At 59.0% G+C, this 48,264-nt stretch carries 44 protein-coding genes, 3 tRNA genes and 1 other annotated feature; of the genes, 21 read left to right on the forward strand and 26 right to left on the reverse strand.

Annotated elements, in window-relative coordinates:
• Positions 1-303: 303 nt before the first annotated feature.
• From J3353_RS10175 to J3353_RS10205, 7 genes are all read right to left on the reverse strand, one after another.
• Complete coding sequence (locus J3353_RS10175) at positions 304-972, reverse strand: sigma-70 family RNA polymerase sigma factor (RefSeq protein WP_098923186.1); 669 nt, start codon at positions 970-972, stop codon at positions 304-306.
• 19 nt (positions 973-991) lie between these two features.
• Complete coding sequence (spoIIAB, locus tag J3353_RS10180) at positions 992-1,432, reverse strand: anti-sigma F factor (protein ID WP_035395071.1); 441 nt, start codon at positions 1,430-1,432, stop codon at positions 992-994.
• Positions 1,433-1,434: 2 nt separating this feature from the next.
• Positions 1,435-1,749 carry an anti-sigma factor antagonist gene (locus J3353_RS10185; RefSeq protein ID WP_005936547.1) on the reverse strand — a complete coding sequence of 105 codons (315 nt, stop codon included), beginning with the start codon at positions 1,747-1,749 and terminating at the stop codon, positions 1,435-1,437.
• A gap of 184 nt (positions 1,750-1,933) precedes the next feature.
• Positions 1,934-3,199: a folylpolyglutamate synthase gene (locus tag J3353_RS10190; RefSeq protein WP_097772727.1), complete on the reverse strand. Its 1,266-nt coding sequence runs from the start codon at positions 3,197-3,199 to the stop codon at positions 1,934-1,936.
• Positions 3,200-3,203: 4 nt separating this feature from the next.
• Complete coding sequence (locus tag J3353_RS10195; protein ID WP_207684796.1) at positions 3,204-3,713, reverse strand: VanZ family protein; 510 nt, start codon at positions 3,711-3,713, stop codon at positions 3,204-3,206.
• Between the two features lie 4 nt (positions 3,714-3,717).
• A complete protein-coding gene (locus J3353_RS10200; RefSeq protein ID WP_207684797.1) occupies positions 3,718-6,423 on the reverse strand; it encodes a valine--tRNA ligase in 2,706 nt (901 codons plus the stop codon).
• A 56-nt stretch (positions 6,424-6,479) separates the two neighbouring features.
• Positions 6,480-6,711 (reverse strand) — a binding site (T-box leader).
• Between the two features lie 31 nt (positions 6,712-6,742).
• Entirely contained in the window at positions 6,743-8,533 is a 1,791-nt protein-coding gene (locus J3353_RS10205; protein ID WP_207684798.1) for a bifunctional homocysteine S-methyltransferase/methylenetetrahydrofolate reductase, read from the reverse strand.
• Positions 8,534-8,618: 85 nt separating this feature from the next.
• On the opposite strand from J3353_RS10205, the gene J3353_RS10210 reads away from it, so the two are divergent.
• The 6 genes from J3353_RS10210 to J3353_RS10235 all read left to right on the forward strand — a co-directional run bounded on the left by J3353_RS10210 (position 8,619) and on the right by J3353_RS10235 (position 12,995).
• Positions 8,619-8,885 (forward strand): type II toxin-antitoxin system prevent-host-death family antitoxin, encoded by a 267-nt coding sequence (locus J3353_RS10210; protein WP_097772730.1) that lies wholly within the window; start codon positions 8,619-8,621, stop codon positions 8,883-8,885.
• A complete protein-coding gene (locus tag J3353_RS10215; RefSeq protein ID WP_005936536.1) occupies positions 8,882-9,214 on the forward strand; it encodes a type II toxin-antitoxin system RelE/ParE family toxin in 333 nt (110 codons plus the stop codon). Before J3353_RS10210 ends, J3353_RS10215 begins: the two co-directional genes overlap by 4 nt.
• Positions 9,215-9,373: 159 nt before the next feature.
• Entirely contained in the window at positions 9,374-9,979 is a 606-nt protein-coding gene (locus J3353_RS10220) for a GNAT family N-acetyltransferase (protein WP_207684799.1), read from the forward strand.
• Entirely contained in the window at positions 9,976-11,241 is a 1,266-nt protein-coding gene (hflX, locus tag J3353_RS10225) for a GTPase HflX (RefSeq protein WP_098923208.1), read from the forward strand. The genes J3353_RS10220 and hflX overlap by 4 nt, the downstream gene beginning before the upstream one ends.
• 600 nt (positions 11,242-11,841) lie before the next feature.
• Positions 11,842-12,282 (forward strand): Lrp/AsnC family transcriptional regulator, encoded by a 441-nt coding sequence (locus J3353_RS10230; protein WP_097771813.1) that lies wholly within the window; start codon positions 11,842-11,844, stop codon positions 12,280-12,282.
• Between the two features lie 158 nt (positions 12,283-12,440).
• A complete protein-coding gene (locus tag J3353_RS10235) occupies positions 12,441-12,995 on the forward strand; it encodes a DUF4358 domain-containing protein (RefSeq protein WP_207684800.1) in 555 nt (184 codons plus the stop codon).
• 88 nt (positions 12,996-13,083) lie between these two features.
• On the opposite strand, the gene J3353_RS10240 is transcribed toward J3353_RS10235, so the two are convergent.
• Both J3353_RS10240 and J3353_RS10245 read right to left on the reverse strand, forming a co-directional pair.
• Entirely contained in the window at positions 13,084-14,568 is a 1,485-nt protein-coding gene (locus J3353_RS10240) for a C69 family dipeptidase (protein ID WP_035395069.1), read from the reverse strand.
• A gap of 86 nt (positions 14,569-14,654) precedes the next feature.
• Positions 14,655-15,536 carry a CPBP family intramembrane glutamic endopeptidase gene (locus J3353_RS10245; protein WP_207684801.1) on the reverse strand — a complete coding sequence of 294 codons (882 nt, stop codon included), beginning with the start codon at positions 15,534-15,536 and terminating at the stop codon, positions 14,655-14,657.
• A gap of 177 nt (positions 15,537-15,713) precedes the next feature.
• On the opposite strand from J3353_RS10245, the gene J3353_RS10250 reads away from it, so the two are divergent.
• The 4 genes from J3353_RS10250 to J3353_RS10265 all read left to right on the forward strand — a co-directional run bounded on the left by J3353_RS10250 (position 15,714) and on the right by J3353_RS10265 (position 17,662).
• Positions 15,714-15,787, forward strand: a tRNA-Gln gene (locus J3353_RS10250).
• A gap of 34 nt (positions 15,788-15,821) precedes the next feature.
• A tRNA-Pro gene (locus J3353_RS10255) sits at positions 15,822-15,894 on the forward strand.
• Positions 15,895-16,042: 148 nt separating this feature from the next.
• Positions 16,043-17,119 carry a 6-phosphofructokinase gene (locus J3353_RS10260; RefSeq protein WP_207684802.1) on the forward strand — a complete coding sequence of 359 codons (1,077 nt, stop codon included), beginning with the start codon at positions 16,043-16,045 and terminating at the stop codon, positions 17,117-17,119.
• A gap of 87 nt (positions 17,120-17,206) precedes the next feature.
• Positions 17,207-17,662: a DUF3592 domain-containing protein gene (locus J3353_RS10265; RefSeq protein WP_154277650.1), complete on the forward strand. Its 456-nt coding sequence runs from the start codon at positions 17,207-17,209 to the stop codon at positions 17,660-17,662.
• Between the two features lie 299 nt (positions 17,663-17,961).
• Here the strand turns inward: J3353_RS10265 and rfbB are convergent, their stop codons facing one another.
• From rfbB to J3353_RS10310, 9 genes are all read right to left on the reverse strand, one after another.
• The gene (rfbB, locus tag J3353_RS10270) at positions 17,962-19,026 is read right to left on the reverse strand and encodes a dTDP-glucose 4,6-dehydratase (protein ID WP_156067353.1); all 1,065 of its coding nucleotides are present in this window, start codon (positions 19,024-19,026) and stop codon (positions 17,962-17,964) included.
• Positions 19,027-19,147: 121 nt separating this feature from the next.
• Positions 19,148-20,062: a dTDP-4-dehydrorhamnose reductase gene (rfbD, locus tag J3353_RS10275; protein WP_097771807.1), complete on the reverse strand. Its 915-nt coding sequence runs from the start codon at positions 20,060-20,062 to the stop codon at positions 19,148-19,150.
• A 19-nt stretch (positions 20,063-20,081) separates the two neighbouring features.
• On the reverse strand, positions 20,082-20,969 hold the full coding sequence (gene rfbA / locus J3353_RS10280; RefSeq protein WP_005936491.1) for a glucose-1-phosphate thymidylyltransferase RfbA: 888 nt from the start codon (positions 20,967-20,969) through the stop codon (positions 20,082-20,084).
• 287 nt (positions 20,970-21,256) lie between these two features.
• Positions 21,257-22,048, reverse strand: coding sequence for a glycosyltransferase (locus tag J3353_RS10285; protein ID WP_005936487.1), 792 nt, complete (start codon positions 22,046-22,048; stop codon positions 21,257-21,259).
• 4 nt (positions 22,049-22,052) lie between these two features.
• Positions 22,053-24,482 carry a glycosyltransferase family 2 protein gene (locus tag J3353_RS10290; RefSeq protein WP_005936485.1) on the reverse strand — a complete coding sequence of 810 codons (2,430 nt, stop codon included), beginning with the start codon at positions 24,480-24,482 and terminating at the stop codon, positions 22,053-22,055.
• A 128-nt stretch (positions 24,483-24,610) separates the two neighbouring features.
• Positions 24,611-25,684: a sporulation protein SpoIID gene (locus tag J3353_RS10295; RefSeq protein WP_156069901.1), complete on the reverse strand. Its 1,074-nt coding sequence runs from the start codon at positions 25,682-25,684 to the stop codon at positions 24,611-24,613.
• Between the two features lie 154 nt (positions 25,685-25,838).
• Positions 25,839-27,158, reverse strand: coding sequence for an HlyC/CorC family transporter (locus tag J3353_RS10300; RefSeq protein WP_097772740.1), 1,320 nt, complete (start codon positions 27,156-27,158; stop codon positions 25,839-25,841).
• A gap of 306 nt (positions 27,159-27,464) precedes the next feature.
• Positions 27,465-30,077 (reverse strand): ATP-dependent chaperone ClpB, encoded by a 2,613-nt coding sequence (clpB, locus tag J3353_RS10305; protein WP_207684803.1) that lies wholly within the window; start codon positions 30,075-30,077, stop codon positions 27,465-27,467.
• A 238-nt stretch (positions 30,078-30,315) separates the two neighbouring features.
• Positions 30,316-31,458: a trigger factor gene (locus tag J3353_RS10310; protein WP_242700922.1), complete on the reverse strand. Its 1,143-nt coding sequence runs from the start codon at positions 31,456-31,458 to the stop codon at positions 30,316-30,318.
• Positions 31,459-31,738: 280 nt separating this feature from the next.
• Between J3353_RS10310 and J3353_RS10315 the strand changes: the two genes are divergently transcribed.
• From J3353_RS10315 to J3353_RS10325, 3 genes are all read left to right on the forward strand, one after another.
• Positions 31,739-32,911 carry an NADP-dependent malic enzyme gene (locus tag J3353_RS10315; protein ID WP_098923223.1) on the forward strand — a complete coding sequence of 391 codons (1,173 nt, stop codon included), beginning with the start codon at positions 31,739-31,741 and terminating at the stop codon, positions 32,909-32,911.
• Between the two features lie 15 nt (positions 32,912-32,926).
• Complete coding sequence (locus tag J3353_RS10320; protein WP_207684804.1) at positions 32,927-33,766, forward strand: fumarate hydratase; 840 nt, start codon at positions 32,927-32,929, stop codon at positions 33,764-33,766.
• A gap of 156 nt (positions 33,767-33,922) precedes the next feature.
• Complete coding sequence (locus J3353_RS10325; protein WP_207684805.1) at positions 33,923-34,474, forward strand: Fe-S-containing hydro-lyase; 552 nt, start codon at positions 33,923-33,925, stop codon at positions 34,472-34,474.
• Positions 34,475-34,570: 96 nt separating this feature from the next.
• On the opposite strand, the gene J3353_RS10330 is transcribed toward J3353_RS10325, so the two are convergent.
• Positions 34,571-35,713 carry a ribose-phosphate pyrophosphokinase gene (locus J3353_RS10330; RefSeq protein ID WP_097772746.1) on the reverse strand — a complete coding sequence of 381 codons (1,143 nt, stop codon included), beginning with the start codon at positions 35,711-35,713 and terminating at the stop codon, positions 34,571-34,573.
• Between the two features lie 403 nt (positions 35,714-36,116).
• Here J3353_RS10330 and J3353_RS10335 point away from each other — a divergent pair, with 403 nt between their 5' ends.
• Positions 36,117-36,503: a metal-dependent transcriptional regulator gene (locus J3353_RS10335; protein ID WP_035395062.1), complete on the forward strand. Its 387-nt coding sequence runs from the start codon at positions 36,117-36,119 to the stop codon at positions 36,501-36,503.
• A 52-nt stretch (positions 36,504-36,555) separates the two neighbouring features.
• Here J3353_RS10335 and J3353_RS10340 read toward each other — a convergent pair whose 3' ends face one another.
• Both J3353_RS10340 and J3353_RS10345 read right to left on the reverse strand, forming a co-directional pair.
• The gene (locus J3353_RS10340; protein WP_005936458.1) at positions 36,556-36,906 is read right to left on the reverse strand and encodes a type II toxin-antitoxin system PemK/MazF family toxin; all 351 of its coding nucleotides are present in this window, start codon (positions 36,904-36,906) and stop codon (positions 36,556-36,558) included.
• A gap of 143 nt (positions 36,907-37,049) precedes the next feature.
• Positions 37,050-37,466 carry a holo-ACP synthase gene (locus J3353_RS10345; RefSeq protein ID WP_117506159.1) on the reverse strand — a complete coding sequence of 139 codons (417 nt, stop codon included), beginning with the start codon at positions 37,464-37,466 and terminating at the stop codon, positions 37,050-37,052.
• A gap of 187 nt (positions 37,467-37,653) precedes the next feature.
• Here J3353_RS10345 and J3353_RS10350 point away from each other — a divergent pair, with 187 nt between their 5' ends.
• Positions 37,654-37,899, forward strand: coding sequence for an IreB family regulatory phosphoprotein (locus tag J3353_RS10350; RefSeq protein WP_005936452.1), 246 nt, complete (start codon positions 37,654-37,656; stop codon positions 37,897-37,899).
• A gap of 45 nt (positions 37,900-37,944) precedes the next feature.
• Here the strand turns inward: J3353_RS10350 and J3353_RS10355 are convergent, their stop codons facing one another.
• Both J3353_RS10355 and cysK read right to left on the reverse strand, forming a co-directional pair.
• The gene (locus tag J3353_RS10355; RefSeq protein ID WP_207684806.1) at positions 37,945-38,886 is read right to left on the reverse strand and encodes a tRNA-dihydrouridine synthase; all 942 of its coding nucleotides are present in this window, start codon (positions 38,884-38,886) and stop codon (positions 37,945-37,947) included.
• Between the two features lie 89 nt (positions 38,887-38,975).
• Positions 38,976-39,908 carry a cysteine synthase A gene (cysK, locus tag J3353_RS10360; protein WP_005936447.1) on the reverse strand — a complete coding sequence of 311 codons (933 nt, stop codon included), beginning with the start codon at positions 39,906-39,908 and terminating at the stop codon, positions 38,976-38,978.
• 283 nt (positions 39,909-40,191) lie between these two features.
• Here cysK and J3353_RS10365 point away from each other — a divergent pair, with 283 nt between their 5' ends.
• Positions 40,192-40,623, forward strand: a complete 432-nt coding sequence (locus J3353_RS10365; protein WP_005936443.1) for an Rrf2 family transcriptional regulator — start codon at positions 40,192-40,194, stop codon at positions 40,621-40,623.
• 61 nt (positions 40,624-40,684) lie between these two features.
• On the opposite strand, the gene J3353_RS10370 is transcribed toward J3353_RS10365, so the two are convergent.
• Positions 40,685-40,760: transfer RNA gene (locus tag J3353_RS10370), tRNA-Pro, on the reverse strand.
• Between the two features lie 204 nt (positions 40,761-40,964).
• Between J3353_RS10370 and J3353_RS10375 the strand changes: the two genes are divergently transcribed.
• From J3353_RS10375 to J3353_RS10395, 5 genes are all read left to right on the forward strand, one after another.
• Positions 40,965-42,623 (forward strand): glutamine--tRNA ligase/YqeY domain fusion protein, encoded by a 1,659-nt coding sequence (locus J3353_RS10375; protein WP_156067345.1) that lies wholly within the window; start codon positions 40,965-40,967, stop codon positions 42,621-42,623.
• A gap of 24 nt (positions 42,624-42,647) precedes the next feature.
• On the forward strand, positions 42,648-42,800 hold the full coding sequence (locus J3353_RS10380; RefSeq protein WP_005936439.1) for a hypothetical protein: 153 nt from the start codon (positions 42,648-42,650) through the stop codon (positions 42,798-42,800).
• A gap of 63 nt (positions 42,801-42,863) precedes the next feature.
• On the forward strand, positions 42,864-43,940 hold the full coding sequence (locus tag J3353_RS10385; protein WP_207684807.1) for a leucine-rich repeat protein: 1,077 nt from the start codon (positions 42,864-42,866) through the stop codon (positions 43,938-43,940).
• Positions 43,924-45,366, forward strand: coding sequence for a VWA-like domain-containing protein (locus J3353_RS10390; RefSeq protein WP_207684808.1), 1,443 nt, complete (start codon positions 43,924-43,926; stop codon positions 45,364-45,366). Before J3353_RS10385 ends, J3353_RS10390 begins: the two co-directional genes overlap by 17 nt.
• A gap of 12 nt (positions 45,367-45,378) precedes the next feature.
• The gene (locus J3353_RS10395) at positions 45,379-46,917 is read left to right on the forward strand and encodes an AAA family ATPase (RefSeq protein WP_207684809.1); all 1,539 of its coding nucleotides are present in this window, start codon (positions 45,379-45,381) and stop codon (positions 46,915-46,917) included.
• A 124-nt stretch (positions 46,918-47,041) separates the two neighbouring features.
• Here J3353_RS10395 and J3353_RS10400 read toward each other — a convergent pair whose 3' ends face one another.
• Positions 47,042-47,710, reverse strand: a complete 669-nt coding sequence (locus J3353_RS10400; RefSeq protein ID WP_207684810.1) for a hypothetical protein — start codon at positions 47,708-47,710, stop codon at positions 47,042-47,044.
• Entirely contained in the window at positions 47,707-48,036 is a 330-nt protein-coding gene (locus J3353_RS10405) for a PadR family transcriptional regulator (RefSeq protein WP_005936428.1), read from the reverse strand. The genes J3353_RS10400 and J3353_RS10405 overlap by 4 nt, the downstream gene beginning before the upstream one ends.
• Between the last annotated feature and the right edge of the window lie 228 nt (positions 48,037-48,264).

The raw sequence follows: 48,264 nt of genomic DNA on the forward strand, positions 1-48,264 counted from the left end.
GAAAATAGGTTCCGTTACAAGTTTTTCGATATTGTTCAATTTTCAAGGTCCTGTGTGCCTCAACCTTAGCGGCTGACAGCTTATACATTTTAGCACGTTTGTGTTAGAATGTCAAGCACTTTTTTGAAGATTTTTGAAGTTCTTGGAAGAACCAATCGACCTTCGTCACTTTTCATCCGTTTTTTCTGAAGCGTTTGTGTCAGACATCCGCCTGACAGTAATGTATTTTAGCACAGACTCAGACAAAAAGCAAGCCCTTTTTTTTACATTTTTCAAGAAAAGCCCTATTTTCTTTTGCACGGCTCATTCCAATAACCGCTCCCGCATTTTGCGCAGGATCTTGCGCTCCCGCCGGGAGATCTGTACCTGCGTGGTATGCAGCACTTTTGCCGTCTCACTCTGGGTGCGGTTGGCATAGAACCGCAGGCGGATCAGGAGCCGGTCCTCTTCCGGCAGACTTTCCAGCACCTCGGCCAGGCCGATCTTATCCGCAAGTTCTTCCTCCGGAGATTCCACCGGGATATCTATCTGCCGGTCATTGTTCTCCCCTTCCGGGGTCAGGCTCAGGGCGGGCTGTGCAGCCTGGATCGCAAGCGTGATGTTCTCCACGCTCTCCCCCAGCTCTTCTGCCAGTTGAGAAAGGGTCGGCTCGGTGCCGCAGAGCTTCCTGTGATGTTCCCGCGCCGCATTGACCCGCAGCCCCAGTTCTTTTAAGGAGCGGCTGACCTTGACTGTGCCGCCCTCCCGGAAAAGCTTTTTGATCTCGCCCAGGATCACTGGTACTGCATAGGTAGAAAAGCAGACCCCGCGTCCTTCATCAAAGCCGTCGGTCGCCTTGACCAGTCCCATGCAGCCAGCGCCGTAGAGATCATCGTATTCAATGCCCCTGCCCCGGAAGCGTCCGGCACAGGCGTGTACCAGCCCGAGGTTCTGTTCAATGAATGCACTGCGCCGGGTCTTGTCCGTTACCATGGTATTCCCTCATTTCCTTTTATGTAGAGGGCTTTTCCTCCAGATGCTTTGTCAGAATGACCCGGGTGCCCCGGCCGGGAGCGGAGCGCACACTGACTTTATCCATAAAGCTCTGCATGACCGCAAAACCGAGACCGGAGCGCTCCTCCGGGTTGCCGGTGGTAAAGAGCGGCTCCATCGCTCTGGGGATATCCGGGATGCCGACCCCTTTGTCTGCGATCACGATTCTGACCACCCGCCCCGGATAAACGGAGACTGTCATGGTGATGGGCCCCACCCGGTCGGGGTAGGCGTGGACGATGCAGTTGGTGACGGCTTCGGATACCGCCGTTTTCAGGTCAGCCAGCTGGGGCACGGTGGGGTCATACCGGGCCAGAAAAGCCGCTGCCGCACCGCGGGCATACGCTTCGTTGACGCTGAGGGAATCAAATTGGATCCTGGTCGTGTTTTCCGCTTTCATCTTCATTCCTCCTGTCCTGCATCCGTGCAGGGGATATTGGCCAGCCGCAGAACGCGGCGCAGCTGCTCCGGGGCGTGCTGGATGCGCAGGGTTCCGCCCAGACTGCGGGCGCAGCGCTGGCGGCCCAGAATCAGCCCCACTCCGGACGAATCCATAAACCCAACCCCGCCCAGATCGAGCACCAGCGTTTTGGGGGTGCGGGCCAAAAGGGCATCGTCCAGCTGGATGCGCAGGTTCTGTGCGGCATCGTGGTCGATCTCACCTGCCAGATAGGCATAGAGCAGATCGTCCGCCGCACTGAATGTAACTGTTGCCATTTTCTGTCCTTTCCTTGCGTGAATCGCTCAGGCTTGTCCGGTCTGCCGGAGGCTTCCCCTTTCCGGGAGGTCGGCAGAGCGAAGCATAGCCCGAGCGGTTTCCTCTAAACCAAAATAAAAGAGCCTGTACACGTTTTCATCAGTGTACAGGCTCTTTCGGGCATATTTTAGAAAAGGGTGTCGCTTACTTTTCAGCCAGCAGCTCGGCAGCCTCCAGTGCGATGGCTTCGCCGCCGCAGATCAGCAGGCCGCGGCGGCTGTTGGCCCGGGCAAGCTCCATGGCTTCGGCCAGACTCCCGCAGAGCTCGGCATCAAAGTGGTAGCGTGCCTTTTCCAGCAGGCGCTCGGTCATGGCGGCATCCGTACCCGCCGGGGGAACGAGGAACACCTTATCAAAGGGATTCTCGCTCATGCCGGGCATGGTGGTACGGTCTTTTTTCTGGGTCTCAGCCGTCAGGCCGCTTTCCAGCGCGGAGAAGAAGGCCTCGGCTCCTTCTTCCTCTGCCAGACCGATGACAGCGCTCAGGTGGCGCACCTTGGCCATGTTCAGGACACGCAGCAGGGCAATGGCCTGCTGCGGGGTGCGGCAGGCATCCAGCACCACCAGCGGGCGCTGGGAGAGGACCCGGATGCTGCTGCGGTTCTCCACAGCGGCCAGACCTTCCAGAATGGCTTCATCGGGGATGTCATAGCCCTTTTTGCAGAGGGCCAGAGCCAGCTCCACCGCAATGGCGGCACTGCCCGCCGCGTGACGGCCCAGGAAGGCCAGCGGCACGGTATAGCCGCCGTAGTCCACACGGCTGGCGAACTTTTCGGCTTCGAGGAAGGTGATGTCATCGGGGTCCGGCACGACCAGCTCACAGTCTGCCTTACCGGCGGCCACGATGAGCTCACTGACCACAGCCTTGGGCTGCTCAGGCGCGGTGACGCAGATGCTGCCCTTGCGCATGACACCGGCCGCCAGCGCGGCGGAGCGCTCCAGTGAGGCACTGATGCCGTCCGGGCCGATGGAGGTGACCGCACAGACCGGCATCTTGGGCAGGGCCTCGGCAAGCCCCGCATCGGGCAGCTCCACCACGGCCAGCGCACAGCCTGCCTCGCCAAAGCAGCGGGCAGCGGCAGCCAGCTCGGCGGCAGCACGGGGCAGGGTCTCCCGGGCGCTCAGGGTCTCGGCGGCCTGTGCAAGCAGCTCCGGTGCCACAGGCTCCCCATTCACCCGGATGCGGGCAGAGAGCGGCTCACAGCCTGCGTGGTAGCTGCCGGTAACGAGGCCGGCAGCCCTGAGCACCGCCGCCGTGAGGGCGGCGGCGGTCGTTTTGCCAGCCGTACCGGCTACGCCCAGATAATCCACCCGCCCTGCCTTGGCAGAGAGGGCTTCCTGCAGCTGCCGGGCCGGGGCAAAACCCTCGGGCAGAGATGCAAAATAGGCATTTGCCTGTTCAATGGTCATTGCGTCAAACCTCGTTTCGATGTTGATAGAGAATGATGCACATCCGGACAAGCCCCAGCAGGATGAGCCCCACCAGCAGGCCGGTCATCACACCGGAGAAATCGATCCAGATATCGGTGACCTGGCCGCTGCGGCCCGGCACAAAGAGCTGGATGGTCTCATCGGTCAGGGCTGTGAGCAGGCCGCCCAGCATGGGCCAGGACACATGCTTGAAGAAGTGCCGGGTGTACACCCGCAGGCAGAGCATGAGCAGGAAGCCTTCCAGCAGATACTCGCAGAAATGCGCCAGCTTGCGCACGATGTGCATGGTGAGCCGGTCGGCAGCACCGGGAAGGCCCAGATGCCGCAGGATGCCCTGCAGCATCCCCAGTACCCGGCCGCTGGCCCCCTCGGACACATCCGCGATCTGCAGAGAGTTGGAGAAGATGAACACGATGCAGCCGATGAGGGCAAAAGTAAAGATCACCCGCCACGCGATGAGCCACGGGGAGGTGCGTTGATTCTGTTCCTGCATCCGCTTAGCCCAGAGCCTTGATGCTCTGCTCGATGTTGGCCAGCTTGCTCTGGCTGTTGGTGCGCTTTGCGCGGATCTCTTCCACCAGAGCGGCAGGGGCACGCTCCACGAACTTGGGGTTGGCCAGCTGGTTCTCGAACATGGCCAGTTCCTTCTCGGCCTTGGCCTTTTCCTTGTTCAGGCGGGCCAGCTCCTTCTCGCGGTCGATCAGCTCCATCATGGGGATAAAGCCGCGGGCGGTGTGGGTGGACACCTGCACCATGCCATCGGTGCTGCCCTCATACTTTTCCGTAAAGGTCACATCGGTGGCAAAGGCAAACTTTGCCAGATAAACCTCTGCATTCCGGAAGGGAGCGGGATCAGCCGTCTCGATGATCATACTGGTCTTTTTGGCAGGATGGACATTCATCTCGGTGCGCATGGTGCGGACTGCCTTGATGTAGTCCATGACCTTTTCAAAGGCTTCCTCTTCCTCGGCCCAGTTGTGTGCCTCGTCAAAGGTGGGCCAGCTCTGGGTCATAATGGTCTCGGCAGAGCCGGGCAGGGCCTGATACAGCTCCTCCGTGATGAAGGGCATGAAGGGATGCAGCAGCTTAAGGGCCTTGTCCAGCACATACACCAGCACACGGCGGGCAGTATCTGCCTGCTCTGCATCGCCGGAGTTCAGGCGGGGCTTTGCGATCTCGATGAACCAGTCGCAGTAGACATCCCAGATGAAGCTGTTGATCTTGGCCGCGGCCAGACCCATCTCGAAGTGGTCGAGGTTGTCGGTCATGGCACCGGCCACCTGATTCAGCTTGGTCAGCACCCACTTGTCGCTCATGTCCAGCTTGCTCTCCTCGGGCAGGCCGGGCTGGAAGTCCTCGGGCAGGTTCATCAGGACGAAGCGGGTGGCGTTCCACAGCTTATTGGCAAAGTTGCGGGCAGCCTCCACCTTCTTCTCGCTGTAACGCATATCGTTGCCAGGGGTGGAGCCGTCCAGCAGCATGAAGCGCAATGCATCCGCGCCGTACTGGGCAATGACCTCCAGCGGGTCGATGCCGTTGCCCAGGCTCTTGGACATCTTGCGGCCCTGGCTGTCGCGGACGATGCCGTGGATACAGACAGTGTCAAAGGGAGCCTTGCCGGTGTAGGCCAGGCCGGAGAAGATCATGCGGCTGACCCAGAAGCCGATGATATCATAGCCGGTGACCAGCGTGTTGGTGGGGTAGAAGTACTTCAGGTCCGCGCTGTCCTCATTGGGCCAGCCCAGAGTGCTGAAGGGCCACAGAGCGGAGGAGAACCAGGTATCCAGCGTATCGGGATCCTGGGTGAAGTGGCTGCCGCCGCACTTGGGGCAGGTGCAGGGCATCTCTTTGGCGACCACGGTCTCGCCGCAGTCATCGCAGTAGAAGGCCGGGATCTGGTGGCCCCACCACAGCTGACGGCTGATGCACCAGTCGCGGGTACCCTTCATCCAGTTGAGGTAGTTCTTGGTAAAGCGCTCGGGCACGAACTTGATCTCGCCCTTCTCCACGCTCTCGATGGCGGGCTTTGCCAGCGGCTCCATCTTGACGAACCACTGCTTGGAGACCATGGGCTCGATGGTGGAGTGGCAGCGGTAGCAGGTGCCGACCTCGTGCTTCAGGGGCTCGATCTCCTTCAGGAAGCCGCCCTCCTTCAGGTCTGCCAGAATGGCCTTACGGGCCTCGAGGGTGGTCATGCCGGCGTACTTGCCGCAGTCCAGCACCTCGGGCTCGTTCACGGTGTTCTTGCCTGCGGCAAACAGTGCATCGGCAGCGGCCTTATCGGCAGCACCGGTCATGTGGCCGTCGTAGGTAAACACCCGGACGATGGGCAGATCATGGCGCAGACCCACTTCAAAGTCGTTGGGGTCGTGGGCGGGGGTGATCTTGACGACACCGGTGCCCTTGGTCATATCAGCGTGCTCGTCGCAGACGATGGGGATCTCCTTGTTCAGCAGGGGCAGGACAACATGACAGCCGTGGAGGTGGGCATAGCGGGGGTCCTCGCCGTTGATGGCAACAGCGGTATCACCCAGCATGGTCTCGGGGCGGGTGGTTGCCAGCTCCAGCATCTCACCAGTCTCCTTGACCGGGTAGAGCAGGTGCCAGAAATTGCCGTCCTTTTCCTCGTACTCCACCTCAGCATCCGAGATGGAGGTGTTGCAGTGGGGGCACCAGTTGACCATCCGGTTGCCGCGGTAGATCAGGCCCTTGTCGTACAGGCGCACGAACACTTCCTTGACGGCATCCGAGCAGCCCTCGTCCATGGTAAAGCGCTCCCGCTGCCAGTCACAGCTGGTGCCCAGCTTTTTCAGCTGGCTGACGATGCGGTTGCCGTACTTGGTCTTCCAGTCCCAGGCGCGCTCCAGGAAACCGCCGCGGCCCACCATCTCCTTGGTCAGGCCCTCGGCACGCATGGCCTCCACGACCTTGGCCTCGGTGGCGATGGATGCGTGGTCGGTGCCGGGCACCCACAGGGCGGCATAGCCCTGCATCCGCTTGGTGCGGATGAGCACATCCTGCATGGTGTTATCCAGCGCATGGCCCATGTGGAGCTGGCCGGTCACGTTCGGAGGGGGCATAACGATGGTGTAAGGCTTCTTGTCGGGGTCCGCTTCCGTGTGGAAGTAGCCGCCGTCCTGCCAGAACTGGTAGATGCGGTCTTCCACCTGGCTGGGATCGTACTGTTTTGCGAGTTCTTTCATTGTATCCTCCCAAAAATGTGATGAGTGGGACGAAAAAAGCCGCCCCACGGAACGTTCCATGGGACGGCTGTAAACTACATACCGCGGTACCACCCAAATTGCACCGGCTGCAAACACAGCCCGTGCCCCTTGATGCCCCGGTAACGTGGGGCAGCTCCGAGGGCGGCTACTGGCTTCACCGCCCCTGCTCAAAAGCGACAGTGCGCGGCGCTTACCTGCCGGGCTCTCACCTGCCCCCGGCTCTCTGCAAGGCGGTTTGCCGCGCACACTCTTTCTCGTTGCATTTATACAAAGAATATAACGTTTTTTTGGCGTTTTGTCAATATGCTCCGAGAACTTCCTGCTTCAATCTGCCGATCAGCCGCTCCATCAGGGCCACCCGGTTGAAGGGGGTCATCAGGTAGAGGCCGTCCGCATACGGCAGGGCGGCCTTTGCCATTTCCAGCGAGATGGCAAGACCCAGCTCCTCGCCCTGGGCACGGTCAAGCCCGGCAAACTTTTCAATGATCCAGTCCTCCACATGGATGCCGTTGATCTCGTTCTCCATGAAGATGGCGTTGCGCTGGCTGACCACCGGCATGATACCGGCCAGGATCTTTGCATCGGCCCCCAGCGTCTCCCGGGACTTTTTCAGGTTTTCCACCGCCTGTGCCGAGAGCACCGGCTGGGTCAGAAAGCCGCTCATGCCGTTTTCCAGCTTCTCCTTTGCCCGGCGCAGCTCCACATCAAAGTTGCGGGCGTTCAGATTCAGGGCACCGAACACGGTCATGGGGCCGGGCATCTCCCGGCCTTCCCCTGCCAGCGAGACGATGTATTGGGCCAGCTTGCGGGAGTTGAACTGGTAAACGTTCTTCACCTCGTCCCGCTCTGCCGTGGGGATGGGATCACCGGTGATGGCCAGCACCTCCCGCACGCCCTCGGCGTACAGGCCCAGCAGCAGGGCCTTGGTGGCGTTCAGGTTGCGGTCGCGGCAGGTCATGTGAGGCAGGGTGCACAGCCCCAGCTCCCGGTGGACCCGGCAGGCCACCAGAGAGGAATCCATCCGGGCCTGTGCAATGGGGCAGTCGGCAATGGTCAGCAGGTCAGCGCCCGCCGCCTGCAGCTTTTTTGCCCCTTCCAGATAACCGGTCAGGTCCGCAGTGCGGGGAGAATCCAGCTCAATGGCAATGACCTTTTCCCCTGCGTTCAGCTTGCGCAGGAAAGCGTCCTCATTTTCCACAGTCTGTTCCTTCACGGTGGAAAACTCTTCTGCCGGAGCCGTTTTTTTCACCACGGGCAGGCTGTCCAGCTCCGCCCGCAGTGCGGCAATGTGGGCAGGGGTGGTGCCGCAGCAGCCGCCCAGGATCTGAACCGTGCCCTCGGCGGCCAGACGGCCCAGCTCCCTTGCAAAGTACTCCGGCCTGCCCTGATACTTCACCTGCGTCCGGGTGACAACGGGATAACCCGCGTTGGGCATGACCGACAGGGGCAGCGTGCCCCCCAGCTGCTTTGCCAGTGTGCGCATGGCACCGGGTGCCGACACGCAGTTCAGGCCCACGGCATCCACGATGCCACTTTCCTGCATCCGCCGGGCAAGGTCTTTGCAGTACATGCCCTCCCGGGTGTAACCGTCGGGCAGGACCGCAAAGGACACCAGCACAAAGGCATCCGGCACTTCCGCCTTGATGGCCCCCACGGCATCCAGAAGGCCCGCATCGGAGCTCAGGGTCTCGAACAGGAAATTCCTGGCTCCCAGCGCCGCGAACTGCTTTGCCACAGCCGTATATACCTGCCCCGCCGGAACTGCCTCGGTATCCGGAGCCGGGCCAAGGTCGGCAAAAACAGCAGCACCCGTCTCCCCTGCGGCCTGCACAGCCAGCTGCCAGCCTGCCTGCGCCAGCTGTTCCCAGCCGGGCGTGTGTGCCGCCGCCAGCCGGGGCAGGCTGAAGGTATTCGTCTTGACGGCATCAGCCCCTGCCGCCAGATACTCCCGGTGGACAGCCAGCACCCCCGCCGGGTCGGTCAGGTTGGCCTGCTCGCACTCCACCCCGGGAGCCGCCTTATAATAAGTACCCATGGCACCATCAAAAAGCAGGGGGCGGGTCTGTAACAGTTCGCGGATGTCTTTCATAAAATGTCTCCTTTTCCCTCAGTTCCCTCTTGCGAATATAAAAAAATTCAGGTATAATTTTGTTATGAAAGCGAGGTGTATTTTCATGCCGAAGATTCGTTCCAGCGCAGACCTGCGCAACAACTACAATGATATCTCTACCTTCTGCCACACCTACGCAGAGCCGGTGTTCATCACCAAAAACGGCAAGGGCGATCTGGCCGTGATGAGCATTGAGACCTACGAAGCTCTGGCAGGCCGCTTTGAGCTGTATTCCAAGCTCCAGGAAGGTCTGGACGATGTTGCCGCCGGACGTACCATCCCTCTGGATGAGGCAATGGCTGAGCTGAAAAATCGCAGGAGTCGTCGATGAATTATTCTATTGATATCACCGTTGCAACCAAACGTGATCTTGCCGATGCCTTTGACTACATCGACGGGATGCTTATGAACCCTTCTGCGGCGGACCGTCTGATCGACAATGCGTGGAAGCAGTTTCGTTCGCTCGATATCTTTCCACAGCGCTTTCCCATTGTTACCGACCCCATGCTGGCAGGTTGGAAAATTCGCTTCTTTCCTGTTCAGAATTATCTAGTGTTTTACCAGATCGAGGAACCCGCTCAGGTCGTCCACATTCTCCGGTTCCTCTATGGTAAAAGCAACTGGGTCTCCATCCTCAAAACCGACTTCAGCGCAGAATAACCTTCCACTCCCCGGGCTCCGGGGAGTTTTTTGTTGCTCTCTTCCTTCAGTTTAATGAAGTTTCGCCTCTTGTCAAGCGTTTTTTCGTACCACAGCTTGCAGGCAGGGCAGTTTTGTGCTATCCTATGCGTAACTTTTACATGTGAGGAGAGATGTATCATGCGCCATGCAGGCACACAAACGATCGAAACGGAGCGGCTGCTTCTGCGCCCGCTGACCCCGGAGGATGCCCCCATGATGTACGCCAACTGGGCCAATGACCCGGACGTGACCCGCTGGCTGCGGTGGGAGCCCCACAAAAACGTGGACGAGACCCGGGAACTGCTGACCGCATGGGCACTGCTCTACCCCAATGGAGATTACTACCAGTGGGCCATCGTGGAAAAATCTACCAGGCAGGTGTTTGGCTCCATCGGCGTGTTCACATCCAGTTCCGCCGAGCCGGAGCGTGACCCCTGGCCCGGCTTCGACCACACGAACGGCGTGTGGGAGGTCGGCTACTGCATCGGCAAGGCCTGGTGGAACAAAGGCTTTACCACTGAAGCGCTAAAAGCAGTTGTAGAATACTGGTTCAAAAATACAGATAGTAGCTGGCTGGCCTGCTGCCATGCGTTTGAAAATCCTGCCAGCGGCCGGGTCCAGCAGAAAGCCGGCTTTGTCTACGACCACGATGCTGTCTACCATAAATTTGACGGCACACCGGTTGCCTGCAGGTGCTACGCATTGACAAGAGAACATTACGAAGAACTGAGAGGTTTATTTTGAGCGAACTTTATGACATTTTAGTAGAAACGCCCCCCACAAAGGTCATCTTACTGGCCCTGGATCAGGGGCTTTGGGACTGTGAGCGCAGCCTGAACGAGCTGGCTGCACTCTGCGAGGCCAACCACATGGAGGCTGTGGCATCCGTGACCCAGAAGCGGCAGACCCCCGAGACCGGCATCGTGCTGGGCAGCGGCAAGCTGGAGGAGGCCGCCGCTGCCGCCGCGGAGCTGGGTGCCGAGTGTGCCGTGTTTGACGGCGAGCTGACCGGCAGCCAGATCCGCAACATCTCCACGGCGCTGGGCGGCATGGAGGTCATTGACCGCACCATGCTGATTCTGGAGATCTTCCGCAGCCGCGCCGTGACCAACGAGGGCAAGCTGCAGACCGAGCTGGCGCTTCTGCGCTACCGTCTGCCCCGCCTGCAGGGAATGGGCGAGAGCCTGAGCCGCCAGGGTGGCGGTGGCGGCGGCGGTGGTGGTGCCCGCCGTGGTGCCGGTGAGACCAAGCTGGAGCTGGACCGCCGCCACGTCCACGCCCGCATCGACGCACTGGCCGAAAAGCTGGCCGAGATGGAAAAGCGCCGGGGCGAGAGCCGCAAGGCCCGGGCCAAGACCGGGATGCCGGTGGTCAGCCTTGTGGGTTACACCAACGTGGGCAAATCCAGCCTGATGAATGCCCTGTGCGGCCCCAGCGTGGCCGAGGCCGACATGCTGTTTGCCACCCTGGACCCCACCAGCCGGAAGCTGGTGCTGCCCAGCGGCATGGCCGTTCTGCTGGTGGACACGGTCGGCTTTGTCTCCCGTCTGCCCCACAATCTGGTGGAGGCCTTCAAATCCACGCTGGAGGAAGCCGCATGGTCTGATGTCATCGTGCGGGTGGCGGACGCGGGCGACGACCAGCGGGAAGAACAGCTGGCCGTTACCGATGAAGTCCTGGACGGGCTGGACTGTGCCGATATCCCCCGCCTGACCGTTTACAACAAGTGTGACAAGCCCAATGCCCTGAACTTTGACCCTGACATCCTGTTGACCAGTGCCAAGACCGGCTACGGTCTGGATGCCCTGCTGAAAAAGCTGGACGAGCTGCTCAGTGACCGGGTGCACACCATCCGGGTGCTGCTGCCTTATGATAAGCTGGGCCTGGCCGCCCCCATGCGGGAGCGGGGCAGCGTGCAGGTGGAGGAATACCGGGAGGACGGGCTCTATCTGGAGGGCATCGTCAAAACCGAGGACCTGCACTGTTTTGAAGGATATTTAGTTTAAGCATCTGCTCTCCGGACGCGAATTCGGGTTGCGGCTCCCAGCATCCGCTGCGCGTTGCTTGCGTCTTGCTGGCCGCGGCCCCAACAGCAACTCCCTGTATCCGCCACTGGCGGCGGTCGTTGCCGTTGCAGGGCATTCCATCCCCCGCCCAACTGCCTGACGGCAGTCGGGTCCCACCCTCCGGACACTTGCTTTGGGAAACTCCCCGCCGTCCTATCGTCTCGAACAAATAAAAAAATCCCCAACAAACACAAAAACCCGCCTGGCAGCGGGTTTTTGTGTATAGAGGGGTGGGAAAGTATATAAAGTTGGGAATCGCAATTCATATGCAGGCACTTGAGAAACAACGTGTTTTGCGCAGTCTTTGGCGCTTACCGTGCCCTGCGATATGTATTATACGCTTTTTTCTTTTCTTGTCAAACAAAATTTTTGACATTTGCTTTAATTTAGCACTTTACATTTCGATCAAAACTTTATATAATTAACACAGAAAACACAAAAGCGAGTTTTTTCGCAGTTTATGCGATTATGACAACAGTAAAACTTTACTTTTAAAAATTTTTGTATAATTCAACAAAAACATAAAAGGAGACCTTTCTCATGGACGATTTAGACCGCAAGATCCTCTCCCTTCTCGCAAAAAATGCCCGGATGCCCGTCAAGGAGATCGCCGAGCAGGTGGCACTGACCAGCCCGGCTGTTTCCAGCCGCATCCACAAGCTGGAGACCGACGGCATCATCAGCGGCTACACCGTGGTGCTGAACCGCCCGGCAGACCGTGTCTATGTGGACGCGCTCATCAGCCTGTCCGTCACACCCAGCCACCGGGACGAGCTGGTGGAGTTGATGCAGAACAGCAAGGAGGTGCTGCAGTGCTACCATGTCACCGGTGCCTACACCTTCCTCATCAAGGTCAGCTGCGGCAGCATGCCCCAGCTGGAGCACCTGATCCTGCAGTTCCAGAAGCTGGGCACCACCAGCACCCAGATCATCCTTTCTACTCCGGTCAACCATGGTGATCTGGAAGCGCTGCAGCTGTAAGCCGTTCACAGAACTGTTACAACTGCCGTGCAATCTTCCGGCCGACCGGGCCGTATTCCTGATACAAGGCCGCCGTTCAGCGGCTGCATAAACGCCCCCAAAGGCGGGCAGACTGATCACGATCACCCTGCCTTTGTCAGACGAAAGGAACTACGACCATGAAAAAACGCATTCTTGCCGCTTTGCTGGCTCTTGGCTGTGCCCTGCTGGTGTTCACCGGCTGCGGCAGCAAAAAAGATACCACCCCCAAAAACTACACCCAGATCATCCACGATGCCCGGGAAGCCGAGGACAATGATTATTATATGATCTTCTCCCCGGCAGAGGACGGCAAGTTCACCGCCCAGTACGGCTACAGCGCCAGCTATCCGGCGGATGACCTGAACGATGAGATCCAAAACATGCTGCTCCCCCTGCTGGACCTGCCCGAGGGCAGCTACACCGATCTTGCCGCTTCCCTCTCTGCCATGATGGTGCAGAGCTATGGCGTTGCCATCGTCAAGCCTGCTGAGGGCAAGACGCAGGAGGTCGTGGACGCAATGGATGCCTATATCCAGAACCAGCAGCAGACGATGGAGCACTACCTCGAGGATCAGTACCAGATCGCCGCCTCCGCCAAGGTGGCCACTGTCCCCACCGGCGAAGTGGTCATGGTGTGCTGTGAGAACAGCGATGCCGTGATGAACGCCATCAAGACCGCTCTGGCCGCTTAAATTATCTTTCAAAACAAGAATGCCCTGTACCGTTTTGCATGGTACAGGGCATTCTTATTTCTACCAGATGGATTTTATCGTTCAAATATCACATATCCGAACGAGAATATGCGTTCTTCATATTGCTGCTCAACTCAAACAGCACCTTGTCCAGCGTGTCGGCGGCGCGGGCCTTGACCTCAGCGGCCAGGGCCTCGTTGGCCTCCTGGCGCAGGGCGGCGCGGCGGGCGGGGTCGGTCTCGGCCAGCTGCTTTGCGTCATACTGATTCAGCAGGGCACGGCAGGCGGAGAGCACCCCCAGCTCATAGCGCTCGACATGGAACACCGACTTGCCATAGGAAGCATCCGCCATCGCAGCGATCATCCGGCTGACCCAGTAGAAGCTGTCGGTGGACACCTCACCGGTGGTGCCGGCCAGATAGGCTGGGGTCGTCTCCACATTGGCGTAGAAGGGCACCATGGCGTTCAGGGCATTGGAGGCGTAGGCCACCCACTCCACTGCCTGCAGGTCAGCGGGCAGATCAGGCCGCAGCTGAATCAGCGCCACAAAGTCATTGCGGTTGATGCCGATGGAGCGGTAAACGCCCCGGTTCTCTCTGGCACCGTAGCTTGCATACGGATCGTACGGCGTGCCCTGATAATGGCTGGACAGCACATACTTCACGTCCTCGGGGGTGATCTTCTTCTCAGGCACCATGCACCAGGGCAGGTCGTCGGAAGCCGGGGTATAGTCGGCATCGGGGCCATCCCAGACCCAGGTGGTGGGGTTCAGGGTGCGCAGCATGTACCAGGCGCGGGGCGTGTTGTAAACGTGGTCGGAATCGGTGTGGCTGCCAAAGGCGGCACGCGGGTCGAACACGCCGTCCTGTGCCAGGTCGAGGTGATACTTTGCAATGAACTCCCTCAGGTCAGCCGAGCAGAGATGGTTTTCCTGCGCGCCAAAGGCATCGTCCAGATCAAAGGCATCGATGCCCAGCTGGTTCGGCATCACCACATAACTGTCATCGGGCACACGGCGTGCCATCCAGTGATGGCCGCCGATGGTCTCCAGCCACCAGATCTCGTTTACGTCCTGGAATGCAATGCCGTTCATCTCGTAAGTACCGTAGGTCTCCAGCAGCTTGCCCAGCCGCTCCACGCCCTCGCGGGCGGTGTGGATGTAGGGCAGCACCAGATAGACGATGTCCTCCTCGCCGATGCCGCCGGGCACCTCGGGCTGCTCCCCCCTGGCAGGCTGGTACACCACCAGCGGGTCAGCGCCCAGCACGCGGGGGTTGGAGGTGATGGTCTCGGTGGCGGTCATGCCGACATTGGCGGCATTGACACCGGCTGCGGCCCAGATTCCCTTGCCCTCCACGGCGTTGGGCATGGCGGTCATCCGCATGGGGTCACCGGGCAGCGGGATCTCCACATGGGACAGCACCGAGCGGTAGACCGCCGGATGCTCCTCAGGCTGGACCACCACGAATTTCTTTGCCGTGAAATGGCCGGAACCGGAATCGTCGTTGCGGGCGATCATGGTGGAGCCGTCATAGGATGCGTTTTTACCAACCAGAAGCGTTGTACATGCCATAATATCTTCTCCTCCGAATCGAAGTATTTGTCTCTCGGTTTGCCTTGACTGATTGTAATCCTTTTTGTTTCAAAAGGCAAGAGGGCTTACCGGAGCCGTTCCCCGTTTTTCTCCGGGGCCGGAGCAGCTGCCGGGGCGCAGTCCCGGCCAAAGTAGAGCGCCACCTCGCCGATCTTCTTTTTGCGCAGCAGGAAGAGAGTCGGGATAAGATAGATCAGGATCGAGAGCATCATGCTGGCATCATAGCCCGAAATGCTCTCGGCCACGTCCTCCGTACCGTACAGGCCGCCCACCAGCATAGAGGCAATGTCCATGGCCCCGTGCAGGAACACCGTGACCCACAGGTTGCCGGTGCGGAAATAGATGGCTGCGAACAGCGTGCCCAGCGATGCCGCAAAGACACACTGCATCAGCACACCGAAGGGAGCGCTGGACAGCAGATTGGTCAGGTGGGCCGCGCCAAACAGCAGGCCCGACAGCAGGCAGGCTTTCCAGACCCCCGCCCTGCCGGTGCCGAAGCGCTCCAGCAGGCTCTGGGCAATGACCCCGCGGAAGATAAACTCCTCCGCCACGCCCACCAGCGCCATGCTCAAAAAGAAGCTGAAGATGCTGAACGCAGGCTGCAGCTGGCCATCCTCGGGCATCCCGAACATCAGCTTGGTATACAGGCTGTAACCGATGAGCACCAGCGGATACATTCCCACCAGCAGCCCATTGAAAAAGCCGCTGCCCCGGCGGCGGAGCAGGTACATCTTACCGGTGCGGCCCAGAATGACCAACGCCACCACCATGCCCACCGCCTCCTGCACGGCGCTGAGGAAGTAGGAGTCCACCCGTTCCAGGTCCACCCCAAAGAGCACCAGTGCAAACACAATGAGATAGGATGCCAGCAGCAGGCTGCCCAGAAACAGCACCTCGGATAAAACGCAGAAGCCGACGGGATGCTTTGCGCGCAGACGTTTCAGCATAAAAATATCCTCCTGAATCTTAGTGGCTCTATTCTAACATACTTTGCCGGAAAGAGAAAGTTTTTGGCATTTTCTGCTCAGGCGAAAAATCTCAAAAAAAGTGTTGACAAGACCCGGGCCGTATAGTATAATATCCCTTGTCAGCGGCGAGGTTCAAAGCTGACGACAACAGAATGATGGGGATTTGCATAGTGGTAGTGCGGTAGACTCTGACTCTACTTGTGGGAGTTCGATTCTCTCATCCCCAACCAGAAAACCGCAGTCGCCTTCCGGCTGCGGTATTTTCGGGGCATAGCGCAGTTGGTAGCGCGCCTCGTTCGGGACGAGGAGGCCGTGGGTTCAAATCCCGCTGCTCCGATCGAAAAAGAGACATACTTCGGTATGTCTCTTTTTTCTTTTTACAAAATTTTTTCTTGACACACTTTCCCTTTGGGAATACTCTTATAGTACCAGATATCCCCTGCTCTGCGGCGGGAAAGATCAAGAGGAAACGAGGGATTTGTGAGATGAAAAAACGTGTTGGCATCCTGACCTCCGGCGGCGACTGCCCGGGCCTGAACGCAACCATTCGCGGCGTGGCAAAGGCACTGTATGCCCGGATGGGTGATAATGTGGAGATCGTGGGCATCCTGAACGGCTACCACGGCCTGATCAACGGCGAGTACAAGGAGATGTGCGAGGATGACTTCCGCGGCATCCTGACACTGGGCGGCACCATTCTGGGCACCAAGCGCACCCCCTTCAAACTGATGCGCGTGGTCGAGGACGACAAGGTCGATAAGGTTGCGGCCATGAAAAAGACCTACAAGGACGCAAAGCTGGACTGCCTGCTCTGCCTGGGCGGCAACGGCACCCATAAAACCGCCAACCTGCTCTCGCAGGAGGGCCTGAACATCATCGGTCTGCCCAAGACCATCGACAATGATATCTACGGCACTGATGTGACTTTTGGCTTCCACACCGCTGTGGACATTGCCACCGAGGTCATCGACCGCATCCACACCACCGCCGGCAGCCACAGCCGCGTGATGTGCATCGAGATCATGGGCAACAAGGCCGGCTGGCTGACCCTCTACTCCGGCATTGCAGGCGGCGCAGATATCATCCTGCTGCCCGAGCAGCCCTACGACATCGGCCGCGTCTGCGAGGCCGTGGAGCGCCGGGCAAAGCGCGGCTCCAACTTCTCCATCATCGCTGTGGCCGAGGGTGCCATGAATGTAGACGAAGCCAAGCTGAAGCGCAAGGAGTGGGCCGCCAAGCGCGCCGAGGCCGGTTACACCACCGCCACCAACCGCATTGCCGCTGCCGTCCAGAAAAAGACCGGCATGGAGACCCGCGTCTGCATCCCGGGCCACATGCAGCGCGGCGGCAGCCCCAGCGCCTACGACCGCGTGCTGGCCACCCAGTTCGGCAGCTACGCCGCCAAGCTGGTGGAGATCGAGCAGTACGGCGTTACGGTGGCTCTCGTGAACAACCACGTCATCTCCAACCGTCTGGAGGATATCGCCGGTAAAACCCGCAATATCCCTGAGGGCTGCGAGCTCCTCACCGTGGCAAAACGCATGGGAATCAGCTTGGGCTGAGAAATCTTTCCGGCATGACCGCAATCTTCTTCCCGGTTTATCCGTATTCCAAGTGTAACAAAACCTCGTGAAAGGAAGTGTCTCTCCATGAAAAAAATCCATAAGTTCTTTTCTAAAGATTTGCTCCATATTCTTGGTGCTGTTGGGATTTTTGTTGCTTTTCTGATTTCTATCGCCTATAAGCAAGTTGGAATCGGGGCACTCATAGCTGCGTGGCTTATTGCTATCGCAATTATCGGGGTAGCATGGATTACAGACATCCGCAAAGCAGACCTGCTGAAAAACGGAAAGATTGTTTCCGGAAAAGTTAATGCAGTAAAAAGGGTTCACATAAAATTCCACATGAGTACCTATCACCTTGCTGATGAAGATGTAATTTATCCTTGGGTGATCCGGTACCAATATAAGATTGGAAAAGACACTTATTATGGACAGTCCCATTGGTTTTGGTTCAATCCTCTCGTGAGCAAGGGAACACCTATAAAGGTGACTATTGATCCTCAAAACCCAAAAAGAAGCATTGTTGCTGCATGGGAAAGTTAATAGATTGTTTCTTTCCTCTATGATGACGGAAATTCCAAAGGAGCAAAATCTCCTTTGGCACACGACTTTGTACCAAAGTCTAGTATGTTACACCTCGATAGAGGTGTAACGTTCCCAGACGCAAAAAGTCCCATGCCCAGCACTTTGGCGGTGCGGGCATGGGACTTTTTGCTTTTTAGACCCAGCGGAGTGAACAGTAACCAATCCTGACATCCAGTTGCCGTGTCATTTGTTGAATACTGTTTTACGAACAGTCTGCGGATGGACGTTCCCTCTTTTTCAATATACCGAACAAGAACTTACTTATTCTTGTACATTTCCTCGTAGTATTTCTGGTAGTTGCCGCTGGTGATGTGCTCCATCCACTCCTCGTGCTCGAGATACCAGTCGATGGTCAGGACGATGCCCTTCTCGAACGGGGTCTCGGGGTACCAGCCCAGATCGTTCTTGATCTTGGTGGGGTCGATGCCGTAGCGGCGGTCGTGGCCCAGACGGTCGGCAACGTGCTTGATCAGATCCTCGCTGATGCCGTCGTCCTTCAGGCGGTCGTGCAGCTGCGCGATGATGGTCTTGACGATGAAGATGTTGGGGCGCTCGTTGTGACCGCCCACATTGTAGACCTCGCCGATCTTGCCGCCGTTGCAGACCATATCGATGGCCTTGCAGTGATCCTCAACGTACAGCCAGTCACGAATCTGCATACCGTCACCGTAGACAGGCAGCTGCTTGTGGTGCTTGACGTTGTTGATCATCAGGGGGATCAGCTTCTCGGGGAACTGATAGGGGCCGTAGTTGTTGGAGCAGCGGGTGATGTTGATGGGCATACCGTAGGTATCGTGGAATGCCATAACGAACATATCAGCGCTGGCCTTGGAGGAGGAGTAGGGGCTGTGGGGGCACAGCGGGGTGGTCTCCATGAAGTAGCCCTCGGCACCCAGAGCGCCGTAGACCTCATCGGTGGAGACCTGCAGGTACTTCTTGCCTTCCTTCCAGGTCTTGGCATCAGCATCGTACCAGGCTTCCTTGGCACGCTGCAGCAGGTTCACGGTGCCCATGACGTTGCTCTGGACAAAGATCTCGGGGTTCTTGATGGAGCGGTCCACATGGCTCTCAGCAGCAAAGTTGATGACATAATCGAAATCGTACTTTGCGAACAGGCTCTCCACCAGCTCCTTGTCGCAGATGTCGCCCTGCACGAACACATGGCGGGGGTCGCCCTCCACATCCTTCAGGTTCTCCAGATTGCCCGCGTAGGTCAGCTTATCCAGGTTGACCAGCAGGATCTCGGGGTACTTCTTGAGCATATAGTGGACAAAGTTGGAGCCGATAAAACCGGCGCAGCCGGTGATCAGATATTTTTTCATACTACTCTCCTGCATTTCAGACTTTTTCCTCTGTACAACCTCTCCGTCAATGCTTCGCATTGCCACCTCCCCTATTAGGGGAGCTGTCGAGCGGAGCGAGACTGAGGGGTTTAATTGACCTTTACTTCATCCCATTCTCGCCGTCCCAGTGGGCGAAGAAGCAGGCCAGGGCCTCTTTCCAGTCCCGCACATCGTTGCCCACGGTGCAGCGGAGCATCCGGTTGTCCAGTGCGCTCCACTTGGGGCGGTCGGCACTTTCGGGATGCTTTGCCTTGTACTCCTCGCTGGTGCAGGGGGCCACAGAGGCATCCACACCAGACAGGCGGATGATCTCGGAAGCAAAATCGTACCAGGAGCAGATGCCCTCACCGGTGCAGTGATACAGGCCGTACTCATGGGTCACGCAGAGCTGCAGCAGCTCATGGGCCAGGTCAACCGCGTTGGTGGGGTTGCCGCACTGGTCGTTGACCACTTCCAGCTTGCCGAATTTCCGGCCGGCGTTGACGATGGTCTTGACGAAGTTCTTGCCGTAGTAGCTGTACAGCCATGCCGTGCGGACGATGAAGTGGCGGTGGCAGAACTGCTCCACATACTTTTCGCCCATGAGCTTGGTGGAGCCGTAGGCGCTGATGGGGCCGGGGATGGTGGCCTCGTCCTGTGCAATGCCGCCGTTCTCACGGCCGGAGAACACATAGTCCGTGGAGACATGCACCAGGCGGGCACCGGTCTTTTCGGCGGCCTGTGCCAGATTGCGGGGGCCCAGAGCGTTTGCCTTGAAGGCTGCGTCGTGGTTCACCTCGCAGCCGTCCACGTTGGTGTAGGCGGCGCAGTTGATGATGACATCCGGGCGCTGGCGGCGGATGAAGTCATCCACCATCTTATAGTTGGAGATGTCCAGCTCCGGCAGGTCCACCGGGATCACGGTGGCATTCATCAGCTTTTCGGGAATGGGGCCGATCTCGCTGCGGCCCTCCCGCAGCTGCTTGATGATCTCGGTGCCAAGCTGGCCCTTGCAGCCGGTGACGATGATTTTCATGGGTGATTCCCCTCCTGCATCAATATCTCAGTTTTCCATCGGCCACGTTCTTGAGGTGCTGGCCGTAGGGGCTCTTACCATAGCGGGAAGCGCTCTCCAGCAGGGTCTCGCGGTCGATCCAGCCATACTTGAAGGCGATCTCTTCGGGGGCGCTGATCTTGATGCCCTGACGCTTCTCGACCATGCGGACGAAGTCGGCGGCATCCACCAGGCTCTCCATCGTGCCGGTATCCAGCCATGCAAAGCCGCGGCCCAGCAGCTGGACATCCAGCTCGTCCTTCTTCAGGTACATATCGTTCAGGGTCGTGATCTCCAGCTCACCGCGGGCAGAGGGCTTGACCTGCTTTGCCATCTGAACCACTTCCTTGTTGTAGAAGTACAGGCCGGTGATGGCGTAATTGCTCTTCGGGTGCTCGGGCTTTTCTTCCACGCTCAGCACCTTGCCGTTCTGGTCAAATTCCACGATGCCGAAACGCTCGGGGTCCTGCACATAATAGCCGAACACGGTGCAGCGGCCCTTGGTCTCTGCATTGGCGGCGGCAGTCTTGAGGATCTTGGAGAAGCCGTTGCCGTAGAAGATGTTGTCGCCCAGGATCATGGCGCAGCAGTCGTCGCCGATGAACTCTTCGCCCAGAATAAAGGCCTGTGCCAGACCATCGGGAGAGGGCTGGACCTTATATTGCAGATGGATGCCGTACTGGCTGCCATCGCCCAGCAGCGCCTCAAAGCGCGGCGTATCAGTGGGGGTGGAGATGATCAGGATATCCTGAATGCCCGCCAGCATGAGGGTGGACAGAGGATAGTAGATCATGGGCTTATCGTAGACAGGCAGCAGCTGCTTGCTGGTGACCATCGTCAGCGGATAAAGCCGGGTGCCGGCACCGCCGGCCAGAATAATGCCTTTCATAATTTGTGCACTCCTTTATTTGTATTGAAAAAGTTGTGCAGCTATACGGGGTGAAACGCTCACCTCGTAATATTCAAAGCGGAGCTGCGTCCGCTGTCAACAAAGTTACAGGGTAAAAGTTCTGGCCGCGCGGGGCGGCATCAGATAGTTTTACACCTTATTCTACTCTCAAATCGAAAAAAAAGCAAGAAAAAACGGCCTGTTCCAGAATTTTTTCCGAAACAGGCCGTCAAATAGAACCGTTCAGCCGCCCACGGCGGCAGCACATCGCGATGGTGGAGCGTTTCTTACCACTTGAAGCCCCACTTATGGAAATACTTCAGCAGGTTTCCCGTCTGCCAGAGGGCGGGCTTGAGATCCCGGTGGGCAGCGCGGTGCCAGGCGTGGATGGCGGTATACTGGGGCACCAGATACACCTTGCCCCGGGTGCGCATCTTCTGGGTGAGATCCGCATCCTCCACATACATGAAGTAGCTCTCGTCAAAGCCGCCCACCGCCTTGAAGGTGCTGGTGCGCACACCGGAAAAGCTGCCGGTGCAGAACTCGATCTCGATGGGCCTGGTCAGGTCCTCATCCAGCATCAGGTAGTGGTCGTTCTGGCCTTTCCAGAAGCTGAGCCGGGGCAGCTGGCGGTAGAGCATGGGCCGCAGGGCGCACCGACGCAGGGGCAGCTGCTGGGGCTTGCCGTCCGGGAACACCAGCGAGGGCCGGGCCATCACGGCATCCGGGTGGGCGGCCATCCAGTCGGCCAGATCACTCAGGGTATCAGCGGTCAGCTGGATATCCGGGTTGAGGATAAAGTGGAAATCACTGTCCAGCTCGGGCAGGATCATATTATGGCCGGTGCCAAAGCCGCCGTTCTCGGTGCGGCAGTGCACCACCACCTGCTGGCCCGGACCTGCCGCCAGCAGGCCGTCCGCCACGGCCTGCTCCAGCTTTTTGCCGCTGCCGTCCGGGCTGGCATTGTCCACCAGATACAGAGTCACCGGGTAGCGGCGTGTGCAGTGCAGCACCGTCTGCGCCGCCTTCAGCGCCTCGTCATAGCCGTTATATACAACAATACAGGCTGATAGTTTCATCAATTCACTCCAAAGGCAGGATCTTCAGCGTGAAGTCCTCACGCTGGATATCAAAGTTGGGGTTGGTGCAGGGATCGCCCGCGGCCAGCAGGTCTCCCCAGCGGGCCTGGAAGCGGAGCACCTCGCCCTGGAAGCGCTTCTGCTTTTCGGGGTTGTCCTCGGTGCCGCGGCTCTTGCTCTCGTAGTGGTAGAGCTGAGCAAAGGGGGTAAACACGTTGGTGTAGCCCGCCTCCCGCACACGGACACAGAAATCCACATCGTTGAAGGCCACGGCATAGCTCTCGTCCAGGCCGTTCATCTCATCATAGATTTCCCTGCGGATGAGCAGGCAGGCGGCGGTATCGCCGTAAACATCCTGCACATAGTTCAGCCGCCCCATGTAGCCATCGGATGCCGCCGGGAAATACTTGTGCAGGTGGCCCGCCACGCCGCCGATGCCAAAACCGATGCCGGCATGTTGAATGGTGTCATCGGGGTAGAGCAGCTTTGCACCCACACAGCCCACCCGCTTCTGCTGGGCGTACATGACCATTTCCTCCAGCCAGTTGGGGGTGATGACCTCGGTATCGTTGTTGAGCAGCAGCAGATATTCGCCGGTGGCATACTGCTCGCCAAAGTTGTTCAGGGCGCTGTAATTGAAGCCCTTGCCCTCCCAGGTCACGACCTTGAGGTTGTCCGGGTGTTCCTTCTGCATCCGCTCGTAGGCGCGGAAGGTCTCGGGCTGCTTGCTGTTGTTCTCAATGAGGATGAGTTCAAAATCCGGGTAGGTGGTGCGGGCATAGATGGAATCCACGCAGAGCTCCAGATCCCGGATGTGGTCGCAGGTGGGGATGAGGATGCTCACCCGGCCCGGGTGCTCGATGGTGTAATCGGTCTTGTAATAGCCCGGAGTGCCGGGGATGAGGGCAACATCGTCCACAGCGATCCCGCAGCGGGCATAGTGGGCCTTGAGGGCCGCAATGCCTGCGTCGATGCAGTAGGTCTTGGCGGAGATATCCGCCGCCGTGCTGCCGGGGCTGGAGCGCCAGTAATACAGGGCATGAGGAATGTGAACGATCTTCTCAGCCTGCTCCGTCAGGCGAAGGAACAGCTCGTAATCCTGGCTGCCGTTGTACTCCATCCGCTCGCCGCCGCCGGCCCGCTCCATCAGGGCGCGGCTGAACACGGTCAGGTGGCAGATGTAGTTATTGGAGCGGAGGTTGTCCAGCATGAAGTCGGGCTTGAAGTGGTAGAGCACCACATGCTCCGGCTTCCCCTCAAAGGTCGCCTCGTCGGTGTAGACAAAGTCGGCCTTCTGCTCGGCAATGGCCCTGGCCGCGTACCACAGGGCGCAGGGATGCAGCAGGTCATCGTGGTCCAGCAGGGCGATATACTCACCGGTGGCCATCTCAAAGCCCTTGTTGGTGTTGCCGGGAATCAGCTCATTCTTTTCCAGCTTCTGATACCGGATGCGTGCATCGGCCTTCGCACGGGCCTGCACATGCTGGCCTACGGCCTCGTCCTTACCGGCATCCACGCAACAGAGCTCCCAGTTCTTGTAGGTCTGGTTCACCACGGAATCCAGCATCTCGTCCAGGAAATCCAGCGGGGTGTTGTACAGAGGCACCACGATGCTGATCTTGGGACCGGCAGGCTGATCGTTCGCCTGCCTGACCAGCAGCTCCACCGGGGCAAAGCGGTCGGCCCGCAGGAGGTTCCCCGGGAAGAGGGCGGCATACTCCCGCCTGGCGCGGGCGTGCTCCCGCACTCCCGAAATGCCGTCCCGGCGCAGCTCACCCAGCAGGACGAAAAGCGGGAAGGTGTGCCAGATCTGGCGGCTCTTGCTGACAACATACCGCATGGGCCAGGTCAGCTTCCAGAAGGTAGAGCTGGTCACCTCGTTCAGGGTCTTTTCCAGGTTCTTGGCATGGCTGCGGCTCAGGGAAAGATCGCTGCGGAGCCGCTCAATGAGGGCGGCTTCCTCGTTGCAGGTGCGCTCGGCACGCACCATCCGGTCACGCAGGAGATCCAACTCCTTCTCATAGCCCGCGATCATCTCGGCGGTGGCAGGCTGGACCGTGCAGTACAGAGCCGACTGCTGGGCACGGCCCCGGCTGCGCCAGCGGAAATCCCGGTAGTAGCCCCGGCGGGCCAGTTCCTCGGCCCAGCCCTCAGCCACGTTGCTGCCGGTAAACACCAGCAGCACCTGTCCGGGCAGCTGCGCGGGCATCTCCACCCAGGCGGGGTCCTCCACCACCAGCAGGTCTGCCTGCCGGGCAGCCACTGTAAAGGGGTTGGCATCCACGCCCGCCCGGTGCAGGGCCTTTTCCAGCGCCGGGGTCTCGGCGTTCAGCACCGCAGCTGTTGCCGGGGCCAGCTCCTCCGCAATGCGCTGTGCCAGCAGGCGGCAGCGCTCCATGTCCTGCTTTGTTTCCTTTGCTTTCTCCAACTGCATTCCGACTTCTCCACTTCACTGGGCCATTCCGCCGCCCAGACGCATTTTTACAAACTATAATAGTATACCAGATTTCGTCCCGTTTGAGAAGCGCTTTTCCGCATTTCCTGCGCTTTCCGGTGCAAAATTTATTGCAGTCCCAGCAGGCTCCACAGCCAGCCGAACAGGCCTCCGTTCGAGCTGCCGCTGCCCACCGTGCCAAAGGACACGCCGGTATAGTAGTGGCGCAGGATGTCCCGGTAGCCCATGCCCTGCTCCTGCGCATAGCCCACCATGCCGCACTGGCTCATGCCCACACCGTGGCCGAAGCCATAGTAGTTCATGCAGGGGGTTCCGTTCTCGTCCGCGCTGAAATCAAAGCAATAACGGGAGGAAACGAACTGGCCGATGTAGCGGTAGCTCTTTCCGTTCGAGACAAAGGTATTGTACTGGACAAAGCCGCCCAGATCCTTATGGGTGGTGTCGGCGCTCTCGTAGGGCTGGCCGGTCTTGCTGTCGTTATACTCGATGTAGCGGTAATCCTTGCCGATGATCCGGCGCATCAGGTTGTGATACTGCTCCTCGTAGGGGCTTTCCACGCTCTGCAGATAGGGCACATCGGTGCCCCAGGCATCCAGACCGGAGCAGGTGCCGTACACGCCGGTCTGGGTGTTGTACCCCGCGCTGGCCGACCACACTGCATCAATGACACTGCCGTTGCAGGTCAGCACCTCGTCCTTGACCTCAGAGACTGCCCTGCGGATGGCGCTGCGGGCAGAGGAAGGGATCTGATCCACGGGGGTGTACACCAGCGCGTTGGCCGAAGAGCCGTATTTCTTGTGGTATTCCAGATAGGAGTGGATGGCCACCGCCTGCGCTTTCCACGCCTGCTGTGCCGCCGCGTCACTGACATAGCTGCCAATGGAGCCCAGCTCGGTGTAGGTGATGCCCACCAGACAGTCCTCAAGATCCAGGGTCACGTTCCGGCGCAGGCCCTGCCCCTTGACGTTCAGGTAGGGCATGGTGATGGTATCGCCAGAGCCGAAGAGCCAGCTCAGGCAGTTTTCCTCCTCGTCCGGGATCAGAGTAGTGTTGGCACCGCCCATGGTGGTGGCACCGGCGGGCAGGGTGTCCCCTTCCGCCGCAAAGGCGGCAGGCACTGCCATGCAGAGCAGCACCACCGCCAGCATCAGCGCCGCACACCGGCGCGCAAACTTCGACATCCGTTTCAAGTTCCTTGTCCTCCTGCGTTCTGTATTTTATTCAGTTTAGCACAGTGCAGGGCCGCGGGCAAGGACTTGAATCAAGAAAACGCCGCCGGGCAGAGCCAAAAGCTCCACCCGGCGGCGTTTCACTGTTTCTATCTTACGCTTCCTGTCAGCGGCTCTCCCCGCGCTGTGCAAGGCGGGAGAAGCGCTTATCCTTTTCGTCGTCCTTCTCGGCATCCTCAGCCGGGGCGGCGGGGGTCAGGCGCACCTCCGTCACGCGGCGCTTGGCGGTGCGGGTAACAACACCATCGTACTCGCCCAGGGTAAAGCGGTCGCCTACCTTGGGCAGATGGCAGGTCTTTTCCTGCACCAGACCGTTGACGGTATTGGAATCGATGTCCTCTTCCTCCGGCAGGTCGAGCTCCTCATACAGATCATCGACGCTGGCAGAGCCGGACACCAGCCAGCTGCCGTCCGACTGCTTGCGGAAGTCCTCAGTGACCTCGTCGTGCTCATCCCAGATCTCACCCACCAGCTCTTCCAGGATATCCTCCAGCGTGATGATACCCTCGGTGCCGCCGTATTCGTCCACAACAACGGCCAGGTGGTGGTGCTGCTCCCGGAGGGTGCGCAGCAACTGGGAGATCTGCGTGGAGCCCGTGGTATACAGGGTGGGCACCACCAGATCATCGATCTTGGTCGCCTTTTTCAGGCGGGCGATATAGAAATCCTTTTCATGTACCACACCAATGATATTATCAATGGTGCCGTGGTAGACAGGCAGACGGGAGTAACCGGACTCCGCAAAGGTCTGGGCCAGCTCCTCCAGCGGGATATCATCCTCCACAGCCACCACATCCACACGAGGGGTCAGGATCTCCTCCACCTCCACGTCATCGAACTCGATGGCGCTGCGGATGAGCTCGCTTTCCCGGTCGGTCAGTTCGCCGTCGTTTTCAGCTTCGCTGACCATGGTCATCAGCTCACCCTCTGTGATGGTATCGGCCTCGCCGCTGTGGACAAAGTGGCCCAGCAGCTTTTTCCACTGGGTGAACAGCCAGGTCAGCGGGGTCATCAGGGCCATCAGGAGCACAAGGAAGGGCGAGACTGCCGTGGCCACCTTTTCCGGCATCTCCTTGGCCAGGCTCTTGGGAGTCACCTCGCCAAAGATCAGCACGATGATCGTCAGCACAATGGTGGACATCGTTGCGCCCCGCTCGGCACCCAGCATCTGGGTAAACAGGATGGTGCCGATGGAAGCGGCGGCGATGTTCACGATATTGTTGCCGATGAGGATGGTGGAAAGCAGCTTATCGTATTGCTCCGCCATGGCCAGCACCCGGGCGGCAGAGGAATCGCCGTCCTCGGCGCGGCTTTTCAGGCGGATCTGATTCAGGGAGGAAAATGCGGTCTCGGATGCGGAGAAAAAGGCGGAGAAACCCACCAGGATCACCAGCGCTACCCAGAGCGTCATACTGCCATCGTCCATAATAAAGGAAAATCACACTCAACTTTCTGTTTTTTATTAAAGAACGGACCCCCTCAGTCTGCTTCGCAGCCAGCTCCCTCAAAGAGGGAGCCTTGCCGCACGGTCAGCCTCCCTCACCGAGGGAGGTGGCATCGCGCAGCGATGACGGAAGGAGTTCTTTCCTAGGGATACAAAAATGTGCTTTCCACCGTGGCTGTTCCGCGATGAAAAGCACATCAATGTTACTTGTTATAATATCATATTCCGCACCCCCATGCAAGCATTACAGCCGGCACAGAGGTACAAAACTGGTAAAACTGTGGAAAATCATTTCAGCACAAGGGCATTTCCGTCGTAATCCACGGTCAGGGTGCTGCCCTCGGCATAGCGGCCCTGAATGATCGCCTTGGCGATCAAAGTCTCCACCCGGCTCTGGATGAACCGTTTGATGGGGCGGGCACCATAGACGCTGTCGTAGGCAGAATCGATGATGTAGTCCTTGGCGGCGGTGGTCACGTCCAGATTCAGATGCTTGCCCTCGTCCATGCGGCCGCGCAGGTCTGCCAGCTGCAGATCCACGATCTTGCGCATCTCGTCCTTGGTCAGGCTCTTGTAGTAGACGATCTCGTCCAGACGGTTCAGGAACTCGGGGCGGAACTTGCTCCTCAGCAGCAGGTCGATCTGATGCTTTGCCTCGTCGCTGAGTTCGTTGGAACCCTGTACCCGGCGCTGCTCCAGATCGTTCAGAATGATGTCACTGCCCAGATTCGAGGTCAGGATGATCACCGTGTTCTTGAAGTCCACGGTACGGCCCTGGCTGTCGGTGATGCGGCCATCGTCCAGCACCTGCAGCAGGATGTTGAACACATCGGGGTGGGCCTTTTCCACCTCATCGAACAACACCACGCTGTAGGGTTTGCGGCGGACAGCCTCGGTCAGCTGGCCGCCCTCCTCATAACCCACGTATCCCGGAGGCGCGCCGATCAGGCGGCTGACGCTGAACTTCTCCATATACTCCGTCATATCGATACGCACCATGTTGCGTTCATCGTCAAACAGAGCCTGTGCCAGCGCCTTGGCCAGCTCGGTCTTGCCCACACCGGTGGGGCCGAGGAAGAGGAAGCTGCCGATGGGGCGGTTGGGGTTTGCGATCCCGGCGCGGCTGCGCAGGATGGCCTCGCTCACCTTGGTCACGGCCTCGTCCTGACCGATGACTCTCTTGTGGAGCACATCGTCCAGGTGCAGCAGCTTCTCGCGCTCGCCCTCCACCAGCTTCTCCACCGGGATGCCGGTCCAGCGGGCCACGATGCGGGCAATTTCCTCGTCGGTCACACGGTCACGCAGGAGGCTGTCCTCCTTCTTCTCGTTGGCCAGCTTTTCCTCCGCTTCCAGCTGTTTCTGCAGCTCGGGCAGCTTGCCGTATTTCAGCTCAGCAGCCTTGTTCAGGTCATACTCACGCTGGGCTTTCTCAATGGCGGCATTGGTCTGCTCGATCTGCTCACGCAGGGTCTGTACCTTGCCAATGGCGTTCTTCTCGTTTTCCCACTTTGCCTTCATGCTGCGGAACTTATCCTGCAGCTCGGCCAGTTCCTTTTCCAGCTCATGCAGGCGGCTCTGGCTCAGGGCATCGGTCTCCTTTTTCAGGCTGACCTGCTCGATCTGCAGCTGGGTGATGCGGTGGGCCAGATCATCCATCTCGCTGGGCATACTGTCCATCTCAGTCTTGATCATGGCGCAGGCTTCATCCACCAGGTCGATGGCCTTATCCGGCAGGAAACGGTCGGTGATATAGCGGTCAGAGAGGGTTGCGGCGGCGATCAGCGCATTATCGCTGATCTTCACGCCGTGGAACACCTCATAGCGCTCCTTCAGGCCACGCAGGATGGAAATGGTGTCCTCCACCGTGGGCTCATCCACCTGCACCGGCTGGAACCGGCGCTCCAGAGCGGGGTCTTTTTCGATATACTGGCGGTACTCGTCCAGCGTGGTCGCGCCGATGCAGTGCAGCTCACCCCGGGCCAGCATGGGCTTGAGCAGGTTGCCTGCATCCATGGCACCGTCGGTCTTGCCCGCACCCACGATGGTGTGCAGCTCATCAATGAAGAGGATGATCTTGCCCTCGCTCTTCTTGACCTCATTCAGGACGCTCTTCAGGCGCTCCTCAAACTCGCCGCGGTACTTTGCACCGGCCACCAGCGCGCCCATGTCCAGGCTGAACACGGTGCGGTTCTTCAGGTTCTCGGGCACATCGCCGCGCACGATCCGCTGGGCCAGACCCTCGGCGATGGCAGTCTTGCCAACGCCGGGCTCACCGATCAGGCAGGGGTTGTTCTTGGTCTTACGGGACAGGATACGGATGACGTTGCGGATCTCCTGATCACGGCCGATCACGGGGTCCAGCTTCTGCTTCCGGGCCAGATCGACCAGATCCTGGCCATATTTCTGCAGAGCGTTGTAGGTATCCTCGGGGTTGTCGTTGGTCACGCGCTGGTTGCCGCGCACGGCAGTCAGCTGCTGCAGGAACGCATCCTTCTTGATGTTGAAGGCGCGGAACAGCTCCGTGGTGTTCTGGGTCGGCTCATCCAGCAGGCCCAGGAACACATGCTCCACACTGACGTATTCGTCCTTCATGGCCTTGGCTTCCCGGGCGGCGGCGCTCAGGACTTTATCCGTTGCCTGCGAGATATAGACCTTGTCCGGGTCACGGCCGGAGCCGGACACCCGGGGCAGGGCTGACAGCTTTTCGGCCACAGCAGCGGCAAAGCTGCCCGGGTCCACGTTCAGCTTCTGCAGAAGCTGCGGGATCAGGCCCTGCTCCTGCGAAGCCAGGGCGTGCAGCAGATGTTCCGGCTCCAAAGCGTTGTGCTGGTACTCCACCGCCAGCTGCTGGGCAGCCTGCAGAGCTTCCAGCGTTTTCTGCGTATATTGATTGGTATTCATAGAATCGACCTCCATTCGTACCGGAAATGTTATTTCAGCAGTCTTTCAGATCGATTGCCATTTCATTTTTAGCACTCTATCTGTTCGACTGCTAAAACTATACTCCAAACACCCCACTTTGTCAATAGGGTTTTCGATGGTACGGCAACAATTCACAAATTGTTTGCAAACAAGACAAAAATGCCGCCCCGGCAGACCCGAAGCGGCACAAGTTCTCTTGATATGGGGGGCAGGACACTCAGCTCACCACTGCGCTTTCCGTCAGCGCATCGGTGACGGCATCCATCAGGGCAACCATGGTGCAGTAGTTCTCACCGTAGGTGCCGGTGTAGGAGGAATAGGTATCGATCTGCTCCTGGGTGGGCACGATGTCCAGTGTCTCGGCCACTGCCTGATAGAGCAGGGCCTCCTTGGAGTAGGTGGTGATGCTGTCGCTCATCCCCTCCAGCAGGGCATCGGCGTTCTCATAGCCAGCGGCGGTCTGCACAAAGCTGTCCAGATCGTAGCCGTAGTAGTTGGCCATGGTGTAGTAGTAGTTCAGGCACTGGTTCACCTGATAATCGGTGACCTCCTTGGGCAGCTCCTTGAAGGTGGAGTTTGCCAGCAGGTCGTCCATGATGGCGTTCTGCAGGTTGGTGTTGTAAAGCATCTTCTGGTAGAGCGCTTTCAGCTCCTCCACGGTGTGAACATCATCGCTCTCGCCGTAGTTCTCGGCCACCCACGCGTCGGTCAGCTCGGGCAGGACCTTCTCGCTGATGTAGTTCAGGGTAACGGAGAACACAGCCTTTTTGCCGCTCAGGACAACGGTGTTGCCCTCGGAATCGGTAGAATCGCTGTATCCCTCCGGGAAGGTCACGGTGACATCAAAGGTCTCGCCGGGGGTGTGGCCTACGATCTGATCCTCAAAGCCATCGACGAAAGTACCGCTGCCCAGGGTCAGGCTGTAGCCGCTGTAAGTGCCGCCGCTGAACGCAACGCCATCCACGGAACCGGCATAGTCGATGTTGACGGTATCGCCGTCCGCTGCGGCACGGTCCGTCACCTGCTTCTCGGTGGCGTGGTCGCTGAGCAGGCTGTCGATCTCGCTCTGGATCTCCTCCTCGGTGGGCTCGATCTCAGAACGCTTGAAGGTAAGGCTTGCAAAGTTCTCGGGCAGGGTGACATAGTCAAGCGCTTTCACGCCCTCCCAGTAGCCATTCTCGTCCAGACCGCTGCTGTAGGAGAAGTTCTCGTAATCGTAATCTTCCGCGCTGCCGTAAACAGCGGCGGCTGTGCTGGAAGCGGCAGAAGAAGAATCAGCGGACTTGGAGCAGCCTGCTGCGCCCAGCACCAGCGCACCGGCGCAGAGCAGGCAGACCGCCTTTGTGATGATCTTTTTCAAAATAAAGTTCCTCCTGTTGGAACACCGGCATCCCGCCGGGTTCAGATTCGGGTCGCATAGTACAGACCTTATTATAAAGGGCAAAAGTGAAAAAGAAAAGAATTTTGCAGAAATTCCACAAATAGAGCGCCGGGTTTGTCCGACTTTTGCGGGGCACCGACCGAAAAAGCGGCTTTTCCGGTGGAAATGCCCGCCCGGTTCTGTTAAAATAAAGGAGATACGAGAAACCCCGGGCGCTTCCTTCCGCGGGAAGCGCCCGATACAAACGGAGGAACACCCCATGGATTACAACAAAGCCGCCCTTGAAATGCACGAGACCCACCACGGCAAGGTGGGCATTACCAGCAAGGTGGAGGTCAAGACTCGTGATGACCTGTCTACCGCCTACACCCCCGGCGTTGCCGAGCCCTGCCGCAAGATCAAGGAAAACCCCGACGATGTTTATAAGTACACCTTCAAGGGCAACATGGTGGCCGTTGTCTCCAACGGCACCGCCGTGCTGGGCCTGGGTGACATCGGCCCCGAGGCTGGTCTGCCTGTGATGGAGGGCAAGGCCGTGCTGTTCAAGGAGTTCGGCGGCGTGGATGCCTTCCCCATCTGCATCGATGCCCACGATGCCGCCAGTGTGATCGCGGCCTGCAAGGCCATTGCCCCCACCTTTGGCGGCATCAATCTGGAGGATATCAAGAGCCCCGAGTGCTTCGAGATCGAAGAGACGCTGGAGCGGGAGCTGGATATTCCCGTGTTCCACGATGACCAGCACGGCACCGCCATCGTGGTGACCGCTGCCCTCATCAACGCCCTGCGCGTGGTGGGCAAAAAGATGGAGGACGTGCACATCGTCCTGAACGGCCCTGGCGCTGCCGGTACTGCCATCATCAAGATGCTGATGACCGCTGGCGCAAAGGATATCGTGGCCGTGGACCAGTTCGGCACCCTGTACAAGGGCTGCAACAGCGCCGAGGCCCACAAGAACTGGCTGGGCGAGGTGACCAACCCCCGCCAGATCAAGGGCGGCCTGAAGGAAGCCATCGAGGGAGCCGACGTGTTCATCGGCGTGTCCCGCCCCGGCATCCTGACCACCGAGCTGTGCAAGACCATGAACAAGGATGCCATCGTCTTTGCCATGGCCAACCCCACCCCGGAGATCATGCCGGACGAAGCCAAGGCAGGCGGCGTGCGCGTGATGGCCACCGGCCGCAGCGACTTCCCCAACCAGGTCAACAATGTGCTCTGCTTCCCCGGCCTGTTCAAGGGTGCTTTGAGCGTCCGCGCCCGCGATATCAACGACCAGATGAAGCTGGCCGCAGCCTATGCCATCGCTGACCTAATCACCGATGCCGACCGCAGCGAGGAGAACATCATCCCCGGCGCGTTCGACCCCCGTGTGGCCGAGGCCGTGGCTGCTGCTGTGGCAAAGGCTGCCCGCGAGACCGGCGTTGCCCGCCTGTAAAGGGAGGAACACGAGATGAGGAACATCTCCGCACAAGCCATCACCGATGCCGTAGCCCGGCTCTGCATCGAGGCCAATACCCGCCTGCCGCAGGATGTGCAGGCGGCACTGGACAAGGCCCGGCAGGAAGAGCCCTGGCCGCTGGCAAAGAATACCCTGGACCTGCTGTGGTCTAACCTGAGCGCCGCCAGAGAAAAAGACCTGCCCATCTGCCAGGACACCGGCATGGCCTGCGTGTTCGTGGAGCTGGGCACCGATGTCCACATCGACGGCAGCTTTGAAGCCGCCATCCACGAGGGCGTGCGCCGCGGCTACACCGACGGCTACCTGCGCAAGAGCATCGTGGCTGACCCGCTGCGCCGGGGCAACACCGGCGACAACACCCCCGCAGCCATCACCGTTCATCTGGTGGACGGCGACGGCTGCACCATCACCGTGGCCCCCAAGGGCTTTGGCAGCGAGAACATGAGCCGCATCCAGATGCTCAAGCCCGCCGACGGCGTGGAGGGCTTCCGGAAGTTCGTGCTGGAGACCGTCCAGCTGGCCGGTTCCAACCCCTGCCCGCCCATCGTGCTGGGCATCGGCGTGGGCGGCAGCTTTGACAAGGTGGCCTATCTGGCCAAAAAGGCGCTGCTCCGCCCGCTGGATGTTCCCAACCCCGATCCCTACTATGCCGGTCTGGAGCGGGAGCTGCTGACCGCAATCAATGAGCTGGGCATCGGCCCGCAGGGCTTTGGCGGCCAGACCACCTGTCTGGGCCTTGCCATTGAGCAGATGCCCACCCATGTGGCGGGCCTGCCCGTGGCCGTGAACGTTTCCTGCCATGTCACCCGCCGCGCCAGCGCGACTTTATAAGGGTCAAACCTCTCCGTCAATGCTTCGCATTGCCACCTTTCCTAGTAGGAGAGGCCTTGGCAGCCGGGTAAAGCTTGCTGGATACGCCAGAGGCTCCCCTACCAGGGGAGCTGGCGGGCGCAAGCCCGACTGAGAGGTTGTACAAAGGAGAAACCTATGCAATATACCTTAACCACCCCCTGCACCGCCCAGGATCTGGCCCCCCTCAGGGCAGGCGATACCGTATTGCTCTCCGGCGTGGTATACACCGCCCGGGATCAGGCCCACAAGCGGATGATCGAAGCACTGGACCGGGGCGAACCGCTCCCCTTCGATCTTGAGGGCAGCGCCATTTACTATGTCGGCCCCACCCCGGAGCGCCCGGGTGAGGTCATCGGCTCTGCCGGCCCCACCACCAGCGGCCGGATGGATGCCATGAGCCCCCGCCTGCTGGACCTGGGCAACAAAATTATGATCGGCAAGGGCAAGCGGGATGCCGCTGTCAAGGAAGCCGTTGTCCGCAACGGCGCGGTCTATCTGGCCGCTCTGGGCGGTGCCGGTGCCCTGATGGCCAAACGCATCCAGACGCTGGAGGTCATCGCCTGGCCCGACCTCGGCTGTGAGGCCGTCCGCCGCCTGACCGTGCAGGACATGCCCCTGACTGTCATCCTGGATGCCCACGGCGGGGATCTGTATCTGGAAGGCCCGGAGGCCTACCGGAACCGCTGAGGAACAGCAGCCCCGGCTTCCGCCGAATGCCGCATATACAAAAAGGAGCTGTACCCCCGCGGGAGTACAGCTCCTTTTGCATTGCATTCTTTCTGATCAGCTGCGCTTTGCCAGCAGAGCCTCGATCTTCTTGATGGGATCGATGATGCTGGAAACAGACATATCGTGGTTCAGTGCCACCACAAAGTAGGCAGCATACTTGGAGACATCCACGTCAACATACCAGTCGCGGGTCAGCAGCTCGGGCTGGCGGTAGGTCAGGTTGGTGCCCACAACGTAGTCCAGCTTGCCATCGGCAACTGCCTGATCGAACTTCTTCAGGCCGCTGGTGAACAGCGGGAAGGTCGCGTTGGCAATGATGCGGGCAGCGCCGCGCTCCTTCAGGTTGCCGGCAACCTCCAGCATGCTCTCACCGGAAGCGATGATATCGTCGGCGATAAAGACAGTCTTGCCCTCAACGGAATCGCCCAGATACTCGTGTGCCACAATGGGGTTGCGGCCGTTCACCACGCGGGTGTAATCGCGGCGCTTATAGAACATGCCCAGGTTGCAGCCCAGCACGCTGGAGAAGTACATGTTGCGGTTCATGGCACCCTCGTCGGGGCTGACCACGATGAACTTCTCCTTATCAAAGCTGATCTCGGGGTTCTTCTTCAGCAGGCTCTTGAGCACCTGATAGGTGGGCATTGCATTGTCGAAGCTGAGCAGCGGCACAGCGTTCTGAACGCGGGGATCGTGGGCATCAAAGGTGATGATGTTGCGCACGCCCATGGTCTGCAGCTCCTGCAGAGCCACAGCGCAGTCCAGGCTCTCGCGAACCACGCGGCGATGCTGGCGGCCGCCGTACAGGCTGGGCATGATAACGGACACACGGTGTGCCTTGCCGGCCACTGCCTGGATCAGGCGCTTGAGGTTGGCAAAGTGGTCATCCGGGGAGAGGTGGTTCTCGTAACCGAACAGGTTGTAGGTAACGCTGTAATTGCCCGGATCGATAACGATAAAGATATCGTCGCCGCGCACAGACTCCCTGACCAGGCCCTTTGCGTCACCGCTCTGGAAGCGGGGGCACTCGCAGGGGATGATAAAGCTATCCTTCTCCACGCCTGCGGACTTTGCCCATTCCACCAGATGCTGGTCGATCAGCTTGGTCAGCTCCTCCGCACCGGGACAGGCCAGCAGACGCAGGTCTGCCACGCTGGGTTCCTGGAAAAATGCCATCGGATTGATCTCGTTGGACATACTTACAACTCCTTCAATGTTCCTGTTGTCTTGACGATGAAATCAGATGCTGAAAGCGCATATCTGTTCTTATTCTATCACAAAAAACAGATTTCGACACACCCAATTTCTATCTTGGAGCCATTTTCTGCGGCTTGCACAGCTGTTGTTCAAAAACACGTTGGAGACTGTGAGTTTCACACAAAAAACCTTCCTTTTACCTTCCTCTTCCCTTTCCCCCTGCCTGCTGCCCGGTGGTTCCTGCGCACAAACCCACAGATTTTTCATGTTTCAGTTGGTTTGCTTTAACAAACTTTTAAGGATTGCTTGCATCCCCCGGGAGAATGTGGTATTCTATAACAAACCGAACCGACGTGCGTTTTCAGCCCCGGGCCGGGAATCAAGAAGGCAGGAGGCCGATACCATGCAGATCCACCAATCCGCAGAAGATTATCTTGAAACGATCCTGATGCTCAACCAGAGAATGGGCCGTGTCCGTTCCATCGATGTGGTCAATGAGCTGGGCTATACCAAGGCAAGCGTGAGCATTGCCATGAAGAAGCTGCGGGAGAACGGCTATATCGCGGTGGACGGTGAGGGCAACCTGACCCTGCTGGAACCGGGCCGCGAGATCGCAGAGCGCATCTACAGCCGCCACCGCCTGCTGACCCATTTCTTTGTGCAGCTGGGCGTGGACGAGGAGGTCGCCGCCGAGGATGCCTGCAAGGCAGAGCATATCCTGAGCGAGCAGACGCTGGAAAAGATCCGCGAATATGCCCTGCTCCACGACGCGCAGGACAGCGTAAAATAACTGGAATCATCAAAAAAATGAGACTGCCAGGCCTTGGCAGTCTCATTTTTTGTCAGTAGCTGTCCAGCCCAAGGCTGACATCCAGTGCCTGATTCACCCGGCGCTGATCCTCAGGCGTGATCTGCCCGGCCCGTTCGCGCAGGCGGTGCTTATCCAGCGTGCGGATCTGTTCCAGCAGCACCACACTGTCCTTGGCAAGGCCGGTATCTGCCGCCCGGATGTTGATATGGGTGGGCAGGCGGGCTTTATCCAGCCGGGATGTAATGGCCGCTGCGATCACGGTGGGGCTGTGCCGGTTGCCGATCTCGTTCTGGACGATGAGCACCGGCCGGATGCCGCCCTGTTCCGAGCCCACCACCGGCGAAAGATCGGCGTAAAAAACTTCTCCTCTGTGTACCTCCATGGAATCTTCCCTCCCTGATTTTGGAGGATGCGCCCGCTATGTGGTGCGTTTTGCGCATCCTCAGTCGCTCTGCCTTTAGTATGAGCCGACTGCAGGGCCGCTATGCACGCGCGGGCTTATTCCATTGTATGCAGACGGGAAGTTCAGGTTTCCGTTTCCAGGATGCAGTACGCCATGGCCATGCCGTCTTCATGGCTCAGGGAGAGATGTGCCCGCAGGCGGCGTGCTTCCACCCACTGGGCGCTCCGGCCGGAAAAGTGATAGGCCGGTGCCCCGCCGGGCAGGCGGACGGCTTCGATCTCGCAGAGGGAGAAGGGCTCCCGCAGACCGGTGCCCGCCGCCTTGAGGAAAGCCTCCTTGGCCGCAAAGTCCGCCGCCGCGCTGGCCACGGTATGGGCGGTGCGTCGGGCCGTGCCCTCTTCCTCTGCCAGAGGCAGGCCCAGTGCCGCCTGCTCCGCCGGGCCGAACACCCGGCGTGCAAAGACCGCGCCATGGGGGCCCAGCAGGCTCTTTTCCATCCGCGCAATGCTGCACAGATCGCAGCCGATTCCGTAGACCATGAAAAACCTCCTGAACGGGAAAATTCGCTCCGTTCTTTTTACTCAAATTTTCAAAAATTTTTAGGCAAAGTGTGCAAATTCCAGCTTGGAATCTTGAAGTCAGCGTTCATTTCGTGTACAATGGGCTATAAGTTCCAATGACCTCTCGGAACGGAATGCGAGAGGGATACCGAAGGGGGTGCATTGCGTGGGCGACGCGACTGCTATTTTTTCGATCCACGACAAAAAGGACTACGAGATTCACGAGATCGTACAGCAGGTGTACGATGCATTAAAGGAAAAGGGCTACAATCCGGTCAATCAGCTGGTGGGCTATATCCTGTCCGAAGATCCCACCTATATCACCACATACAAGGGAGCCCGCTCCCTCATCCGCAAAGTTGACCGTGACGATCTGCTGCAGGCCATGCTCCGCAGCTACCTGAACGTCTGAGCCGTGCTTACACAAGTCCGCTGCCTCGCAGGAGGCGGCGGGCTTTTATTTTGGCCAGCAGGCAAAGATCTGGTTCACCACCGTCTCATACTCCCAGCCTTCCCGGGCCTTGCGCAGGGGCTTTTCCAGTGCGTCTGCCCCATCGAAAAGGTGGATGAGGTAGAACCAGTGGGCCTTCATCCGGCTCACGGCACAGCTGGCCATCCCAAAGGCTTCGGTGTAGCCGTGATAGAGCTCATCATGGTAGCCGCGCAGTTCCTCCCGGGAAGCGGCAGGGCCGCCCACAGCCTTGCGCAGAAGGGCAGGGTCTGCGATGAGGCCCCTGCCCACCATGATGCCAGACAGTTCCGGGAATGCCGCTTCCAGTGCCCGCAGGTCATCCACGGTGGTCACATCGCCGTTGTAGCAGACCGGAGCAGTGCAGGCGGGCAGGTAGACAGCAAAGGCTTCCCGGTCGGCCTGGCCGCGGTAGAGCTGTTTCATCACCCGGGGATGGATGGTCAGCTCGCAGAGGGGGTATTTGTTGTAAACGTTCAGGATCTCCCCGAACTCCTCCGCCCGGGCCACGCCCAACCGGGTCTTGACCGACACCGGCCCGCCTGCCTGCGAAAAGACAGCGTCCAGAAAGGCATCCAGCTTCTGCGGGTCCCGGAGCATTCCGGAACCCTTGCCCTTGGCTGTCACGGTACCGGAGGGACACCCGAAGTTCAGGTTGACCTCGGTATAGCCCATCCGGCGAAGTTCCCCGATCATCCAGGCGGCAAGTTCGCCGTCCTTTGCCAGCAGCTGCGGGATGACCTGCACCCCCGGGTTGGCCGCCGGTTCCAGCTCAGCCATCTTCTTTTTGATGAGCACCCGGTTCTCCGGCGGCGAGAGAAACGGCGCATAGTACCGCACCGGGGCCTCCGGTGCACCGAACCAGCGCTGGTGGGCCTGCCGCCAGATGCGGTCTGTCAGCCCCTCCATCGGGGCGGCGTAGTAGTTCATAACAGTTCTCCTTGGAATTGATGGGTTTATTGTAGCACAAAAAAAGCTGCCGCGCAAAAATTTCTGCGCAGCAGCTTTGGGGTTACAGCTTATTCAGCAAACAGCGGGGTGGACAGATAACGGTCGCCGGTATCGGGCAGCAGGGCAACGATCTTCTTGCCTGCGTTCTCGGGGCGCTTTGCCAGCTCCAGCGCAGCCCAGACCGCAGCACCGGAAGAGATCCCCACCAGAACGCCTTCCTTGTGGCCGATGAGGCGGCCGGTCGCAAAGGCATCCTCATTGGTCACGGTGATGATCTCATCGTAGACCTTGGTATCCAGCACATCCGGCACAAAGCCCGCGCCGATGCCCTGGATCTTGTGCGCACCTGCAACGCCCTTGCTCAGCACAGGAGAGGAGGCAGGCTCCACAGCCACGACCTTGACATTGGGGTTCTTGCTCTTGAGGTACTTGCCCACGCCGGTAACGGTGCCGCCGGTGCCAACGCCAGCCACAAAGAGATCGACCTGACCATCGGTGTCCTCCCAGATCTCAGGGCCGGTGGTCTCGATGTGTGCCTGCGGATTGGCAGGGTTCACGAACTGGCCGGGGATAAAGGCGTTGGGGATCTCCTTTGCCAGCTCATCCGCCTTGGCAATGGCACCCTTCATGCCCTTTGCGCCCTCGCTCAGGACCAGCTCTGCGCCGTAAGCCTTCATCAGCTGGCGGCGCTCCACGCTCATGGTCTCGGGCATCACGATGATGATGCGGTAGCCCTTGGCAGCGGCCACAGCGGCCAGACCAATGCCGGTGTTGCCGGAGGTAGGCTCAATGATCACGGAACCGGGCTTCAGCTTGCCGGTGGCCTCGGCATCGTCGATCATCTTCTTGGCAATGCGATCCTTGACAGAGCCGGCGGGGTTGAAGTATTCCAGCTTGGCCAGAACGGTGGCCTTCAGGTCTGCTTCCTTCTCAATATGGGTCAGCTCCAGCAGCGGAGTGTGGCCAATCAGCTGATCTGCGGAAGTGTAAATCTTGCTCATAGTAAAAGTCCTCCCTCTGCGGGCGCAGAGCCCGGGATGCTATTCTGACGCATTGCATATTTCCTGTAAACCAACATGTTTTGTAGGTTTGATGGTATTATAGTCCTCTTTTCCCCCTTTGTCAATGGAAAAAGCGAAAAAAGCGATTGAAAAGTTACAAACCCTGTTGTATAATAGGTTTGTTAATGAGAAGGGGACAACCCCACCATCCATGCCTGCGCATTGCCGCCCCTGACTGGGCGGCTGGCGCGAAGCGTCTGAGGGGTTGATAAGGAGAAAAGCTATGATCGTTTCAACCAAGGGCCGTTACGCACTGCGCGTAATGATCGACCTGGCCGAACACCAGGCGGAGCGGTATGTGCCGCTGAAGGAGGTCGCCGAACGGCAGGAGATCTCGGAAAAATATCTGGAAAACATCCTGAAGGTGCTGGTACAGAACGGCTTTCTGGAAGGTCTGCGCGGCAAGGGCGGCGGCTACCGGCTGACCCGCACCCCCGACCAGTACACCGTGGCAGAGATCCTGCTGCTGACCGAGGGCAGCCTTGCCCCCGTGAGCTGCCTTGTGCCCGGTGCTCCCGCCTGCGAACGGCTGCCCAACTGCCGAACCTATACGATGTGGAAGGGCCTGAACGACATGATCGCCGACTACTTTGGCAAGATCACTCTGGCCGACCTCGCCGCACCCGATCAGGCGGGGAATGATTATATCATCTAAATGACAGAAACAAAGCCACGACAAAACCGCGCTTATAAACGGTTTATCGTGGCTTTTCTCGTGGTCGGAGTGGCGAGACTCGAACTCGCGGCCTCCTGCTCCCAAAGCAGGCGCGCTACCAACTGCGCAACACCCCGTAAAATCTGAATACTATCATACTATACCCTTTTTTTGCGCATTCGTCAAGTGCGCAGAATGCGGAAATCTGCTCATGGCACCGAAAACCACCCTTACTTTGTATTTTTGCCTTGAAGCAGAGCCAAAAATGGTGTATTATAAAGTGTATTGAAAGAAAGTGTAATTCCGGGCTGCGATGCCCTGAAACCAAGGGGGAAACCACTATGGCAGATAAAAACTTTTTGACGGAGATCATCGATGCTGACCTGGCCGAGGGCAAGATCAGCGAGATCCATACCCGCTTCCCGCCGGAGCCCAACGGCTACCTGCACATCGGCAGCGCCAAGGCCATCTACATCAACTGGTCCATCGCAAACCAGTATGGCGGCAAGTTCAACCTGCGCCTGGACGACACCAACCCCGCCCGCGAGGGTGAGGAGTATGTCAACAGCATCATTGAGGATCTGCACTGGCTGGGCGCTGACCCCAACGGCGGCATCTTCTATGGCAGCGATTACTTTGACAAGTGCTACGAGTACGCCGAGAAGCTCATCCTGGAGGGCAAGGCCTACGTGGACGACCTGACCCGTGACGAGATGCGCGAGTACCGTGGTGCCGATGCCGGCAAGCCCAGCCGTCCCTCTCCGTGGCGTGACCGCACCCCGGAGGAGAATCTGGACCTGTTCCGCCGGATGCGTGCCGGTGAGTTCCAGGAGGGCGAAAAGACCCTGCGTGCCAAGATCGACCTGGCCAGCCCCAACATGAACATGCGCGACCCGGCCATCTACCGCATCAAGTATGCTGAACACCACCGCCAGGGCAATAAGTGGTGCATCTACCCCATGTACGATTTTGCGCATCCCATCCAGGATGCCATTGAGGGCATCACCCACAGCATGTGCAGCCTGGAGTTCGAGAATCATCGTCCCCTGTACAACTGGGTCATCGAGAATATCTTTGGCACCGAGTTCCCCAAGCAGCGCGAGTTCGCCCGCCTGAACATGACCAACACCGTGATGAGCAAGCGCTACCTGCGCGAGCTGGTGGAAATGGGCATCGTGGACGGCTGGGATGATCCCCGGATGCCGACCCTGTGCGGCCTGCGCCGCCGCGGCTACACCCCCACCTCCATCTTCACCTTTGTGCGGGAGGCCGGCATCTCCAAGTCCGACAACCTGATCGACATGCGTCAGCTGGAAGCCTGCATCCGCAGTGAGCTGGACCTGACCGCCCAGCGCCGGATCGCCGTGCTGGACCCTGTAAAGCTGGTCGTGGACAGCTATCCCGCCGACAAGACCGAGTTCTTTGAGGTGGCCAACAACCCCAACCGCGAAGCCAACGATGCCTCCACCCGTAAGGTCGCCTTTACCCGCGAGCTGTGGATCGAGAGTGAGGACTTTGCCGAGGTGCCGCCCCCGAAGTTCAAGCGTCTGACCATTGGCGGCGAGGTTCGTCTGATGGGCGCTTACATCGTCAAGTGCAAGAGCGTGGAGAAGAACCCCGACGGCAGCATCGCCGCCATCCACTGCACCGCCGACCTTGAGACCGGCAACGGCAACCCCGCCGATGGCCGCAAGGTCAAGGGCACCATCCACTGGGTCAGCGCTGACCACGCTGTGGATGCTGAAGTCCGCCTGTATGACAAGCTGTTTACCGAGGCCAACATGAACGCCATCCCCGAGGGCAGCGACTACAAGGATTACCTGAACCCCGAGAGCGTTGTGGTGCGCAAGGGCTGCAAGCTGGAAGAGAGCCTGAAGGATGCCAAGCCCGGCGAGAAGTTCCAGTTTGTCCGCACCGGCTTCTTCACCCCGGACAGCAAGAACCCCGGCGTGTACAACCGCGTGGTCACCCTGCGCGACAGCTTCAAGCCTGCAAAGTAAATCCTTTCAAAGGAGTACAAACAGATGAAAAAGCATCTGATCCGGAATGCGATCCTGATGGCTGTTGCCACCCTCATCATGGGTGTGTTCCTCAGCCTGTATATTGCCAATACCGGCACGGTTCCAGCTGCCGACAATGCGGCCGCCTCTACCGCTTCTTCACAGGCCGCACAGTAACCGCATCCCTCCCAACTGCTGCACGGCTCTGCCCGTGCAGCAGTTTTTTTGTTAGGAGACCCTATGTTTATCGATATCATCCCGTTACAGAAGAACACCGCCCGCCTGATCCGTGTTTACGGCGACGCACCCTGTGCGGCCCTTCCCGCAAGCGTACCGGGCCCGGAGGGCGGGGTGCTGGCCATCACCGAGCTGGGGGACTACTGCTTCTCCGAAAAGCCCAGAAGCCTGCCCGGGGCCGATGCGCTCTGCCGCTATGAAGTCAGCCCGGACGGCATCTGCACCCTTGTGCAGGCCTTTGGCCGCAACCTGACCGGACGGCATGGCCGCTACGACCTCGACTTCGGGGAAGAGCCTGCCGCCCCGGAGGAGCTGCACCCGGTGTGCGGCAATTTCGTAGAGGAGATCATCCTGCCGGACAGCCTGCAGGTCATCGGCAGCTGCGCCTTTTACAACTGCCGTAGGCTGCGGCGGCTCAGTGTGGGAGCTGGAGATCTGACCGTGGGCAGCGACGTGTTCCTGAACTGTTTTGCGCTGGCAGACCTCCTTGTCCGGGCCGCTCCCGAGGAAAAGACCGGCCTGTTCGCCCTTGTGAACAACATCACCGAGGCCGTGCGGGCACTGTTTTGGCTCCCGGGTGAGGCACGTCCCAGGGCAGGGCTATGGTACCCCGCCTACTGGGAGGACGTAGAGGAAAGCCCCGCCCACATCCTGCTTCACACCTTTTCGGGGCAGGGATATCATTACAGGCAGTGTTTTCTGGATGGAAAAATCCTTTCCGCAGAATATGATGCCATCTTCCCGGACGGCCACGCCGCCGAGGATCAGGGCGTGGCGGCCATGCTCTGCTTCGACCGCCTGCGCTGGCCATGGAACCTGACCGAAAAGGCAAAGGCCCCCTACCGTGAATTTCTGGCCGCTCACACCGGCCTTGTGCTCCAGCGCCTGCTGAAGGCACAGGATACCGACAGCATAAAGGATCTGCTGGCGCTGGATGTGCTGGATGCTGCTGCCTTTGCTGAGGGCGCGGTACTTGCCGCCAAGGCAGACAACGCAGCTGCCGCGGCATTGCTGGCCGACGCAGAGCACAAAAAGAGGGGTTCCGCCCCGAAGAAGCGGAGGTATGATTTTGATTTCTGAAAAAGAGAAATTCTTCGACCCCCGCAAGCCCTTTGCATCCAAACGGCCAGAGACCCACGAGGAGTGGCAGGCCCGGATGGGCGGCGAGGTGCTGGCTGTGGTGCGCAGCGGGCTGTACCTTGACTTCCGCTTTCTGGATATGGCGCTCAGTGCCCTGACCCCGATACCGGACGAGCGGTGCGGCGTGCTGGCCACAGACGGCGTGAACCTCTATTATCAGCCCAGCGCCCTGCTGCGGCTCTACCAGGAGAATCCAAAATATCTCAATCGGTTGTATCTGCACACGGTATTCCACTGCGTATTCCGGCATCTCTGGCTCAAGGGCAAGCGGGATGCCCGGCTGTGGAATCTGGCCTGCGATATCGCCGTGGAGAATGTGCTGGACAGCCTGAATCGTTCCAGTGTCAAGCGCCCGCTGACCTGGGTGCGCCAGAACGCCTACGCCGCCATTGCCGCGGAGGGCAGGGTGGTGGCCGCTGCCCCGGCTTACCGGTGGCTGGCTGGCCAGACCCCCGGCGTTCTACGCCAGCTGGAGCGGGAATTCTACACCGATGATCATCGCCTGTGGCCCAAGGATGCCCCCGAGCAGCCCCAGCAGATGCCCACGCCCCTGCCCCAGAAGACGTGGCAGAAGATCGGTGAGCGGATGCAGACCGAGCTGGACCTGCGGGACAAGGAAGCCGGTGACGGTGCCGATGCCCTGAAGCAGCAGGTCAAGGCCGCCAACCGCAGCCGCCGGAGCTATCAGGATTTCCTGCGGCGGTTCTGCGTGACCCGGGGGGAGGTCCACCTCGATCCGGATGAGTTCGACCTGAACTTCTACACCTACGGCCTGTCGGTCTACGGTAACATGCCCCTGATCGAGCCCCTGGAGACCCGGGAAAGCAAGAAGATCGAGGAGCTGGCGCTGGTCATTGACACCAGCTACTCCACCTCCGGCGAGTTGGTACGGGCCTTTCTGGCCGAGACCTACACCCTGCTGAAAGGGCGGGAGAACTTCTTCCACCGGATGAACCTGCATCTCATTCAGGCAGACAACGCCATCCGGCAGGATCTGCTCATCCGTAACGAAGACGAGCTCATCCATGCCATGAACCACTTTGAGCTGCGGGGCGGCGGCGGCACCGATTTCCGGCCTGCCTTTGAATATGTGAACCAGCTCTGCGCCGAGAAGAAGTTCTCCAACCTGCGGGGCCTGCTCTATTTTACCGATGGCATGGGCACCTACCCGGCCCGCCGCCCGGCCTACGATACCGCGTTCCTGTTCCTGGGCGAAAAATTCGATGATGCCAACGTTCCCCCCTGGGCCATGAAGGTGGTTCTGGACGAGGATGAATTTTCAGGGCCAACGGCCCGGGCCGCATCGGCACTGGCCGACGCGCTGGCCGAAGAGGACGACCCTTACCGTGAATTGAACAACTCGTGAGGATGTGAACTTATGAATATCAAACGCGCCAAAGAAGAGATCGAACACACTGTCAAAGCCTACCTGGCTAAGGACACATTGGGTGAGTATGCCATTCCCTCCATCCGGCAGCGCCCCATCCTGCTGATGGGCCCTCCGGGCATCGGCAAGACCCAGATCATGGAGCAGGCCGCCCGGGAGTGCGGCGTGGCACTGGTGGCCTACACCATCACCCACCACACCCGCCAGAGCGCCGTGGGCCTGCCCTTCATCCGGCAGCGCCATTACGGCGACAAGGATGTCTCTGTGACCGAATACACCATGAGCGAGATCATTTCCAGCGTCTACGCCAAGATGGAAGCCACCGGCCTGAAAGAGGGCATCCTCTTCATCGACGAGATCAACTGCGTTTCCGAGACGCTGGCCCCCACCATGCTGCAATTCCTGCAGTGCAAGACCTTCGGCAACCAGGCTGTGCCTGCCGGCTGGGTCATCGTGGCGGCAGGCAACCCGCCGGAGTATAACAAATCTGTCCGTGATTTCGATATCGTCACACTGGACCGTGTCCGTCGGATGGACATTGAGCCCGACCTGCAGGTATGGAAGGATTACGCCCGCACAGCCCACATCCACAGTGCCATCCTGAGCTACCTCGATCTGCATCCCCAGAACTTCTACCAGATCAACGCCGACGTGGACGGCACACAGTTCGTCACTGCCCGCGGCTGGGAGGATCTCTCCAACCTGCTGGACACCTATGAATCGCTGGGCCTGCAGGCAGATGAAGCACTCATCCGGCAGTATCTCCAGCACCAGAAGATCGCAGAGGACTTCTCTGCCTATCTTGATCTCTATTATAAGTATCGTGACGACTACGGCGTAGAGGAGATCCTGGCCGGTCAGGTCAAGCCTGCCGTTTATGCCCGCCTGCTCAATGCACCGTTTGATGAACGGCTCTCGCTGGTCAGTCTGATCCTGGCCGGTCTGAACACCCGGTTCACTGCTTCCCGGCAGGCCGATGCCGTCGCCGATGCCTGCTACGCCTTCCTGCGGGAGGCCAAACAGGGCTTTTCCACCCTGCCTGCGGACATCCCGGATGGGGAGCTTACCCTGTTCGGTCAGATGGTCACGGACTATGATGCCGAGACCCAGCGCCAGCGTGCCGCCGGTCTGCTGGGCCATGACGCGCTGAATACCCGCCTGCAGGTATATGCCGCCCTCCGCAGCTGGGATGCGGAGCTGCGCCGCGCCAATGCGGTGAGCACACAGCCCGCCTTTGACCTCCTGCGCACACAGTTCCAGTCCCTTGCCGAGGCCCGGGATCAGGCACAGGAAGCCGCCAGCGCCGCGCTGGAAGCTGCATTTGACTTTATGGAGAACGCCTTTGCCGAAAGCCAGGAGATGGTGGTGTTCGTCACGGAGCTGACCTTGAACCCCGCTTCCCATGCCTTCATCACCGAAAATGGCTGTGACCGCTATTTCCGGTACAACAAAGACCTGCTGCTCGACCATCGCAAGGCCGCGCTGCAGCAGGAGCTTGCCGCCGAAGCCCGCCGCCACGGAGGGCAGTAAGCACCCATCATCTATGAGAAAAGAAGCGCCTCATCCGGGAGAGGATGAAGCGCTTCTTTACTTTGTTCAGGTCAGGGATGAGCTCGTTTTCCACGGCTCGGCAGACGTACATCATAAGGAGGATTCAGATACGTTCTCTCAAGCGTTCATCTTTGCCATACTTCCAAAATTTTATGCCATACAACCCCGCATCCAGCAGGAGGCTGAAAAGGGCATAAGGCAAAATCGGCAGGCGCAGCAAAACAAAAGCTCCAGCGATCCGTGTAAAAAATGCACCTGTTGCATACAGCACTGCAATATAAAGCACCAGCCAACCGCAGTATTTCAGACGATGCTTGCTTGGCGGAAACCCCGCCTGCTCCATCATCTTCCGGAACAGCCAGCAAAAAGCAGTTATGCAGACCACAAGCTGCATCAAATACCCAAGTGAGAGTTCAAACACCCAGTCCGGAACCACCGGATACAGCAGCAGCCCCTCTATCCCCCAGCCAAAGAAGAAATACAGTGGTGCCACAAACCAGAAATAATCTCCAGTCCTCAAAGTTTTAAGGCTTGACTTAACCTCCTCAGCAAAGGTTTTTGCATCCTCAATCACGTTGAATAGTTCCTGCCCATTCTCATTGGCCTGCACCGCCATATCGATCAGGTCACTGTATATCAGCTCTACGCCGCACTCATCCCAACTGGTACGCCGCAGATATCGAATAACCTCTCTGATTTGCTCCTGGCTTTTGCTGTTGAGCAGTTTTACGCGCAGACGGTTCGCTCTTCGCAAGGTGAAATAGTTATTCATCTTCTATCCTCCCGAAAAATCTTTTCTACCAAACCGCACAGTCGGTTCCATTCCTGTTGAAAATCCAAAAGAGAATCCGTCCCCCTTTCGGTGATCACATAGTACTTCCGACTTGGGCCCTTGGGAGAAGGTCGCCGCTCCACTGTCACCTTCTCCTGCTGCTCCAGGCGTAAAAGCAGCGGATACAGCGTGCTTTCGCTGATCTCTGCAAAACCGACCTGTTTTAACTGCATCACTATTTCATAGCCATAGGTTGGTTCTTTTTCAATCAGCCGCAGCACACAATATTCCAATACACCCTTTAGCAGCTGTGCATTATTTTCCATTCAGCTTCCTCCTTTCCATCTACTACGCAATGCATTGTAGCTTATCTACATTGTATTACATAGTAGCCAGTTTGTCAAGCAATACGCTTTGCGCGGTTTGAACAAACTGTATCTTCGCATTTCGGTAATACATAACAAAAAAGCCCTGAGACTTTCATCTCAGAGCTTTCACTTAAGTCGGCGACTACCTATTTTCACGCGCCGTTTCCAGCGAACTATCTTGGGCAC

This window comes from Faecalibacterium sp. Marseille-Q4137, assembly GCF_017377535.1.
Taxonomy (GTDB): domain Bacteria; phylum Bacillota; class Clostridia; order Oscillospirales; family Ruminococcaceae; genus Faecalibacterium; species Faecalibacterium duncaniae.

Excerpts from the sequence above, each read along its gene's own strand:
- J3353_RS10175 (WP_098923186.1), bottom strand. The coding sequence starts at position 972 with ATGGTAACGGACAAGACCCGGCGCAGTGCATTCATTGAACAGAACCTC.
- spoIIAB (WP_035395071.1), bottom strand. The coding sequence starts at position 1,432 with ATGAAAGCGGAAAACACGACCAGGATCCAATTTGATTCCCTCAGCGTC.
- J3353_RS10185 (WP_005936547.1), bottom strand. The coding sequence starts at position 1,749 with ATGGCAACAGTTACATTCAGTGCGGCGGACGATCTGCTCTATGCCTAT.
- J3353_RS10190 (WP_097772727.1), bottom strand. The coding sequence starts at position 3,199 with ATGACCATTGAACAGGCAAATGCCTATTTTGCATCTCTGCCCGAGGGT.
- J3353_RS10195 (WP_207684796.1), bottom strand. The coding sequence starts at position 3,713 with ATGCAGGAACAGAATCAACGCACCTCCCCGTGGCTCATCGCGTGGCGG.
- J3353_RS10200 (WP_207684797.1), bottom strand. The coding sequence starts at position 6,423 with ATGAAAGAACTCGCAAAACAGTACGATCCCAGCCAGGTGGAAGACCGC.
- J3353_RS10205 (WP_207684798.1), bottom strand. The coding sequence starts at position 8,533 with ATGAAAGACATCCGCGAACTGTTACAGACCCGCCCCCTGCTTTTTGAT.
- J3353_RS10210 (WP_097772730.1), top strand. The coding sequence starts at position 8,619 with ATGCCGAAGATTCGTTCCAGCGCAGACCTGCGCAACAACTACAATGAT.
- J3353_RS10215 (WP_005936536.1), top strand. The coding sequence starts at position 8,882 with ATGAATTATTCTATTGATATCACCGTTGCAACCAAACGTGATCTTGCC.
- J3353_RS10220 (WP_207684799.1), top strand. The coding sequence starts at position 9,374 with ATGCGCCATGCAGGCACACAAACGATCGAAACGGAGCGGCTGCTTCTG.
- J3353_RS10230 (WP_097771813.1), top strand. The coding sequence starts at position 11,842 with ATGGACGATTTAGACCGCAAGATCCTCTCCCTTCTCGCAAAAAATGCC.
- J3353_RS10235 (WP_207684800.1), top strand. The coding sequence starts at position 12,441 with ATGAAAAAACGCATTCTTGCCGCTTTGCTGGCTCTTGGCTGTGCCCTG.
- J3353_RS10240 (WP_035395069.1), bottom strand. The coding sequence starts at position 14,568 with ATGGCATGTACAACGCTTCTGGTTGGTAAAAACGCATCCTATGACGGC.
- J3353_RS10245 (WP_207684801.1), bottom strand. The coding sequence starts at position 15,536 with ATGCTGAAACGTCTGCGCGCAAAGCATCCCGTCGGCTTCTGCGTTTTA.
- J3353_RS10260 (WP_207684802.1), top strand. The coding sequence starts at position 16,043 with ATGAAAAAACGTGTTGGCATCCTGACCTCCGGCGGCGACTGCCCGGGC.
- J3353_RS10265 (WP_154277650.1), top strand. The coding sequence starts at position 17,207 with ATGAAAAAAATCCATAAGTTCTTTTCTAAAGATTTGCTCCATATTCTT.
- rfbB (WP_156067353.1), bottom strand. The coding sequence starts at position 19,026 with ATGAAAAAATATCTGATCACCGGCTGCGCCGGTTTTATCGGCTCCAAC.
- rfbD (WP_097771807.1), bottom strand. The coding sequence starts at position 20,062 with ATGAAAATCATCGTCACCGGCTGCAAGGGCCAGCTTGGCACCGAGATC.
- rfbA (WP_005936491.1), bottom strand. The coding sequence starts at position 20,969 with ATGAAAGGCATTATTCTGGCCGGCGGTGCCGGCACCCGGCTTTATCCG.
- J3353_RS10285 (WP_005936487.1), bottom strand. The coding sequence starts at position 22,048 with ATGAAACTATCAGCCTGTATTGTTGTATATAACGGCTATGACGAGGCG.
- J3353_RS10290 (WP_005936485.1), bottom strand. The coding sequence starts at position 24,482 with ATGCAGTTGGAGAAAGCAAAGGAAACAAAGCAGGACATGGAGCGCTGC.
- J3353_RS10295 (WP_156069901.1), bottom strand. The coding sequence starts at position 25,684 with ATGTCGAAGTTTGCGCGCCGGTGTGCGGCGCTGATGCTGGCGGTGGTG.
- J3353_RS10300 (WP_097772740.1), bottom strand. The coding sequence starts at position 27,158 with ATGGACGATGGCAGTATGACGCTCTGGGTAGCGCTGGTGATCCTGGTG.
- clpB (WP_207684803.1), bottom strand. The coding sequence starts at position 30,077 with ATGAATACCAATCAATATACGCAGAAAACGCTGGAAGCTCTGCAGGCT.
- J3353_RS10315 (WP_098923223.1), top strand. The coding sequence starts at position 31,739 with ATGGATTACAACAAAGCCGCCCTTGAAATGCACGAGACCCACCACGGC.
- J3353_RS10320 (WP_207684804.1), top strand. The coding sequence starts at position 32,927 with ATGAGGAACATCTCCGCACAAGCCATCACCGATGCCGTAGCCCGGCTC.
- J3353_RS10325 (WP_207684805.1), top strand. The coding sequence starts at position 33,923 with ATGCAATATACCTTAACCACCCCCTGCACCGCCCAGGATCTGGCCCCC.
- J3353_RS10330 (WP_097772746.1), bottom strand. The coding sequence starts at position 35,713 with ATGTCCAACGAGATCAATCCGATGGCATTTTTCCAGGAACCCAGCGTG.
- J3353_RS10335 (WP_035395062.1), top strand. The coding sequence starts at position 36,117 with ATGCAGATCCACCAATCCGCAGAAGATTATCTTGAAACGATCCTGATG.
- J3353_RS10340 (WP_005936458.1), bottom strand. The coding sequence starts at position 36,906 with ATGGAGGTACACAGAGGAGAAGTTTTTTACGCCGATCTTTCGCCGGTG.
- J3353_RS10345 (WP_117506159.1), bottom strand. The coding sequence starts at position 37,466 with ATGGTCTACGGAATCGGCTGCGATCTGTGCAGCATTGCGCGGATGGAA.
- J3353_RS10355 (WP_207684806.1), bottom strand. The coding sequence starts at position 38,886 with ATGAACTACTACGCCGCCCCGATGGAGGGGCTGACAGACCGCATCTGG.
- cysK (WP_005936447.1), bottom strand. The coding sequence starts at position 39,908 with ATGAGCAAGATTTACACTTCCGCAGATCAGCTGATTGGCCACACTCCG.
- J3353_RS10365 (WP_005936443.1), top strand. The coding sequence starts at position 40,192 with ATGATCGTTTCAACCAAGGGCCGTTACGCACTGCGCGTAATGATCGAC.
- J3353_RS10375 (WP_156067345.1), top strand. The coding sequence starts at position 40,965 with ATGGCAGATAAAAACTTTTTGACGGAGATCATCGATGCTGACCTGGCC.
- J3353_RS10380 (WP_005936439.1), top strand. The coding sequence starts at position 42,648 with ATGAAAAAGCATCTGATCCGGAATGCGATCCTGATGGCTGTTGCCACC.
- J3353_RS10385 (WP_207684807.1), top strand. The coding sequence starts at position 42,864 with ATGTTTATCGATATCATCCCGTTACAGAAGAACACCGCCCGCCTGATC.
- J3353_RS10390 (WP_207684808.1), top strand. The coding sequence starts at position 43,924 with ATGATTTTGATTTCTGAAAAAGAGAAATTCTTCGACCCCCGCAAGCCC.
- J3353_RS10395 (WP_207684809.1), top strand. The coding sequence starts at position 45,379 with ATGAATATCAAACGCGCCAAAGAAGAGATCGAACACACTGTCAAAGCC.
- J3353_RS10400 (WP_207684810.1), bottom strand. The coding sequence starts at position 47,710 with ATGAATAACTATTTCACCTTGCGAAGAGCGAACCGTCTGCGCGTAAAA.
- J3353_RS10405 (WP_005936428.1), bottom strand. The coding sequence starts at position 48,036 with ATGGAAAATAATGCACAGCTGCTAAAGGGTGTATTGGAATATTGTGTG.